Consider the following 56,793-nt stretch of genomic DNA (forward strand, 5'->3'; position numbering starts at 1 on the left):
AAAGCCTCGCCCTGCACATCCTGGAGGCGCCCGGCACGACCGTCCTCCAACCGTCCGGAGAGACGGCAGAGGCTGACCTGAACCTCACCCTGGACCAGGAGAACCGCGTGGCCGATGTCGTGCGGCAGGCCGAGCAAGAGCGCACGACCGTCCCCGGGTTCCAGGTCCTGCCCGAATCCTTCGCCTGGTTCAGCATCGTGCTGGCCCGGACGGAGGCGGCCACGCTGACCGCCTTCACCGGAGGGGGCAAACCCGTCGCTCAGTACCTGACCAAGGAGCAAGGGCAGCGCCACTTCCAGCACGACGTCCACGCCAACACCGACAGGCTGCGAGATGCGGGGCATCGCATCCACGACATCGACTTCGTCGGCACCGACCACATCTACCGCCTCAACGGCACCCGCGTGGAGGCGTTCTCCGGGCTCGAGAAGAGCCTGTACATGCACCTCCACAACGGACGCGTCAACGAGTACCGACATGAGGTGCACGAGCGCCGCGACCAGTGGCCGAGCCGCGCCACAGCGAAGGAGTGGAGCGCGGTGTCCATCCGTGCCGACGGGACCGTGCTGGCAATCCGCCTCCAGGAGGAGTGAACGTACCGAAGGGGCCGCCGGCCGGATGGTCTCAGTTCTGGTCTCGTTCGCCCCCGTCCGACGCCGTTCGCGGGTGCCGCCACCCGCAGCTCCGTACCAGGTCAGGACACCCACGGCCCCCGCCGGACCCGAATACGAACATTTGGAAAGCGTGTTGGGGGCAACCCCTCACGAGTTCGAATCTCGTATCCTCCGCCATTGCTCTCACCGGGCAATACGTCGAAGGCCCCGCAGCTCGCTGCGGGGCCTTCGACGCGTTCGGGCTCGGGTGGCTTACCCGGTCACCCGTTGGTGATGCGCAGGATGCCGGTGATGGTGCCCTGGTAGATCACGCCGCCGGGGGCGATGGAGCCGACCATCTGGAGGGTGTCGTAGAGGGCGCTCGTGCCGAGGTAGTGGGTGCGGACGGTCTTGAAGTCGGCGGAGGCCGGAGTGGACGGGCCTGCGTCGTCGGGGAGCGCGGGATAGGGGTATCCGTTGGTGCCGGCGACGAAGACGGAGTTGCCGGCACCGACCGGGGAGTTCTCGCTGCCGCTTCCACCGGCCCGGAGAACGGGGACGGAGCACACCTGGGCACCGGTGTCCGTGCGGTAGACGGGCAGGTTCTCGGTGGGGGCGGCGTTGTCCACGACGGTGAGGTAGTCAGTGCCGGTACGGGGGCCGAAGAACGTCGAGATGGAGTTGTCGACGCGTTCCCCTGCGGGGAGCGGCGCTCGCCGGCCGCCCGCTCATCGGGCCGCGGTCCTCCGCCACCCCGGTCGCCCCGGACCACCGCGACTGGCACGCGCGCGAGGTGTTCCACGGCGAGCCGGGCGCGGCGGCGGTCCGAGGCCCCTTATGCCTCCGGCGTCCCGTCCGCCGCGATCCGGCGGAAGCCCAGGTACGGAGCCAGGGACTCGGGCAGGACGAGGGAGCCGTCCTCCTGTTGGCATTGTTCGAGGAGGGCGGCCAGGGTGCGGCCGATGGGGAGGCCGGAGCCGTTGAGGGTGGCGACGAGCTTGGGCTTGCCGTTCTCGTCGCGGGTGCGGATGTGGGCGCGACGGGCCTGGAACGTACCGAAGTTCGAGACCGAGGAGATCTCGCGGTACGTGTTCTGGCTCGGGATCCAGACCTCGATGTCGTACGTGAGCTGCGCCGAGAAGCCCGTGTCGCCGGCGGCGAGCCTGACGACGCGGTAGGCGAGGCCGAGCTCCTTCAGGCACGCCTCGGCGTGGCCGACCATCTGCTCCAGCTCCGCGTCGGCCTCCGCCGGATCGACGATGCGGACCATCTCCACCTTGGAGAACTGGTGCTGGCGGATCAGGCCCCGGGTGTCCCGGCCGTACGAACCCGCCTCGGACCGGAAGCACGGGGTTTGGGCGGTCAGGGCGAGGGGAAGCTCGGCGGGCGGGATGATCTCGTCCGCGTACAGGTTGGTCAGCGGGACCTCGGCCGTCGGGATGAGGAACAGCTCGCGCTCGGCCACACCGGTCTTGAACAGGTCCTCCTCGAACTTCGGGAGCTGTCCGGTGCCGGTCATGGTCTTACGGGTGACCAGATACGGGACCGCGTGCTCGACGTAGCCGTGGCGGCGGGTGTGCAGGTCGAGGAAGAGGGTCGCCAGGGCGCGTTCCAGGGCCGCGCCCGCGCCGCGCGTGACCGCGAAGCGGGGGCCCGAGAGCTTGGTCGCCCGGGCGAAGTCGAGGATGCCCGTCGCCTCGCCGAGGTCGACGTGGTCCTTCGGCTCGAAGGCGAACACCGGCGGCGTGCCCACGCGCCTGACCTCGACCGCGTCCGCGTCGCTGTCGCCGTCCGGGGCCTCGTCGGCCGGGAGGTTGGGGATGCCGAGGAGGAGGTCGTTCAGCTGCTCCTGGACCTGCTCCTGGTCCGCGTCGATGTTCCGGATCTCGTCCTTCAGCTCGCGGGCCCGCTCCTTCAGCTTGGTGATGTCACCGCCCTGACGCGCCGTCTGCTGGACCTCGCTCGCCACCCGCTTGGACTCCGCACGCATCTCGTCGGCCGAGCGGATGTTCTGGTTCCGCCGGGACTGGAGCTCCTCCAGCGCGGACAGGTCCAGCGTGTAACCGCGACGAGCGAGCCGGCGTACCGCTTCGGCACCCATGTCGATCAGGGCGCGGGCATCATGCATGAGGAAGATCCTTCTGGTCCGGCGAACGGGTCGGTGCGTTGTGGGACCGACGGTAGCAATGAGCGCACCGCGCGCGACCCGCAATATCGGCGGGGCCGCCTCACCGGCTCCGCGCGGACCGCAATCGGACTTCACGATTCCTTCACGGGTAGTCCATACGGGGGATACGGTTCTCCCGTGTGCGGCGAGTTGCGCTGTGTCACGGAACAACCTGCTGCCGTCGCCAGGGCGCGACCCGACGCGGCCGCGCGTCTGGGGGACTGCATGCGTGAGATGACCAAGGGTGCCAACGTCGGGCTGGCGGACCTCAGCGACGATGCCGGCACGGTCATCGCGAGCCTGAGCTGGAGCAGCACCGCCGGGGACGGTGACGCGGACGTGTCCGTGCTCCTGCTGGACGCGGGCGGCAAGGTCCGCGGCGACGCCGACTTCTTCTACTACAACAACCCCTCCGCGGCCGACGGCAGCGTGCAGTTGCTGGGCAAGACGCCCACGGACGGCGGCAGCGAGGACCGCATCAGCCTCGACCTGACCGCCGTCCCCGAGGACGTCGAGCGCCTGGTCGTCACCGCGAGCCGGTACGGCGGCTCCCGCTTCGGTGACCTGGACGACCTGCGGATGACCGTCGCCGACCGGTCCGGCGAAACGCTGCTCGGGTTCTCGATCGGCGACGCGTCCGTGGAGAGCGCCTTCATCTTCGGCGAGCTGTACCGGCGCGGTACGGAGTGGAAGTACCGGGCCGTCGGCCAGGGTTACGAGACCGGGCTCGCCGGCCTCGCCACCGACTTCGGCATCGATGTGGACGACGAGGGCGAGAACGAGTCGGCGGACGAGGTCGCGCACGCGGTTGCGGACCCGGGTGACGGGGAAGGCGCCGCGCTCGCCGTCGAGTTCGCCGGTGCCGCCCAGCCGCTCCCCGCCGTTCCCGCGCAGCCGGGCCCGCACACCGCGGCCGTCGAAGAGCAGCCGGCCGCCCCCGCCCCCGCGCCCAAGCGGCCCCGCGCCCGTACGGCGAAGAAGAAGGTGACCCTGCCCGCCCTCGCCACGAAGTCGCTCGCCGAGAACGACTCCTGGCGGGCCGCACGGCTCTTCCCCGCCTCGAACCTCAAGAGCGACAAGGAGCGCGAGGTCCGGGCGACCTCCGTGCTGCTGTCCGTGATGGCGCAGGTGCCGGAGTTCGGGCGCCGGCTGACCGCCGCCTTCGGGGCCCCCGCCGGGCGCATGCAGACCTTCACCGAGGTCTCCCTGCCACACGGCGAGACCCCGAAACGTCCCGACGGGGTGATCCGGGTCGAGCGGGCGGGGAAGCTGTGGACCGCGCTCGTGGAGACGAAGACCAACGGGAACGCGCTGAGGTCGGAGCAGGTCCAGAACTACATGGACATCGCCGCCCGCCGCGGCTACGAGGCGGTGATCACGCTCTCCAACGACGTGGCGCTGGAGGGCAGCCCGCTGGTCGAGGTCAAGACCGACGGGCGGCGCAAGCACAAGGTGGCCCTGTGGCACCTGTCGTGGGCGGAGGTGGCGCACCAGGCCCAGATGCTCATCCGGCACGAGGGCGTGGGCAACGCCGCCCACGCGTGGCTCCTCCAGGAGTTGCTGCACTACCTCCAGCACGAGAACTCCGGCTGCCACGGCTTCCAGAACATGGGCCCCTCGTGGGTGCCCGTGCGCAACGGCATCGACGAGGAGACGCTCAGCCAGGGCGACCCGCGCGCCGTGGAGGTCGTGGAGAGCTGGGAACGGCTCATCCGCCAGGTCTGCCTGCGGATCGGCGGCGAGCTGGGGCAGAAGGCCCTGCCCGTCCAGCGCACCCCGCGCGGCACCACCGCCCTCTCGCGGCGCGCGGCACACGCCGACCGGCTCTGCGAGGAGGGGCGGCTCGCCGCCGAACTGCGGGTGGACGGTTCGCCCGGCACCATCACGATCGTCGCCGACCTGCGAACCGGGAAGCTGCGCACCTCGGTGGAGATCCCCGTGCCCGAGGGGGCCTACCCGCTGACGTCGGCCAAGCGCCTGATGCGGCAGCTCGCCGAAGCACCCGCCGATCTGCACGTCGAGACACTGGTCGAGGGGCAGAACGGCCCGCGCGGCACCCTGGAACGCCTCCGTCCGGAGCCGGGCGACGTGCTTCCCCGCGACGGCGGCCGGATCACGGGATTCCGGCTCTCCCTCTTCAAGAGCATGGGCGCCACGCGGGGCAACGCCGAGACCGGGTTCATCCGCAGCGTCGACAACGCCGTGGACCACTTTCACTCGCACGTGATCGCCCACCTCGCGCAGGCCGAGCGCCGCACCCGCCGCACGCCCGCCCCGGAGCCGGAAAGTGCCCCGGTCCCGGCGCCCGCGGGGGCCTGAGCCGGCCCCGCTGACCGGCAAACGGCTGCAAACCGCTCGGTCGGCGGTGGTTGTGCTGGCCGTCGCCCCCGACGCTCGTCATGATGCCGCCCATGACCAAGAGCGACGATGGCCGAGACATCACCCTCCGGATCGCCCAGGAGCCGGCTGCGGACGAGCTTCTCGCACGCAGTCCGCTCGCCGCCCTGGTGGGCATGCTGCTCGACCAGCAGGTGCCCATGGAGTGGGCCTTCGCGGGCCCGCACGCCCTGGCGCAGCGCATGGGCAAGGACGATCTGGACGCCCATGAGATCGCCTCGTACGACCCGGAGGCGTTCACCGGACTGTTCACCGACAAACCCGCGCTGCACCGCTATCCGGGCTCGATGGCGAAGCGGGTGCAGCAGCTGTGCCAGTTCCTGGTGGCGCAGTACGACGGTGAGGCGGCCGCCATGTGGAGCGATGCCGCGACCGGGGCGGAGCTGCGCCGGCGGCTCAACGCCCTGCCCGGGTTCGGTACGCAGAAGGCGCAGATCTTCCTCGCGCTCCTCGGCAAGCAGTTCGGGGTCCGGCCGCCGGGCTGGCGGGAGGCGGCGGGGCCGTACGGGGAGGAGGGCTCGCACCGGTCCGTCGCGGACATCACCGGCCCCGAGTCACTGGCCGAGGTGCGCGCGTACAAGCAGGAGGCCAAGCAGGCGGCGAAGGCCGCGAAAGCCGCGGCGAAGGGCAAGTGAGCCTTCTTGTAAGCGGCGTGGTGGCAATCGTGGCTGCGCCCGGTGGCTCTTGACCGGTAGGCTTTCCGTGTGATCTTCAAGCGCATCGGAAATGGGCGGCCTTATCCCGACCACGGCCGGGAAAGCACCCGGCAGTGGGCGGACGTCGCGCCGCGCCCGGTCCGCCTCGACCAGCTCGTCACCACCAAGGGCCAGCTGGACCTCGAAACCCTGCTCGCCGAGGACTCCACGTTCTACGGCGACCTGTTCGCGCACGTCGTGAAGTGGCAGGGCGACCTCTACCTGGAGGACGGGCTGCACCGCGCGGTCCGTGCCGCGCTCCAGCAGCGCCAGGTGCTGCACGCCCGCGTGCTCGAACTCGGCTGACGCCTCGGGGCCCGTACGGGGTTCGTTCGGGTGTTTTCCCACCCGGACGGGTGCGATCCATTGATCATTTAGTAGGCATCATCACCGGGTCGCACTACGCTGCGCCCATGAGCATGCTCACTCCCCCCGGCATGGGCGGAAAGTACCGCATCACGGGTGACAAGTACCCCCGCATGCGACGCCCCCGCCGCCGCAGCAAAGTGGTCCTCGCGACCATCGCCTCCGTGGTCGCCCTCGGGCTGGCCGGATGGGGCACCTTGCAGCTCATCGATGTCTTCACGGGCGGTGACAAGACGGCCAGTGCCGCCGACCGGACCGAGCGCTGCCCGTCCCCGAAGGCGTCGAAACCGGCGAAGGTGCTGCAGCAGCCCGCGAAGATCACGGTCAACGTCTACAACGCGACCACCCGCGGCGGTCTCGCCAAGGCGGCCGCCGACGAGCTGAAGAAGCGCGGGTTCAAGATCGGCAAGGTGGGGAACGCCACCGCCACGTACGACAAGAAGGTGCCGGGTACGGGCATCCTGCTCGGCGCCCCGGCCGCCACCGGCGGCACGTTCCCGGTGCTGGGCGCCCAGCTGCCCGGGGCCACGACGAAGACCGACGCCCGTAAGAACGGGGAGGTCGATCTGATCATCGGCAAGAAGTTCACGGCGTTCAGCAAGCCGCAGACGGCCGCCGCCGCGCTGTCCGCGCTGACGAAGCCCGCCCCGGCGCCCTCCTCCTGCTGAGGACGGCGCCGAGCGGCGGCGTTCGCGCGGTAGGCCCTAGTCGGCGGTGCCGTACAGGCGGTCGCCCGCGTCGCCGAGGCCCGGCACGATGTAGCCGTTCTCGTTGAGCCGCTCGTCGACCGAGGCGGTGACCACGGTGACCGGTGTCCCGGCGAGCTCGCGCTCCATGACCTCGACGCCCTCGGGGGCGGCGAGGAGCACGACCGCGGTGACGTCGTCGGCGCCGCGCCTGATCAACTCCTGGATGGCCGCGACGAGCGTGCCGCCGGTGGCCAGCATCGGGTCGAGCACATAGACCTGGCGGCCCGAGAGGTCGTCGGGCATCCGGCTCGCGTACGTGGACGCCTTGAGCGTCTCCTCGTCGCGGATCATGCCCAGGAAGCCCACCTCGGCGGTCGGCAGCAGCCGGACCATGCCGTCGAGCATGCCGAGACCGGCCCGCAGGATCGGGACGACCAGGGGGCGGGGGTACGACAGCTTCACTCCGGTGGTGGGTGTCACCGGGGTCTCGATGTCGACCTGTTCGGTGCGCACATCGCGGGTGGCCTCGTACGCGAGCAGGGTCACCAGCTCGTCGGCGAGGCGCCGGAAGGTCGGGGAGTCGGTGCGCTTGTCGCGCAGGGTGGTGAGTTTGTGCGCGACCAGCGGGTGGTCGACGACGTGGATCCGCATGACGCCCAGCGTAGCCGCGCCTCCCGTACCCGTGCGCTGGCATCATCCACACGTTCGGGGGGAAGGTGGTGGCATACGGACCCAGCGACGCAGCCAGCCTTGGGGGTGAAGAGCCGATGGCCGACGGGGCACAGAGCGCCGAGGACCCCAGGAACGCGCGGGCTCCCCGAAGCACACCGGACACCCCCGACGCACCGGACTCCCCCGACACGGCTGAGACCGACGCACAGCGCCGTCGGCGGCGCGCCCAGTTCCTCCGCGAGCTCCACGAGGCGAAAGCGCTGCGCGACCGGGTCCAGCCGCGGCGGGTCAAAGCCGCCCGAATGCGCCAGGCCATGCGGATGCGTACGTTCCGCTGGTAGCCCCTCCGACCTGCGGAAAAGCCGCTGGTGACGGTGGTGGAGAGAACTGATGGCCGACTCAACCGCCGAACTGCTCTCGCGAAGCGCCGGTTTCTGTCACGATGCCGAATGGGCGGGACGCAGGGCAGCCGGAGCACCGACTGCTCCCCGCCCGGACCGGCCCTTGGCCCCGAGACCAGTGGGAGAGTCACGGTGTACTTCGCCGCACTGCTCGCGCGCACCGAAGACGGGTGGGAAGCGAGCGACACGGAGCTCGACGATGTGGAGACCCTGTCCGACCTGACGGATCTGGCCCGTGACGCCTCGGTTGACGAGGACACGGTGCTCGTATTCATCGAGCAGGAGGACGCCTGGTTCGGCGTCGTCCGGGTGGACGGTGAGGAAGACCCCCGGATCTACGTCTCGGACGCCTCCGCCGCCGCCCGCTCCTCGTACGGGGAGATCCTGCTCACCGACGAACTGCTCGGCCGCGAACCAGGGGCCGAGGACACGATCGCCGCTCTGGAGGAACTCGTCGGCCTCGACGGCACCGAGGACGGCGAGCCCGAGACCCCCGCCACCAACGACGATGACGACGACGGACCCTCCGCGGGCGTCGTCCCGGCCGGCCCGATCGGCGACTCCGGGGTCCTGTCCGACCTCGGGCTCCCCGAGGCCGAGCTGCTGATGCTGCGGACGGACGCCCTGTCGGAGATCGCGGACGCCCTGGGGGCGGCCGAGGTCCTGGAGACCGTCCGTTAGGGTCCGCGGGGTGACCGAAGCACCCCACCCGCACGACCCGGACCTGCCCGATCCCGTACGGGACCCGTGGCGGGCGGTGATGCGCAGTGCCCTGGCCGAGGCCGACCGTGCGGCGGCGACCGGTGACGTACCGGTCGGCGCCGTCGTCCTCGGCCCGGACGGCGCGCCGCTGGCCACCGGGCACAACGAGCGCGAGGCGACCGGCGACCCGACCGCGCACGCCGAGGTGCTGGCGCTGCGCCGGGCCGCCGCCGCACTCGGTGAGTGGCGCCTCTCCGGCTGCACCCTGGTGGTCACCCTGGAGCCCTGCACGATGTGCGCGGGCGCCCTGGTGCAGGCCCGGGTGGACCGGGTGGTCTACGGCGCCCGGGACGAGAAGGCCGGGGCCGCCGGCTCGCTCTGGGACGTCGTACGCGACCGCCGCCTCAACCACCGCCCCGAGGTGGTCGCCGGGGTGCTGGAGGCCGAGTGCGCGGCCCCGCTGACGGCCTTCTTCCGGGACCGCTGACCTGGCCGGCCGGGGCGCGGGGCGTGGTCCCGTAACGGATTTCGGCGAACGGCCAACATGGTCTAAGCTCTCTCTCGGTAGCGTGTCCGAGCGGCCGAAGGAGCTCGCCTCGAAAGCGAGTGTGGGGAAACTCACCGAGGGTTCAAATCCCTCCGCTACCGCCAGCGAGAACCGCCCCCGAACCGTGTGAACGGATCGGGGGCGGTTTTGCGTGTGCCCGTACGCCCCTCGGGGGCCCCCGACCGGCGGAGGGGCCCACGAGGGGCGTGGACGTACGTCAGTGCCGGGCGGCGGGATTCATGAGATCCGCCGCGGAGACCTCGGCGAGCGACTCCGCCAGAGCATCGGGACCGGCTTCGCGCAGGAGCTGCTCCGTCGCCGCGCCCGTGGCGACGGCCAGGCAGCGGATGCCGGCGGCGCGTGCCGCCCGGACGTCGCTGGGAGTGTCGCCGACCAGCACGATGTCGTGCGGTTCGAGCGGCCGGCCGTCCTCTGCGGCTTCCTTCCGCAGTCCGGCCACGGCATCGCGCACGATGTCCTCACGGGCCTGGTGGTGGTCACCGAAGGCACCACGAGCCTCCAGACCGGGCAGCCCCACAGCACCCATCTTGCAGGCCGCCACGGCACGGGCGTTGCCCGTCGACAGTCCGACCGGCACCCCGGCGCTCCGCAACTCGGCCGCCAGCCGGGCCACGCCGTACAGCAGGTCTCCGCGGCAGTCGAGGCCGCCGACATCCTCAGCCAGCCGGCGGCACATGGTCTCGGTAATCCGGACCAGCTGTTCAGGCCGGTGCTCGCGCGGCACTCCCGCGATGCGCAGGAGCAGTTCGATCGTGCCCGCGTCGGTGTAGCCGGAGAGGCTGTGCTCCCCGACGAACAGGTCACCGCCCCGGTAGCGGAATGCCGAGGGAACCCCCGTCACCTCGGCGGCGGCCGCGGCCATGGCCCCCATGTGGGCCCGTTGCAACCGGCATCCGGGGCGCAGGATCGTACCGTCGATGTCGAAGATGACCGCGGCCCCCCTGCGGGGCTCCCAGCCGGCGGAGGAGTGCGGACGTGCTCCGCCCGTCGTTCGCGTGGGAGAGGTCATCCGGTCAGGCACCTCCGTGCGCGAGGGCCCCGGCCATCGCAGCGGCGGGCGGGCCCGGCAGGGCCACCAGCGCGCCGGTGTCGGCCGAAGCGGCAGCCGCGTCGGCCACCTCCTGGGCCAGTACCGCTTCCTCGGGCGTGCAGACGCTGGGCTCCTGCCCCCCGGCCATGCGGAGGAAGGCCCTCATCTCTTCTTCGTACGCCCGCGCGAACCGGTCGGTGAAGTCGGTGTAGGCGGGACGGTCGGCCGTGCCGGACGCCGACGTGAGCGGTGAGCGCAGCGGGGTCCGCTCTCCGAGGCCGATCGCCAGCGAGTCGAGGGTGCCGAGAAGTTCGGCACGGTGGTCGTAGCCGTGGGGGTTCAGCCGCGAGGCGGTGAGCACGGCGCGGGTGCCGTCGGCCAGGGTGAGGATCGCGGTGGCAACGGCGACGCCGCTGCCCGGCGCGTCCTCGCCCACACGCGCCTCGTCGGCCTGGACGGCGACCGTCCGCTGCCCCGTGAGCCAGTGCACCGCGTCGATGTCGTGGATCAGGCAGTCGGCGAAGATGTCGCCCGAGGAGTTCTCGTAACCCGACGGGGGCGGTTCGTGGTCGAAGGCCGTGCAGCGGATCATCAGCAGCCGGCCCAGGTCGCCCCGGACGATCCGCTCCCGGACGGCGACGTATTCGGGGTCGCACCGTCGCTGGAAGCCGACCTGCACCCGGGAATTGCCGGCGGCGGCCGCCACCTGGGCCAGCTCACGCGCCGCCCGGGCCGTGTGGGCGAGCGGCTTCTCGCAGAAGACGGGGAGACCCGCTTCGACGGCTCGGGGGAAGGCGGCGTCGCGCACCGCCGCAGGCGTGGTCAGGACCACGGCGTCGACCGCTTCCAGCACTCCCTCCACGGAGGAACGTGCCGAGCCGTCCACGGCCTTGGCAAGGCGTTCCGCCACCTCCCGCTGCGCGTCATGGATCAGCAGGGTGTGGCCGCCGTCGAGAGCGGCGAGGGTCCGGGCGTGCCACGCACCCATGCGCCCGGCGCCGATGATGCCGATCCTCATCGGCGGAAGGGGGTCGCAGAAAGGGTTTCGCGCGCGTACGTGCGCGCCTTGTCGTACATCTTCTACAGCCCTCGCAAACGGTGTGGACAACAGGTGCCGCTCAGCGACACGGAGGTAAGCCGTCCGGCCAGAGTGCCGGACGGTCGGCCCTGTTCAACTGTTCGCCGTGCGCGGTCGGACACACGCCGTGCGTGCCGGGCGGAGCCGGTTGGTCAAAGCGCGCGAGGATGAGAGACCATGCACCGTGGACATCGCATGGGCCGGCCACCGTACCCAGGCCCGTACGAGACGAACGGCTCGACGCCGGCGCGCCCGCGGAGCCATCGGAAGAAAGCACTGGCCGTGATGCAGATCGTACGAGGCAAGAAGCTCGAGAAGGCCGCCGACGGGGAATTCGAGCATCTGGTCGAGCAGAGCTCCCGGATCGTCGTCGACGTCGGAACGGGCGATGCCAGGGCTTCCTATCGCATCGCCAAGGAGAATCCGGACTGGCTGGTCGTGGGCGTGGACCCGGCCTGGCAGCGGATGACGCAGACGAGTATCCGCAGCCGCCGCAAGCCCGCCAAGGGCGGCGTACCGAATCTGCTGCTCGTGAACGCGGCGATCGAGAACGCCCCGCAGGAGTTGCTGGGGGCCGCCGATGAATTGCTGGTCCTGATGCCGTGGGGGAAACTGCTCCACGGTCTCGTGCGCGGTGACGAGGACATCTGGCGCGGGCTGCGGGCGGTCGCCAAGCCGAATGCGCCCCTCATCGCGACGGTCGGCACCAGTATCTGGCGGGAGCCGGTGCCCCGGGACATCCAGGGACTTCCGGAACTGACCCACCCGTACGTCGATGGGGTCCTCACCGAAAAGGCCCTCGCCCACGGATGGAAGATCACCGATTTCCAGCTCACCGGGGCCCAGGACGCCGCAGCCGTCTCGTCGTCGTGGGCGCGCAGGCTGGACTCGGACAGCACCGAGGTCATCGCCACGCTGACGGCGGTCACCGCCGAGCCCGGGGAGTAGGCCGGGCGGATATCAGCCCGTCGGGAACTGTCTGCAGTACTCGTACATGGCCATGGCGCCCGCGGTGGCGACGTTGTAGCTGTGCGGGGAACCCCAGACCGGGATCTCCACGCATTCGTCGACGCACGCGAGCTCGTCCTCCTTCAGACCGGTCCGCTCGTTCCCGAGGACGATGACCGACTTACGGGGGAAGCTGATCTCGTGCAGGCTCTTGGAATTCGTGGCCTGTTCGAGCGCGATGACGGTGTAGCCCTCCTCGCGCATTTTCTTCAGCACCGGCGGAAGGCTCCGGCGCATTTCGATCTCGACGTTCTCGGCACCGTCCCGCGCGATCTTCGGGTCGAGTTTCACATTGCCGCAGGCGATGATCCGCTCGACTCCGCAGCACCCCGCCGTACGCACCACGCTCGACAGATTCACGCGGCTGCGAAACGCCGAGCACGCGATGACGAGCTCGCGATTACGGAGCAGAGAGGTGCCCGGCTTGTGCCGGAGGTGTTCGAACATGCCGGGAAGTCTACTGGGCCGCTGTCGTCGGGCTCCGCGCACGGGACGGCGGACTACCATGACCGATCGGGACCAAACGCCTAGGCCGAGAGTGCGTGCATGGCGTCGCCCGGCAGACGGGAATTCGACGACAGGGCCTAGGGCCTGGAGAAGGCAATGAAGATCCACGCCAGGGGCCACGAGAACGTCCGCGCGACCCACGCCAAGACCTTGGAGATCACCGGCGAGGAGGACATCACGGCCCGGGCCACCTGCGTCGTCGGAGTGGGCGCCACCTTCGACGAACAGGGGATCGCCCTTCTGCGCGGCCCGGTCGCCGTACGCCTCTCGGCAGGACCGCACGTCGCGACCGGCACCGCCGTGGTCAACCCGCACCACGAGGTGGCCGACCGGCTGGTACTCCGGCGCAGCGACCACGCCTCGCCGGACACCTTCGCTTTTCGCAGCACGCTGGTGGCGAGCGCGCTCGACCCGGACTTCGTCACCGCACTGGGCGACCCGGCGAACGAGGTGACCCTGACCCTCACCGAGACGGGACCGCGCCAACCGCTCGTGCTCGTGCACCGCCGGAACCTGCCGGAGCCGCAGGGGCGTCCGGGGCTGCTGTGGCGTACGGCGGACGCCACGGTCGACCTGGACGCGGGGCGCATCCCCGACGAGGCGCGTACGGCCCTGGCGGACGGCGGTGTGATCGCCGCTTCCTTCTCCGGCCCGCTGGAGGACGTCTCGCAGACGGCAGGCGCCTGGCTGGCCGAGGCGGCCGGGCACGGCACCCGGTTCGCGGTGCCGGCCGACGCGACCGGGACCGTACCGGCGCTGCTCGCGGCGGGCCTGCCCCTCGCGCCGGCGGTCCACCTCGGCCGGGCCGGCCGCCGGGGGCTTGCCGCCCCGCCGCACGCCGAGCTGCTGCGTACGGCGCCGGTCCCCGTGGTGTTCAGGGCGCCCGCAGCCGATCTCGGCGTGCTCGCGGAGGTACTGGCGGGCTCCTTCGAGGACCGCCGGATCGCAGTGCCGGACGGGCGCGCGGATCTCGGGCACGGGGCCAGGTGGCTGGGTCTGCCCGAGGCGATCTCGGCCTTCGAGAGCGCGCAAGGGGGCGAGGAGGAGGCCGTGTTCGTCCTCGCGCCCCCGGCGCGCGGCGCCTGGAACGTGGACCTGCGCCCGCTGCTTCCGCTGCTGGTGGACCAGGGGGTCACGGCCCGGACACTGAGCACGGTGCTGCGCCCGTTCGGGATCAGCCGGCGGGACCTCTACGACGCGCTGGGCGAGGCGTCCGGCAGACGCGACGCGGCGCCGGGCCCATCCTGAGCCCGGAGCGCGAGCAGCCGGTCGGCCAGACGGTGCGCCAGTGCCTGAATGGTCAGGGTCGGATTGATGCCGCTGGGGAAGGGCATCACCGCGCCGTCCGCCACATGGACGTTCTCGACTCCGTGCAGGGCGCCGTGCGGGTCGCACACCGAAACCGCCGGGTCCGTACCCATCCGACAAGTGCCGTGCAGATGGGCGCTGCCGAGCGTGAAGTCCAGCGGCTCGGCCTCGATCCCCGTGGCCCCGGCCTCCTCCAGGATCTCCATCGCCCTGGCCCGTAGATAGGCCAGCCGCTCCAGGTCCGCCTGGTGGGGGCGGTAGTCCATGACGAGGCGGGGCAGCCCGTGGGCGTCGAGCTCCGACCAGTCCAGGGTCACTCTGTTCGTCCGCATGGGCTGGTCCGCCAGCAGGCACTCCAGCCGCAGCACGCGGTCGTCGGCCGCGCGCTGCGGGTCGCTGTGGTTGGCCTCCAGAAGCAGCCCACCGAGGCCGGTCGGACACTTCGGGTCCAGGTAGAAGTCGGTGAGCGCGACACTGGAATAGCGCTCCGCCCTCGTGTGCCCCCGGTCGGCGGGGGCGGATTCCAGCCGGCCGGAGACGGTCTGTCCGACCTTGAAGCACAGGCCCCGTCCCACCATGTCCTCGGTGTTGCCCAGGCCCTCCGGTGAGTACGGGCTCCGGGAGCGCAGCAGCAGCGCGGCGGTCTGTACGGCGTTGGCGGCGACAACGAACGTGCGGGCGTGGATGGTGCGACGGCTGCCGGAGGCGACGTCCAGGCACTCCACAGCCGTGACCCGGCCCGGTCCGGATTCGATGAGCCGGACCGCCTTGCATCCCGTACGCAGGGTGAGGTTCGAGCGGGACAGGTGAGGCGCGAGGATGCGCTGGTAGACGTCGCCCTTGGCGCCGATCGGGCACGCGAAGTCCGTACACGGCGTCAGGCTTTCGCAGGCCGGGGCCCCGGCATACGGAACGCTGTTGGCGGCGACCGGTGTCGGGATCGGGCGCAGCCCGAGGCGCCGGGAGGCCGCCTCGATCAGCCGTCCCCGGGGGCCCGGCGGGTGCGGGGGCTGTGGTCCCGGCGGCAGCGTCGGCAGGGCGGGGTCCTCGCTGGACCGTGCGACGCCGATCCAGCGCTCCACCTGATCGTAGTGAGGCAGCAGGTCCGTGTACTCGAGGGGCCACCGGGCCGGCAGAGCGTCCGGGGCGACATGCACGTCGGCGCGCAGGTCCACGGGCCGGAACCGCATGGAGATGCCCGCGTAGAACCTGGTTCCGCCGCCCAGCACACACGCCGACCACGGATAGCCGTGCTCGACCCACGTACCGTCCGGAGTTCTTGCCCGCGCGCTCTCGAATCCAGGGATCAGCTCGTGCAGGAAGGTCCCCGGCTCGGCGTGATGGCCCTGTTCGACGACGACGACGTCCGAGCCGGCGGCCGCGAGACGTCCGGCCACCACGGCTCCGGACGCACCGCTGCCGATGACACACACATCATGGACATGAGGTGCCATGGGGCGACCTACCTTTCATCAGCTGACGGGTCATCGGGGCAGCGTGTCGGGGTCGGCAGGCCAGTACCTCTCGACGTGCTCCTCCGTCCCGCCCAGCCGTCGGGCGTGGCGGTCGAACTCGGCCGCCCAGTCCTCGCCGGGCTCGAAGAGCATGCGGAGCTGGGAGGCGTAGGCCGCCGTCGCCTCGATCTTCCGGGCCCATGCCTCCTCGCCGATCGCCACGTCGACGCCGCCGGGCGCGCCGGGCACTCGGTGGCGCAGGGCGTAGGGCTGGTCCTCCCACAGCAGGACGGGAATGTCCTGCTCACGGCCGACGGACACGACGGCCGCACGGACGAGGAGGTGGTCGACGTGGCCGCCGATCCCGAAAGGCGCCAGCATCAGGTCCGGCGTCCGCTCGCGCACCGCGGCCGCCACCACCCCGCGGACTCGGGGGAACACGTCGTCGTCGGCGGCTCTCGGTTCGAACGTCCGGCCCTCCCCGTCGTAGAGCCAGCCGCCCGACGGTCCGCGCCGGTAGATGGCGTCGAGAACGTCGCCCTGGAGCAGGCGGACGCCGAGCACCGCCGCGGCGGAGCGGTCCTCGGCCGCCCGACGTTCGCCGATGTCGTCCCCGAGTCCGCAGGCGGTGTGGAAGCCGCGGCTGAACCCGGAGAATGGCGGAACCGGTACCTGGGCGAACACCGTGAGCAGGGCATCCTCGCAGGCCGCTCCGGCGCGAACCGCGAGCAGTCCCCCCGCGGACATCACGGCGTCGTCCCAGTGCGGCGAGACGAACAGGGCGCAGCGAGCGTCCACGGCCGCAACCGTCATCACGACTCCCCGCCGCGCACGGTCGCCCCGGCCGGCCGGGCGATCTCCGTGTAGAGCTCGCTGAGCCGCCGCGCCACGACCATCGCGTCGAACCGGCCGAGCACGTACTCCCGGCCCGCGGCGCCGAACCGGGCAGCCCCTTCCGGATCGCCCACCAGTCGCAGTACCGCGTCGGCGATCTCCTCGGGTGCTCGTGCCGCGACCAGGAGGCCCGTCTCGCCGTCGCGGACCACCTCCGGCAGACCGCCCACCCTGGTGGCGACGACGGCACGACCGGACGCGAGCGCCTCCAGGACCGTGCCACCGAGCTCCTCGTGCCGGGACGGGATGACGACCACCTGCACCGATCCGATGAGCGCCGCGATCTCGGGGCGGCCGAGGTGCCCCGAGAGGCGGACACGGCCGGTCAGTCCTCGGCGTTCCAGTTCGGTTCGGCAGTGCGGGAGTTCGTTGCCGTCACCGCACATCACGAACAACCCGGTGAAGCCACGCCGGTTGACCAGTTCGTCGGCGGCGGCGACGAAGTCGTACCACCCCTTCTCCGGGGCGAACCGCCCGCAGTAGGCGACGACCGGGTACTCGCCCGGAGCGCCGGCGGGCTCGTCCGTCGCGGCGGGCCCCGGGGCGAACCGGTCCAGCCGGACCCCGTCCGGCACCACGCGAATGCGCTCGGCGGCGACCAGGCCGCGCGCCTCGTACTCCTTCCGGATGCGATCGGTGAGCACCACGACGGTGGATGCCCTGCGCAGCGCGATCCGCTCGGCGAACCGGGCCAGGGGACCGAGGAACAGCCGTCCCGCGACGGTATCCGGATGGAACGTGACGATCGCGCTGCAGTGGACGGTCAGGATCACCGGCCGCCGCATGATCCAGCCCGCTGCCACGGCCACCATGAACGTCCACGGAAGCTCGCTGCAGTGGACGTGGATGACCCCCCAGGTCCGGTGGCGCCCGCGGCACCGCTGAGCGAGGCACCAGGTGACGACGGCGAGGCCCCAGGAGATCAGCAGCCCCATGTAGCCCTTCGCACGGGTGCGAATCGGGGCCACGGGGAGCCTCAGCAGCCGGGCCTGTGCGTACTGGCCGAGCGTCGGACGCTTGGGCTGCCCCGGGCGGCGCGGCAGCAGGACGGTCTGCGGGACACCGAGCGCGTCCACGTCCTCGGTCGTCTGGGTGATCTGGACCTGCATCCCGCCGATGGGCTCGTACTGCAGCTCACGGCGGGTCAGCTCGCGGTCGGCGAAGTAGTAGTAGGGCGTGATCCGCAGGACTCCGGGGGCCGACGGCCCGTCACCGTCCGTGCCGGGGGAGGCCGTGGTGCCGGCGGCCTCCCCGGGGCGCGGTGGTGCGGAGGGCCGGCCGGCCCGGTCCTGGACGTTCTGCTCAGACACGGACGGCTTCCAGCTGGTCGGCGAGTCGTTGGACCTTGGCGAACGCCTCGGCGAGGTCGTCCACCGCCCCTTCGTCGACGAGCAGCGCCGAGTGGTGGAAGAGCAGGGTGCCCGCCTGGTATGCCTCGGCTCCGGGGTACGGCCGCTCGATCGCCTGCCGACGCCCCTCCTCGTCCCAGATCCGGGCGAAGCGGGCCTTCGTCTCCGGGCGGAAGAGCACATTGCGGTACAGCGGGTCGTCCGCCGGGTAGACGGCACGGCCGAGTTCCGCCGACAGCGCTTGCGCCACCCGGGTGACGGAGGCGGGGCCGAAGGTGTCCGGCCGGAAGCGGATGCCGAACTTGTAGATGGACCGGCGGTCGCACGCGGTGGGCACCGGTATGCCGGTGAAGTCGTCCCCCAGCGCGCCGAGTTTGCCGATCAGCCGCTCGGCCATGGCCTCTCGCCACTCGTGCTGGGCGTCGAGCCGGGGCAACTGGTCGATGAGGACGGCCGCGTGGAAGTCCGAGAGGCAGTAATTGGCGCCGATGACGGTGCCGGACTGGACGATCTCCATCTCTCCCGGCGGCACATCCACGGGCGCGTAGGAACGGGAGTCGGCGCGCAACTCCTGCACACGCCGGTACAGGCGCTCGTCCGAGGTGATCACCGCGCCGCCCTCGCCGCCGCTGAGTACCTTGCCCTGCTGGAAGCTGAAGGTGCCCAGTGCGCCGAAGGTACCGACGGGACGCCCACGCCACAGGGCCCCATGGGCCTGTGCGCAGTCCTCGACCAGCGGTATGCCGTGCGCGTCGGTCAGGCTCAGCAGGCCGTCGATGTCGGCGACCGTGCAGGCGAGGTGTACGACGACGACCGCCTTGGTGCGCGCGGAGAGCGCGGCCCGCACCGTTTCCGGGGTGAGGCACCCGGTCTCGGGGTCCACGTCGGCGATGACCGGCAGGGCTCCGGCGCGCAGCACCGCGCTGGCGGTCGCGACCCAGGTCGCCGCGGGTACGACGACCTCGTCGCCCGCGCCCACGTCCAGCGCTTCGAGGGCCACGAGCAGGGCGCTGGACCCGTGATCGACGGCGACGCAGTGCGGCACCCCGTGGTAGTCCGCGAACTGCTCGGCGAACGTACGCTCCAGAGCCTGGCCGCCGAGTCTGCTGGGCCAGCTCACGGTCCACCGCGACGACTCAAGGGCGCTGAGCAGGGACGCCCTGGTGCTGTCGTCGAACTGGGGCCAGGCAGGCCAGTCGCCCTGTGCCCGGACGGGTCGGCCGCCGCTTATCGCCAGTCGTTCCATCGCATTCCTCTTCTTCGTTGGGCTGATGTCGCCCTCAATCGCACGTGTACGTGAGGGTCCGTCCTGAAAGCCGGTCAAGGGCCGCTGGGCGGGTGCGCCTTGTTCTCAACCGCTGGGCGCTACGCGTGACGCGTGGCCGCGGGAGACCGCCCGGCGGGGCGCATGCCAGGTCTGCCGCACCGGAGCCCGGCGCGTTCCGCGCTCGGTTCCGCTACGGTCCGGCCGGCCGGCGTCCGGGAGGCACGGCCGGAAGGGCGGGACCTGGAGCACGAAAAGGATGAGAACCCGAAAGGGTTCGGAAGGGGAGAGGTGCCCGGGCATGGGAGAACACCGGGCAGGGCCATACGACGGGAGACGTCTTCATCCCAAGGTAAAAGCACGCTGCCCCCAGTGCCACAACGAGCGCTCAGTCGCCGGTCGGCGGCACCAATGCCGCCGGAACAGAAACTCGCATTCTGCGAGTGCAAATACAAGCCCTTCGCTTTCCGAAAACAGAAAACGAGGAACCGAAACGCGCCGGTTTCAGGCACCATAAGCCCCGGCCCGAGCCCGGTCAAGAAGTTTTTATGGAGTACATCCGTAGCACTTGGCACTATTTATCCCAGCACAGTACGGCAACCGCACACAATGCCATGCTATAGCCCTTTTGCCCGAATAAGGCATTTTCCGCCCCGCGGGCAAGGTGTTGACAGGCAAGATCATCCCGGGCTAGTTTCTCAAACCGATTAGGCTGGAAGAGCTTCCAATTTACCCATGGGAATGGCGCAATCGGAAGAACAAACTCCGGTTCGATCGGTCATTTCTTCGTGTGTAATGCACGGAAAGAAACGGGGGCCAGAATTGAACGACTCGGCACGTACGGCACACCGGGCGGAGCACCCTCCGGAGAATCAGCGGGCGGTCGAAGTCGTCGCGGACCTCTACGGATTATCCGGGGTCCAGGTCCTCTCCGATCTCGGCCTGTGGGGAGAGACCCTGCGCCTGCACTGCGTGGCGGCCTCCGGCTTCCACTTCCTCCTGAAGGAGAAGCCTCACTACCTCTCGCCGGACGACTGGCCGCTCCACCTCGCGGTGCACAGCTGGGCGCGAGAAGCGGGCGGCCCCGTCTCCCCTCTGCTCAGGACACCGTCGGGAGCCACGGGTGTCAGGGCCGACGGCAGGTACTTCGAGGTGCAGGGCTGGGTCGACGGCAAGGCATCGACCGCCGACGAGGCCGAGGAGTTCGGCCGGGCCCTGGGGTTCTTTCACCTGAGCGTGGCCGGCATGCCCCCGGGGGACCGTGATCTGCCCCGTTCACGAAGCCGGTGGACACCCGATGACCCCGCGGGCCTGGCGGCGTACATCGACCGCCACTGCCGGCCGCGGATCGCCGACGGCTCACCGGCCCACGTACCCTTCGACGAGCTGCGCCGCACGGTGAACGACCTCTGCGGGATGACGCCGGGCACCGGCCTCGTGGAGTCCTATCTGCACGGCGACACGGCTCCGGCGAACGCCATCCGCACGGGCGACGGCTCGCTCGCGCTCATCGACTTCGACGACGCCCGCTGGGGCAACCGGGTCTTCGACCTCGCCCACGCGACGGCGATGACGGCCGGTTTCGCCACGGGCCCCGACGACGGAGTCCGGACCGAATGGAACGCGTCGGCGGCCCACGCCGTCATCCAGGGCTACGGATCCGTCGTGGACCTGACTCCCGGCGAGCGCGGCGATCTCGGCCGCCAGATGTCCGTCGCCACCATCGCGTCCGGATTCTCCTGCCTCGAGATCGACGACCCCGAATTCGACCTGCGGCCCGACCTCGCGGAACAGCTGCACCGTCTTTCGTCGCTCGTCGCTGACATTCCCTCAGTCACTTCTGCCGTGTCGACCATCTGAGAGGCGAATCACCGTGCCGTCCAACTGGCCCATGTCCGAGAGCTTGATGAAGCGCTCCCGCAAGGTCGTCTCGTCCACCCGCCCCGACCTCGACGGGACGTTCCCCTTCGTCGTCGCGAGCGGCGAGGGCGGCCACGTCACCGACCTGGAGGGCAACCGCTACCTCGACCTGACCGCCTCCACCGGTGCCGTGCTCCTCGGGCACCGTCACCCCGAGGTGACCGCCGCGGCCACCGCCGCGCTGACCGAGGTGGGGGCCATGTTCCCCACGACGACCTCCCCGTATCTGTTCCAGGTGGCCGAACGGCTGACGGACATGTTTCCGTCGTGCGAGCGAGCGCTGTTCTTCCGTACGGGCTCTGAGGCGACGACCGCGGCCATCCGTCTCGCGCGCCTGGCAACCGGCCGCCGGACCGTCCTCACCAGCGGGTACCACGGGTGGCACGACTGGCACCTGCAGATGTTCCCGCAGTTCCGCATGGAGGACCCGACACACATCGATTTCGCCTACAACCTCAACTTCCTCGAATTCCTGCTGGACCGGCATGCCGACGACGTCGCCTGCGTCATCATCACGCCGGATCTCAACTTCTACCCCACCGAGTACTACGCGGAGATGCAGGAGATCACCACCCGCAAGGGCGTGATCCTCATATTCGACGAGGTCGTGACCGGATTCCGCTACGGCATGGGCGGGTTCCAGAAGACCTCCGGCATCACGCCGGACATGACCACGCTCAGCAAGGGCCTCGCCAACGGGCACGCGGTCAGCGCCGTCGTGGGCAGGGCCGACCTGATCGAACAGCGCGACAAGACCCACATGTGGGGCACCTTCAACAGCGAGATCCTGCCCCTGGCAGCCTCTGTGGCGACCCTCGACGTGTTTGTCCGGGACAACGTGCCCGCGACGCTGGACAAGGTCGGCACCGCGCTCATGGAGGGCCTCGGTTCTGTTTTCCGGACCGCCGGAGTCCGGGCCGACGCCTTCCGCATCGGCAGCGACTTCCACATCGTCTTCGAGGACGAGGACGTCGCCCAGTCCTTCTACTGGGCCTGCATGTGCCGAGGCGTGCTCTTCCACCGGTTCGACCGGCAGATCGTCACGGCCGCGCACACGCTCGACGACGTGGCATGGGCTCTGGAGGTGGCGGGCCACGCGCTGGAGGAGATGGCGGCCGCCGATCCGGAGGCGTTCCAGGGATGGAGCGAACCGAGCGCCGAGGCCCGTGACCTGCGCTGCCTCAACGAGACGGGCGGCCTGACGGACTACCGGCGCCCCATGGACGAGATCCCCGGCATGTGGACGCTGGTCAACCAGATCAAGGATCTTCCGCCCACCCCGTGACCGTACGACCTGCCCGCCGGGGTTCGGCCGGACAACGGTCCTGCGGACCCCCGGCTCGGCGCCGGCCCGAACCGATCAACGTTGTGCCCTGTACCACTGAACGCGAGGCTGGGGGCCGAGCACTGTGACGACCACTGTGAACACGACGGGCTACTCCGAGGACGACGCGGCACGTTGGCCGCGTTCGATCCGGCACATCCAGGAGGCACACACCCTCACCACGTCGCACCGCACCGACCTCGAGGGGCAGTATCCCTGTGTGATGACCCGGGGCAGCGGGGCGGTGATCACGGACCTGGACGACCACGACTACCTCGACATCACGAGCGCCTTCGGCGCCGTCCTGCTCGGCCACGCCGAGCCCGCCGTCGTGGAAGCAGTCGCGGACGCTGCGGCTTCCGGCAACCTCTTCTACACCAGCGCCAGCCCCAGGCGTCTCGACCTGGCGAAGACGCTCCTGGACTGGTTCCCCTGGGGCACCAGGGCCCTCTTCTTCAAGACGGGCTCCTGCGCCGTGACCGCGGCCGTGCGCCTCGCCCAGCACGCCACCGGAAGGCAGGGAGTCCTCACCTCCGGCTACCACGGATGGCACGACTGGCATCTGGAGGCCGTACCGGACTACCGGCTGTTCCCCTCGTACGCCACCGAGATGGACGGCGGGCCCGACGAACTGCGGGAGGTACTTCGGCGCAGGGCCGACGAGATCGGCGCGGTCGTCGTCACCCCGCTGCCGAACCGGCACACGCCGGAGCACTACCGGGAACTGAACCGCATCGCACACGAGCACGGATGTGCCTTCGTGCTCGACGAGGTCAAGACGGGCATCCGGGCGGGCAGCGGCGGCTACACGGCCCTCGCCGGCCTCACTCCGGACGCCGTCACGGTGTCGAAGGGCATGGCGAACGGCTTCCCGATCTCGTCGGTCGTCTGCCGGGGCGAGATGGCCCTGGCGCACCACCGCGCGCACATCTGGAACACCTATCAGCACGAGCAGACGGCGATGGCCGCCGCCCTGACCACACTCGACCTCGTCCGTCGCTGGGACGTCCCCCGGACCGTGGCCGAGGCCGGCGACCGCGTCACCGCCGGGCTGCGCGAGCTGTTCACCGAGCACGGCATCCCGCTGAGCCCGGTCGGCTGGGGCCCCAGCTTCGAACTGGACCGGACCGACGCCGGCGACGTGCGGGAGCTGCTGCAGAAGGCCCTTCTGCGGCAAGGCGTCTTCTGCGACGTGGAGGACGACTTCAACATCAGCTACCGGCTGGCCGGGCGAACCGACGAACTGCTGGAGCGCTTCACGGCCGCGGTCCGGAAGCTCTAGCAGGTAACGCCCGGCCCCTACCCGTCAGATGTCATTGGAGCGAAAAGTGGCGAACACCCTTCCGGAGAAGAGCGCGCAGGATCTCTCACAGCAGTGGTGGGACGGTCCGCGGGCGGAGCGGCGGCGGGAGCAGACCGCCGTGGCCGAGACCGAGCAGACCGTCCTGCGCGACTTCCTGGGGCAGTTCGACGTCCGCGGCGCGGCCGTCCTGGAAGTGGGCGGCAGCATGGCCACGGCCGTCGCCGGGCTCCCCGACCACCGGCGCTGGGTGTCGGTCGACCCGCTCGCCCAGGACTCGCAGGGCGACGGACCGGAGATCATCGGCAGGCCCGTCGAGGATGCCGGCCTGGAGCGCGGCGCCTTCGACCTGGTCTTCTCGTGCAACGCGTTCGAGCACCTGAGCGACCTCAAGAAGTCCATGGCCGCCATCCACGACGCCCTGGTCCCGGGCGGCTACGTGTACGCGCACTTCGGGCCCATCTGGTCGGGGCCCGACGGCCACCACATGGAGAACATCTCGTGGGAGGGCCGGGACCTGATCTTCTGGCGGGACAACCCGATACCGCACTGGACGCATCTCCTCCTCGAACCGGAGGAGATGACGCAGATGCTGGAGGAGTACTTCGCCCCCGGCCTGGTGCGGAAGATCGTCAACAGCGTCCACCACGACGACTGGATCAACCGCCGCTTCTACGAGGACTACCTGGAAGCCTTCCGCGAGGCGGACCTGACGCTGGTCTCGCTGGAGGGCCAGCACGTCGTGGACTACCCCTCGCAGTACCCGGACGGGCCGTACCGCCACCCGGCCTTCACCGGGCTGCTCGGCCAGGACCCGGAACTGGTGCTGAACCACCGGTTCGGACCCAAGTACCGCAACTTCCGGTGCCGGGACATGCGCGTGGTGCTCCGGCGGCCGAAGGGCACGTCCCCGTCCCGCTAGGGCGTGTTCCCCGCCGGTCACGAAGGAGAAACATGAGTCACGCCGCGCCGCGGGAGACCACGGCGGACGACGCGTCCCCCAACGCCCTGCTCGCGCGCACGACGGCCGCACTCCACGCCGCCCCGGTACGCCTGGTGCGCATCGACTCGCTGACATGGCCCGATTACCCGCGCGGTACGGGGGAGAACGCCCGGCACGCGCGCAGGCTGGCCGACGCGGAGTCGCCGCTGCCCCCCATCGTCGTGCTGCGGCCGGGCCTGCGCGTCGTCGACGGTGTCCACCGCGTGCGGGCGGCACGGCTGCGCGGTCAGCGCTCCGTTCGCGCTCGCTTCTTCGACGGGACCGAGGACGAGGCGTTCGTCTTCGCGGTCCATGTGAACACCGAGGAAGGTCTCCCCCTGCCCGCTGCCGACCGCACCTCGGCCGCCCGGCGCATCCTGCTCACCCACCCCCAGTGGTCCGACCGCGCGGTCGCGGCCATCTCGGGACTGTCGGCGGGCACGGTCTCCCGGTTGCGGCGCAGGGACGCGGAGGAGTCGGAGATCCGGCGCCCCCGGGTGGGGCGCGACGGGCGTACCCGGCCGCTGAACTGCGCCGAGGGCCGACGGCTCGCCGGTGAACTCCTGCGGGCCGACCCTGACGCGCCGCTGCGCCGTGTCGCGGCGGCGGCCGGTATCTCCTCGGCGACCGCCGCGGACGTACGCGACCGGCTGCGCCGCGGGGTCGACCCGGTGCCGGACAGAGACCGGACCGGACCGCCGGGGGCCGGCCGGAGTCATCTTTCGGCGGTCCGGTCCACGATGCCCGAGGAGCAGCGGCACAAGTCTCCCGCGGAACTGGCGCAGATTCTGGACCGGCTGTGCAGGGATCCGTCCCTACGGTTCAGCGAGGCCGGGCGCGAGGTCCTTCGCATGCTCGTCATGTGCACGACCGTGACCCGGGACCGGCACCGGCTGGCCGAGGCGCTGCCCGAGCACAGCCTCGCCCTGTTGGTCGAACTGATGGACGACTACGCCTCGATCTGGCGGTCGCTCGACGCCGACCGCGGCCGCAGGGGGGAGGGACTCGCGCGGCAGACGGCTCTTTGAGCGCGCGGCGCGGAAAGAAGCGGGAGGAGGGGGAAGCGGCATCGGGGGGATGTGCCGCTTCCCCCGGTCACGGGGCCTGCCGCTCCTTGCCGCGGTCGGGGGAGGCCACGGCATGGGTCCCCGGCAGGGGTCCCGTTCCCGGCCCCCCGGAGTCCGAGGGGCTCACCCTCCATCCTGCCTCGCCGGGACCCCCTCGCGGGCGGACCAAGGGCCCCGATGCGCGGGACGTTGGTCCTTGACCCTCGGGGCCGCGCACACGGCACCTGACGGAAACGGCCGGTGGATCCGAGCACGCGTGTGGATAGACTCGCCCGACCCGCACAGGGGATCGAGACCGCAGGGGTTCGAAGGGGAGTCAGGGGCTGATGGTGCAAGCGAAGAAGATAGCTCTCTACGTGATTGTCGTCTTCGTGCTCTACACGATCATCAACTCCCCCGCCCGGGCCGCGGACCTGGTGCAAGTAGGGTTCGAGGGCATCGCGGACGCCGCTCAGAGCGTCGGCGACTTCATGTCCGAGCTCATCAACTAGGGGTACCGCGTGATCCGCCATCTGGTCCTGTTCAAGCTGAACGACGGCGTCGAGCGGGACGACCCGAGGGCCGTCGCGGGTGCGGAGGCGTTCCGGGCGCTGGAGGGGACCATCCCGGAGCTGGAGTTCTGGGAGTGCGCCTGGAACATCACCGACCGGCCGATCGCGTACGACTTCGCCATCAACTCGGCGGTCGCGGACGAGGCCGCGCTGAAGCGTTACATCGAGCACCCGGACCATCAGGCGGCCGCCGGTCAGTGGCGTGCATTCGCCACCTGGGTGATCGCCGACTACCCGTTCTGACGCCTTCGGCCCTGCGAGCCCCTCACCGCGACGGTGAGGGGCTTTTCTTTGTCCCAGGGCCCGATGGACGCCCGGCACACGTTTTAAACCCGGACAAGGTCAACACGGCGCTATGGGGTGCTTGCACATAGTGGTCATGTCTTGTGATGCTATGACCGCTTTTGACGGACGGATTGACCGAAGTTGACCGCAAGCCGTAGTTGTCGACCGCGAAGGGGTGGCGTCATCGTGCCGGCCAGTACAGCGCCTCAAGTGCCTCCCCAGGTCCACCAGGCGGCACCGGCCGCCCCGCCCGCCGGGCCGCCCGCCCAGCCGCCGGGCCAGGTGCAGACGACGGTCCACGAGACCCCCGACGAGACGGCCGCCCCCGCCCGGTCCCGGACCGCCGACACCAGGGCGCTCACCCAGGTGCTCTTCGGGCAGCTCAAGCACCTGGAGCCGGGCACCGCGGAGCACGACCGGGTACGCACCGCGCTGATCGAGGCCAACCTCCCGCTCGTGCGGTACGCCGCCGCGCGGTTCCGCAGCCGGAACGAGCCGATGGAGGACGTCGTCCAGGTCGGCACCATCGGGCTGATCAACGCGATCGACCGCTTCGACCCCGAACGCGGCGTCCAGTTCCCGACGTTCGCGATGCCGACCGTGGTCGGCGAGATCAAGCGGTACTTCCGGGACAACGTGCGCACCGTCCACGTCCCCCGCCGGCTGCACGAGCTCTGGGTGCAGGTCACCGGCGCCACCGAGGACCTGACGACCGCGCACGGCCGCTCGCCCACCACCGCGGAGATCGCCGAGCGGCTGAAGATCTCCGAGGACGAGGTGCTGGCCTGCATCGAGGCCGGCCGCTCCTACCACGCGACCTCGCTGGAGGCCGCCCAGGAGGGCGACGGGCTCCCCGGCCTCCTCGACCGGCTCGGCTACGAGGACCCGGCCCTCGCGGGCGTCGAGCACCGGGACCTGGTCCGGCACCTCCTCGTACAACTGCCCGAGCGGGAGCAGCGGATCCTGCTGCTGCGGTACTACAGCAACCTGACGCAGTCCCAGATCAGTGCCGAACTGGGAGTCTCTCAGATGCATGTGTCAAGGCTCCTGGCCCGGAGTTTCGCCAGACTCCGATCCGCAAACAGGATCGAGGCGTAACCGAAACGGGTAGACCGTTCCCGGGGCGTTTCCCGGGGTCCAAAAGCCCCACACCCCTTGTTAACTGCGCAGACTCCCCCTGGACTTGTCGACAAGTCACTACAGCGCGTTGCCGACATGTGACATTCTGCGGGAAGTGAGTTTGCCGCAGCCCCGCCTCCGGTATTCAGGTGGAGGCTGCGTTCCTCCGATGGTCGTGGCCACCGCGACCGTCCGCGACCTCAAGGGGGTGGCATGTCCGAAGAACAGGGCAGCTCGAAGGTGCTCACGCTCGAAAAGAGCGAGCCGGCACCCGTTGCGCTCACCAGCTCGCCGGAAGCCATCGACACCCGCACGCTCTCCCGCTCCCTGTTCCTGCGGCTCGCCGCCCTGGGCCCCGCCCCGGGCCCCGGTGGGACCGACAGCCCGGAGCGTGCCTATGTGCGGGACACACTCATCGAGCTCAACCTGCCCCTCGTGCGGTACGCGGCGGCGCGGTTCCGGAGCCGTAACGAACCGATGGAGGACATCGTCCAGGTCGGCACGATCGGCCTGATCAAGGCGATCGACCGCTTCGACTGCGAGCGGGGCGTGGAGTTCCCGACGTTCGCGATGCCGACCGTCGTGGGCGAGATCAAGCGCTTCTTCCGCGACACCTCGTGGTCGGTGCGGGTGCCGCGCCGGCTCCAGGAGCTCCGGCTCGCCCTCACCCGGACCAGCGACGAGCTCGCGCAGAAGCTCGACCGCTCGCCGACGGTGCCGGAGCTGGCCAAGGCGCTCGGGGTCTCCGAGGAGGAGGTGGTCGACGGTCTGGCCGTGGGCAACGCCTACACCGCCTCGTCGCTGGACTCGCCCGCCCCCGAGGACGACGGCGGCGAGGGCTCTCTGGCCGACCGGCTGGGTTACGAGGACACGGCGCTGGAAGGCGTCGAGTACCGCGAATCGCTCAAGCCGCTGCTGGCCAAGCTCCCGCCGCGCGAGCGCCAGATCATCATGCTGCGGTTCTTCGCCAACATGACCCAGTCGCAGATCGGCGAGGAGGTGGGCATCTCGCAGATGCACGTCTCCCGCCTGCTGACGCGTACGCTCGCCCAGCTCAGGGAAGGGCTCATCGCGGACTGAGTCCGGACACGCTTCACCGCCGGCCGCCGGGGCTTCCTCGGCGGCCGGTGCGCGTTCCCGTACGGCGGCGGCCGCAAACCGAAGCGCCGCCCCCCGGCGGATCGGTGAGGGAGCGGCGCGAAGACGGATGCGGGCAGGGGCGCGTAACGGGTCGGTCAGCCGAGCGCGAGCCAGGCGACCGCGCCGAGCACGATGACCACCGCGACGATTCCGGCGATCAGTCCGGTCCTCGGACCGGAGGAGACGGCGGCGGGCTGCTGCGCGCGCTGCGGCTCGCCCTCGTCGACGAAGGCGCGGAACATCTGGGTGTTGCCGGCCGGGTCGTAGGAACCCTCGGGACCCTGCGGTGCGTGGGGATTGTGTGCCATGTCGCAGGACCCTAGCGAACTCGGGCGAACGGCCCAACCCCCGGGCGCCGCCCGCCGATCCACCACCGGTGTGGCGCGTACCACATCTCCCCCTCCTCTACCGCAGACACTGGGGGTTTGACCAGAACCCGGCGCAGCCTTTTGCGTTCCTTTACTCCAGCAAGCCCCTTTTCGTTTGCCTGCAGCAACCAACGGCTTCTATGGTTGCCCTAAGCAACAAGATGACCGGCGAGATTGTCTGGGGGGTCCCGTGGCCGCACGGAGTCAGTACGAAGAACTGGCCCGGCAGCTGAGTGCCATCGGGGCCGTCAAGCGAGGTCTCGCCCGCATCCTGCCCGCCGAATGCCCCGCTGGTTCCGCCGCCGTGCTGACTCTGCTGAGCCGGCACGGGGAGATGCGGATCAGCCGGCTGGCCGAGCTCCTCGCGGTCGACATGTCGGTGACCAGCCGGCACGTCGCCCACGTGGCGGAACGGGGCTGGATCGAACGGTTCCCGGACCCGGCGGACAAGCGCTCCCGCATCCTGCGGCTGACCCCCGCGGGAGAAGGGGTGCTGGAGGACCTCTACCGCCGGTCGACCGAGATGTTCGCCTGCCATCTTCAGGATTGGTCCGACGACGAGGTCGGACAGCTCAACACGTTGCTGGCCCGGCTGCGCGACAGCTTCTCCTGTCGCGGCACCGGAGGGTGCGCCTCCGGAAAGCACAGCGGCGACTGCCGCTCCCGCCGGGCCGACAGCCATGACGGCTCGTACACCCGTACACCCGCGTAACAGAAGCAAAGACAAGGACTTACATGGCTACGACCACACCAACCGGTGTGCGGGGCGGCCACGCCAAGCACGGGGGCCACGACGCCTCCGACGGCACGCCGATGACACACCGGCAGATCATGGAAGCACTGACCGGGCTGCTGCTCGGCATGTTCGTCGCGATCCTGTCGTCCACCGTCGTCACCAACGCCCTGCCGGAGATCATCTCCGACCTGGGCGGCGGCCAGAGCGCGTACACCTGGGTCGTCACCGCCTCGCTGCTGGCGATGACGGCGACCACCCCGCTGTGGGGGAAGCTCGCCGACCTGTTCAGCAAGAAGCTGCTGGTCCAGATAGCCCTGATCATCTACGTCGGCGGCTCGGTCGTCGCCGGGCTCTCGACCAGCGCCGGAATGCTGATCGTCTGCCGTGTGGTGCAGGGCATCGGCGTCGGCGGTCTCTCCGCCCTGGCCCAGATCGTCATGGCCGCCATGATCGCCCCGCGCGAGCGCGGCCGTTACAGCGGTTACCTCGGCGCGGTCTTCGCCGTCGCCACCGTCGGCGGCCCGCTGCTCGGCGGCGTCATCACCGACACCAGCTGGATGGGCTGGCGCTGGTGCTTCTACGTGGGTGTGCCGTTCGCGGCCATCGCCCTCATCGTGCTCCAGAAGACCCTGAAGCTCCCGGTCGTCAAGCGCCAGGTCAAGGTCGACTGGACCGGCGCCTTCCTCATCAGCGCCGCCGTCTCGCTGCTGCTCCTCTGGGTGACCTTCGCGGGCGACAAGTACGACTGGATGTCCTGGCAGACCGGTGTGATGCTCGCGGGCTCCGTGGTCCTCGCGCTGCTCTTCGTCTTCACCGAGTCCCGCGCCAGCGAGCCGATCATCCCGCTGCGGCTCTTCCGCAACCGGACCATCACGCTGGCCTCGCTCGCCTCGCTGTTCGTCGGTATCGCGATGTTCTCCGGCACCGTCTTCTTCAGCCAGTACTTCCAGCTGGCGCGCGGCAAGTCGCCGACGATGTCCGGCGTGATGACCATCCCGATGATCGGTGGTCTGTTCCTCTCCTCGACGCTGTCCGGTCAGATCATCACCAAGACCGGCCGCTGGAAGGCATGGCTGGTCAGCGGTGGCTTCCTGCTCACCGCCGGTCTCGGCATGCTCGGCACGATCCGTTACGACACGACGTACTGGCACATCGCGATCTTCATGTTCGTGATGGGTCTCGGCATCGGCATGATGATGCAGAACCTGGTGCTCGCCACGCAGAACCAGGTGGACCCGAAGGACCTCGGTTCGGCCAGCTCCGTCGTCACCTTCTTCCGTTCCCTCGGTGGTGCGATCGGCGTCTCCGCGCTGGGCGCCGTCATGGCGAACCGCGTCACCCACTACGTCAAGGACGGCCTCGCGGACCTCGGTCCGCAGGGCGCGGCCCTGGGCCACGGCGGCACCGGCGGCGGGGGCATCCCCGACCTGGACAAGCTGCCCGCCCCGTTCCGCACGATCATGGAGGCCGCCTACGGGCACGGCGTCGGTGACGTCTTCCTGTACGCCGCTCCGGCCGCGCTGCTCGCCTTCCTGATCACGATCTTCATCAAGGAGGTCGCGCTCAGGACCCGGGCCGGCAACGACGCCCCGGCACAGGCCGACGCGCCCGCCGACTCCGTCACCGAGGCGGTCGCCGAGGGCGCCGCCGGGGTCACCGCCGTCGACACCACCGAGGTGGCTTCCGTCGCCGAGGCCGAGGCCCCCGTGGACTTCGGCAAGGGCGGCACCCCCGTCCGCGGTGTGGTCCGGGGTGCCGAGGGCGCGCCCGTGGCCCGGGCGGCCGTCACGCTGATCTCGCTCGGCGGCCGGCAGCTGGGCATCGCCGCGGCGCAGGCCGACGGGAGCTACGCGCTGGCCGCCCCGGGCGCCGGTTCGTACGTCCTGATCGCGTCCGCCGACGGCTTCCAGCCGCAGGCGTCCACCGTGGTCGTCGGCGACGAGCCGCTGGCGTACGACATCCTCCTCGCGGGGACGAGCGGCCTGGCCGGCACCGTGCGTGCCGCCGAGACCGGTACGCCGGTCGCGGACGCCATGGTCATCGTCACCGATGTGCGTGGCGACGTCCTGGCCACCGGCAAGTCCGCCGAGACGGGCGACTTCGCCTTCGGCGAGCTGGTCCCCGGCGCGGTGACCGTCGCGGTCAACGCGGCCGGCTTCCGCCCGCTGGCCCTGCCGGTCGACATCGGCGGCCAGGGGGTCACCCGGGTCGACGTCGCGCTCCGGGCCGGTGCGCTGGTCCAGGGCGTCGTGCGGGCCGGTGCGAGCCGCCGCCCGCTGCCCGACGCCCGGGTCACGCTGGTCGACGCGGCCGGCAACGTGATCGCCAACTCGACCACCGGGGAGGACGGGGCGTACGCCTTCGCCGACCTGGACGCGGGCGAGTACACGGTCATCGCGACGGGCTACCCGCCGGTGGCCGGTGCCCTGACGGTGGCCGGTCACGGGGCCGACGGCCACGACATCGAGCTCGTCCACCCGGGCGAGTAGCCCACGCGGTCCGGGGTAGATCCCGGGCCCGTACAAGACCCCTGGCGGGGGCGGCGCTTTTCGAGCGGAGGTGCCGCACCGGCCGGTGGAAATGGGCCCCGGCGGCGGGGACGGCAGGCAGGGGACGGCCTGCCGTCCCCGCCCCGGGGCCCGACTCATTGAATGACCCGGTCCGGTGGACGGACGACGGGTCATGAGCAAGGAGAGAGAACGGGATGGGACTTCGCGCACAGGTACGGACGCGGGACGGCTGGGCCGTGCAGCACGCGGTCGTGACGGTCACCGACATGACCGGCACCCAGGTGCTGCGCGCCGCCGCCGACGAGGCCGGGGCGGTACGGGCCGACACCCCGCTGTCCGCGGGCGCGTACACGGTGATCGTGACGGCGGTCGGGTACGCCCCCGCCGCCTCCACCGCCCTCGTCACGGCGAGCGGCACGGTCGAGGCGGGCACGGTGGTACTCAGCCGCCAGGGCGGCGTGGAGCTGCCGCCGCCGGGCGCCTGGTCACTGGACCCGGCGCACTCCTCGGTGGGCGCGGTCGCCCAGCACCTCGGGATCTCCAGCGTGCACGGCCGGTTCACCGCGTTCGGCGGGCGCATCGAGATCTCCGAGGACGTCCAGAGCTCCCGGGTCGAGGCGGTCATCGACGCGGCGAGCATCGACACCGGCAACGGCATGCGGGACAAGCACCTGCGCTCCCCCGACTTCCTGGACGCCGACCGGTTCCCGGAGATCACCTACCGCTCCAACGGGCTGACCCCGGCCGGGCCCGACCGCTGGACCGTGCACGGCGAGCTGACCATGCGCGGCGTGCGGCGGCCCGTCGACCTCGACCTGAGCTACCTCGGCACCGGCCCCGACCCGTGGGGCGGGGTGCGCGCGGCGTTCAGCGCGACCGCCGAACTGCGCCGCGAGGACTTCGCCATGAACTACAACCAGGTGGTCCAGGCGGGCATCGCGGCGATCGGCACCACGCTCCGCGTCGAGCTCGACATCCAGGCCGTGCAGGGCGATTCCCTGCCCGCTGTCTGACAGTCCGCCGCCGTAGGGTCGGTTCCATGGCACCCAACATCGCAACGAACACCGCCGTGGAACTCGACGCACTGCTGGACTTCGTACGGCCCCGGCACCGGGCGATCCTGCTGACCACCCGGGCCGACGGCCGCCCCCAGGGCTCCCCGCTCACCTGCGGCGTGGACGACGCGGGCCGGATCGTGGTCTCCACGTACCCCGAGCGCGCCAAGACCCGTAACGCCAAGCGCGACGCGCGGGTCAGCGTGATCGTGCTGTCCGACGACTGGAACGGGCCCTGGGTCCAGATCGACGGCTCGGCCGAGGTCCTCGACGTGCCGGACTCGGTCGAGCCGCTGGTGGAGTACTTCCGGAACATCTCCGGCGAGCACCCGGACTGGGACGAGTACCGGGCGGCGATGGTGAAGCAGGGGAAGTCGATCATCCGGATCACCCCGGAGCGCTGGGGCCCCGTCGCCACCGGCGGCTTCCCGGCCCACCTCGCCCCGTGATCTCCCCCGCCCTGCTCGACCGGGCCCGGATCGTCGCCGGGCCCGAGGTCGGCGAGGCCGCCGCGCGCGGCCTGACGGCGGCCACCGGGCGCACCGTCGAACGCGGCCCCGTCGAGGGCCCCTTCGTGTACGTGGGTGCCTCGCTGCCCGACGCGGTGCGCGGGGCGGACCTGGTCTGGTTCCACAGCGTCAACGCGGGTACGGACGCCCTGCTGCGGTCCGGGCCCTGGCCGGACGGCGTGCTGCTGACCCGGACCGTGGGCCGGATGGGCGAGCGGATCGCGCAGTACGTGCTGGGCTGGGTGCTCGCGGAGTGCCAGTCCGTGCCGGAGTTCGCCGCCCAGCACGCCCGCGCCGAGTGGCGCCGCATCGACTCCGAACTCGTCGCCGGGCAGACCGCCGTGGTGCACGGCATCGGCCGCATCGGCTCCGCCGTCGCCACGCTGCTCCGGGCCTGCGGCATCCGGACCGTGGCCGCCGCCCGCACCCCGCGCCCGGTGCCGCCCGGCTTCGACGCGGTGGTCCCGGCGGACGAACCGGTCGCCGCCCGCTGGGTGGTCGCCGCGCTCCCGCTGACCGGGGCGACCACCGGCTACTTCGGGGCGGACCGGTTCGCGGCGATGGGCGGGGCGACGTTCCTCAATGTGGGGCGGGGCGCGACGGTGGATACGGGGGCGCTGGAGGGGGCGTTGCGCTCCGGGGCGGTGGGGCGGGCGGTGCTCGATGTGCTGGCCGACGAGCCGGCGGCGCCCGGGGACGCGTGCTGGCGGCTGCCGCGTACGGTCGTCACCTCGCACTCCGCGGGGATCACGGCGGACGAGGACATCGTCACGGACTTCGCGGCGTGCCTGCGGGAGGTGGCGGAGGGGCGGGTACCGGCGCTCAGGGTGGACACGGGGCGGGGCTACTGAGCCCTTGGCGGGCGCGTTCCCGCATCGCGTCGATCCCCGCGATCAGCAGGTCCAGCGCGACGGCGAAGTCGCGCTCGCGGGTCTCCTCCACGGTGGCCCCGCCGCGCGCCGCCATCAGGCCCGGCGAGTCCTCCACGAAGCCGTCGAGCCGGGGCTGCTCCTGGATCGCCGCCCTCGCCTGCCGGACGTACTCGTCCTGGCTGAGCCCCGCCTCCGCGCTGCGCCGCGCGAACCGGCCCTCGGCCGTGCCGAATCCGTACACGAACTGGAAGACCGCCGACAGCGCCCCGCCGTGGCTCTCCGGAGGCAGCCCGGTCGCCCGGATGACGTCCCGCACGGTGCGGGTCACCAGCAGTGCGTGCGGGCCGAGGTTGAGGAAGCGGCCCGCGAGCGGCGAGACCCAGACGTGCCGTACCAGCAGCCCCCGGTACGCCGCCGCCACCGCGCGCAACCGGTCCTGCCAGGGGGCGGCGGGCGGCGGCGCGATCTCGCTGTAGACCGCGTCGAGGGCCAGTTCCAGCAGGTCGTCCTTGGTGTCCACGTACCAGTACAGGGACATGGCCGTCACGTTCAGTTCGGCGGCCAGCCGGCGCATGGAGAACCTCGCCAGGCCCTCGGCGTCCAGCAGCCGGACCGAGGCCGCGGTGATCCGCTCCCGGTCGAGCCCGGCCGGCTGGTCCGTGCGGCGGGAACGCGCGGGCTGCCGGGTCTCCAGCCACACGCTGGACCGGACAGGGTTCTTCACGCGGTCGGCCGCGGACACCATGGCGCACTCCCTCGTCTCGCCGGCGGGACGGACGGACCGTCCGTGTACCGCCTGCCCGTGAAACGGAGGCGTACGGTCCGGCAGGTCCCGCCCGATGCTATGCCGCGGTCGCGGCCGGGCGGCCGGGGATCGCGGTGGATGGGGCGTACAAGTGTCTTCTCGTGGGTACGGTGCCGGTCGCCGCATCGGATACGACCTGCCCCGGAAGCTGGAGTGATATGTCACTGCGTCGTCGCACGGTGGAAGTCCTGTTGGCCGCGGGGTTGTTGGGGGCGGCGCTCGCGCCTCCCGCGACGGCGGCGGGGCACGGGCGGGGGCCCGGGCAGTCGGTCCCGCTGCGTGTCGCCACGTACAACATCCATGCCGGGGCCGGCATGGACAACGTCTTCGATCTCGACCGGCAGGTGGCCGCGCTGCGCGCCCTGGACGCGGATGTGATCGGGCTCCAGGAGGTGGACGTCCGCTGGGGCGACCGGAGCGAGTGGCGGGACCTGGCGGCCGAGCTGGGCCGGCGGCTGCGGATGCACGTCTCCTTCGCGCCGATCTACAGCCTCGACCCCGTGGAGGAGGGCGGCCCCCGGCGGGAGTTCGGCGTCGCCGTGCTGTCCCGGTACCGGATCGTGAGCGCCGAGAACCACGACCTGACCCGGCTCTCCACGCAGGACCCGAACCCGGCCCCGGCGCCCGCGCCCGGCTTCGGCGAGGTGGTGCTGAAGGTGCGCGGGCTGCCGGTCCACGTGTACGCGACGCATCTCGACTACCGGGGCGACCCGTCCGTCCGTGTCGCCCAGGTCGCGGACACCCGGCGCATCATGGCGGAGGACCAGGCCCACGAGCGGCGTCCGGTGCGGCAGATCCTGCTCGGCGACTTCAACGCGCCGCCGACCGCTCCGGAGCTGGCGCCGCTGTGGAAGGAGCTGACCGACATCGAGCCGGGCGGGCCGACGTACCCGGCGCAGAATCCGGTGCAGCGGATCGACTATGTGGCCGTTTCGAAGGACACCGTGCGGGTACGCCGCGCGGCGGTGGCCGAGGAGACGCTCGCCTCGGACCACCGCCCGGTCGTGGCCGATCTGTTGCTGCGGCGCTGACCTCGGGAATCGGTCAGCTGTCCGTCGTCAGTCCTCCGTCGTCGGCTGGGTGAGGTCGTAGAAGGTGGCGCTGCCCGCTGTCACCTCCTTGAAGTTCTTCTCCACCCAGGAGGAGATCTGCGAGGCGGTGCCGCTGCCGCTGCCGCCCGTGCCACCGCCTCCGCCCATGCCGCCGCCCGAGACGAAGTAGTGGATGCGGCCGTCCTCGACGTACTTCTTGAACTGCGCGAGGGTCGGGGACGGGTCGCTTCCGTTGAAGCCGCCGATCGCCATGACGGGCTCCTCGGTGGCGAGTTGGTAGCTCGCGGCGTTCTGGGAGCCGATGGCCGCGGCGGCCCAGGTGTAGTCGCCGGCGTTCCTCTCCAGGAACGCCTTGGCCTCGGAGCCGACGGACGCGCCGTTGAGGAGGCCGCCCATGCCGCCGGCTCCGCCGCGTTCGCCCATGGTGGGCGGGGTGCCGCGACGGCCGTTCTGGGTGGTGCCGTTCTGGGTGGGGGGTTGGGCCTGGTTCCGGCCTGTGCCCTGACCCGTCCCTTGGCCGGGCGGGTTTCCGGTGGGCGGTTGGCCCATGCCTGCGCCCCGTTGGCCCGCGCCCTGCTGGTTGGTGCCGCCCTGGCCCGGGGGCATCCCACCGCCGCCCGGGCCACCGCCTCGGCCGCCACCGCCGCCGGGCCCGCCGCCCATGCCGCCCGAGGAAGGACCGGCGGTGACGATGGAGCCCTGGTGGCCCGTGTTCAGGGTGCTCACGGTGTACGCGGCCGGCCCGGCGAGCGACGCGGCGAAGCCCAGCACCACCACGACCAGAGCCAGTTGGCGCCCGAGCCGGGACGCGAGCAGCAGGCCCACCGCCGCCACGAGCCCGGTGACGAGCACCGCCGTCCGCAGCCACGGCAGGTAGTCCGGGGTGCGGCCCAGGAGGACGTACGCCCAGTACGCCGTCACCGCGACGGTCCCCGCGAGCACGGCGCCGGCCCACCAGCGGGCCCGCTCCTCCCACAGGACCGTGACGCCCATGCCGATCAGCGCGGCCAGATAGGGGGCCAGGGCCACCGTGTAGTACTGGTGGAAGATCCCGGCCATGAAGCTGAACACGGCGGCCGTCATCAGCAGCGAACTGCCCCACGCGAGGAACGCCGCCCGTGCGGTGTCCGTCCTCTTCGCGCGCCAGGTCAGCCAGATTCCGGCGACGAGCAGGATCAGGGCGGCGGGCAGCAGCCAGGAGATCTGGGCGCCCACCTCGGAGTTGAACATCCGGCCGATGCCGGTCTCGCCCCACTGGCCGCCGCCGCCCCGGCCGCCTCCGCCGCCTCCGCCGCCTCCACCGCCGACGCTGCCGGTCTCCTCGCCGTTGATCCGGCCGAGCCCGTTGTAGCCGAAGGTCAGCTCAAGGAACGAGTTGTTCTGCGAACCGCCGATGTACGGGCGTGAGGATGCGGGCCACAGTTCGACGGCCGCCACCCACCAGCCGCCCGCGACGACCATGGCGAGCGCGGACAGACCGAGCTGCCCGAACCTCCTGCGTACGGGGACCGGCGCGAACACCGCGTACAGCACGGCCAGCGGCGGCAGGATCAGGAACGCCTGGAGGGTCTTCGACAGGAACGCGATTCCCACCGCGACGCCCGCCCACACCAGCCACTTCGTGCGGCCCTTCTCCATCGCGCGCAGCACGCAGTAGACGGTGGCCGTCATCAGCAGTGCGAGCAGCGCGTCCGGGTTGTTGAAGCGGAACATCAGCGCGGCGACGGGCGTCAGCGCGAACACCGCCATGGTGATGAGCCCGGCGGCGGCACTGAACCGGCGGCGCACGGCCGCGTACAGCACTCCGGCCGTCGCGGCGGCCATCACCACCTGCGGCGCGAGGATCGCCCAGGAGCTGAGCCCGAAGACCCGCACCGACAGGGCCATGGGCCACAGGGTGGCCGGCGGCTTGTCGACGGTGATGGCGTTGGCCGCGTCGAGCGAGCCGAAGAAGAACGCCTTCCAGCTGCGGCTTCCGGCCTGTACGGCGGCGGAGTAGAAGGAGTTGGCGTAGCCGGAGGCGCTGAGGTTCCAGAGGTACGCCAGCGCGATGACGAGCAGCAGGGCCAGGAAGGCGGGGCGCACCCAGGGCGCGTCCTCGGCCCGGCCGCGCCAGATCCGGCGGGGCAGGGAGGCACCGGGCCGTGCGTGCCCCGGGGGCGTGTCCGGCCGGGCGGCCGGAGCGTAGGCGGGGTCGAGCGTGGTCATCGGACGTTCCTCGGGTCGGGGACGGTTTCGGCGGTGGGGGGCGCGGGAACGGCGGCGGGGGGCGTGGCGTAGTGCGCGGGGTTTCCCTGGCCGGCGGCCGGGAAGGGCGCGGCCGGTGCGAGGGCCGTCATCGCGTTTCCCCGCTCCCGGTCCGGGAAGACCCACGCGCGGAAGAGCAGGAAGCGCAGCACCGTCGCCGCGAGGTTCGCCGCGATGAGCACCGCGAGTTCGGTGCTGTGGGAGGGCGAGCCGGAGGCCGCGCCCAGGGCCGCCAGCGAACCGCCGGTCAGGGCGAGCCCGATGGCGAAGACCACGAGGCCCTGCGCCTGGTGACGGACCGCGCCGCCCCGGCCACGTACCCCGAAGGTGAGTCTCCGGTTGGCGGCGGTGTTGGCGACGGCCGAGACGAGCAGCGCGGCCCCGTTGGCGAGCTGGGGCCCGGCGCCGAGCCGGAAGAGGGAGTACAGCGCCAGGTAGAACAGCGTGGACAGGGCGCCCACGACGCAGAATCCGACGAGCTGCCGGGCCAGTCCGCCCGGCACCCCGCCGATCGCCCGGTCGCGCGGATCGTCCCCGAAGGGCCGCGCCAGCCGGTCCAGCGGCAGCGCGCCGACGGCCAGCGCCCGCCCCACCCGCCACACGCCCTTCAGGTCCTCGGTGGCGGTCCGGACGATGTGGACCGTGGAGTCGGGGTCGTCCACCCAGTCGACGGGCACCTCGTGGATGCGCAGCCCGGCCCGTTCGGCGAGCACCAGCATCTCGGTGTCGAAGAACCAGCCGGTGTCCTCCACCATCGGCAGCAGCCGCTGCGCGACCTCCCGCCGGATCGCCTTGAACCCGCACTGCGCGTCACTGAACCGCGCGGCCAGCGACGAACGCAGGATGATGTTGTAGGACCGTGAGATGAACTCCCGCTTCGTCCCCCGCACCACCCGCGAACTCCGCGCGAGCCGCGAGCCGATAGCGAGGTCGGAGTGCCCGGATATCAGCGGCGCCACCAGCGGGAGCAGTGCGTTGAGGTCGGTGGACAGATCGACGTCCATGTACGCGAGGACCGGCGCGTCCGAGTGCGTCCAGACGGTACGCAGCGCCCTCCCGCGCCCCTTCTCCTCCAGCCGGAAGGACCGCACCCCCGGCAGCGACCGCGCCAGCCGCTCCGCCACCTCGGGCGTCCGGTCGGTGCTGGCGTTGTCGGCGACGGTGATCCGGAAGGCGTACGGGAACGTGCGGGCCAGGTGCTCGTGCAGCCGCAGCACACACGGTTCGAGGTCCTTCTCCTCGTTGTAGACGGGTACCACCACGTCGAGCACGGGCGCACCCGCCGCACCGCCCACGCCGGCGAGGAGGTGGTCCCGGGCCGGCAAGGTGCTCCAAGGAGTCTCTGTTCGCATGCCATCGACAGTCGCCAACCCCGCTGTCACGGCCATGTGCTGAGGCTGTGGCCCACATGTGAGTGGTCCGGAACGCCGAGATGTCCGGGGTGCCGAGATGTCCGGGGGCGCCGAGATATCCGGGGCGCCCGCCCTCAGAGCTCGGCTTCGCCCCACTCCGTGACGGCCACCTCGTCGCCCGCCGACAGCTTCCCCGGCGCGACCACGGCAGACTTCGCGCCGAACACGACGCCTCCGCTCGCCGCCCGCCGGTAGCCGGCGAGGGTGCGCAGGGGCTCCGGACCCCGCCGCGCCCCGGCCTCCTGCGCGACCAGGGTGACGGCGCAGCGCACGGCGGGTTTGGCGTAACCCAGCTCGGCGCCACCGATGATGAGGCGGCGCGCGCGGTCCTCGGCGTGCGGTTCGCCCGCCCAGCCGCCGTCGACCACGATGTTCGGGCGGAACCGGTCCATCGGCAGGGGCGGGGCGCCCCGCTCGGCCATCCGCCGGTTGAGGAGGTCGAGGGAGGCGACGGACAGCAGGTGCACGGCGCTGCTGTCGGCGTATCCGGACGGGCCGGAGACCAAACCCTCGGCGATCCGGTCGTGCTCCGGCGGCACGCGCACGAGACGGCTGGGGGAGCCGAGGACCTCCGAGAGCCAGATGGCGACGTCTTCCCCCTGGTCGATGCCCTGGAACGTCGTACCGAACAGATCGACGTCACGGCGCGGCGCGGACGTCGTCACTTCGAGGCTCACCGAGCCGTGTCCGCCCGTACCGAGTACGAGGCGGGACCCGTCGGCGCTGACGGTGGGCCGGATCAGGGCGAGACGGGGGTGCCGGCGCTGTGTGCGGAAGACCCCGCCCTCGCTGATGACCATGAAGCTGCGGTCATGCGCGAGGCCCGCGGGCGTCAGGACCGCCTCGCTCACCGACGTACCCGCACATCCCTTGACGGGGTAGCAGATCAGATCCGTGACCCTGGCCATGGTGCCCCCTTCGGTCCACTGCCTCACCTTCACGCGCAAGCCTTGTGCCGTCGGTGGTAGGACCAGGTCACCGCCGCCAGGAAGGGGCCCCGCAACAGGAGGGGGCCGTAGGCGGCGACGAAGAGGACTTCGCCGACGGAGATGCCGGGATCCGGACTCGGAGAGGTCAGCAGTCCTCCGAAGAAGAGCACCCACCACAGGACCATGACCGCGAACGCTCCCAGCGAGGCGGCGAGGAACTCGTCCCGCTCCATCACCCCGACCGGCACTCCCAGCACGAGCGCCACGCGCCACACCCCGGAAGGGACGGTCGACCAGGCCGCGACATGGGCGGCCCGCACAGCCCAGCTCGGAGGCGGCGGAACGCGGGATTCGGGCGGGGCGGGGGCCGACGTCGTCATGCTGCGAATCTCCCGCACCGCCCGGCCCGGCACGTCGTACCGCATGATGATCCGCCTCCACCGCACGGGGGAGCGCGCCCCGGGCCGCGCCACCGCCGTCGGAGCTCCGCCCCGCCGGTTCGACGAGCACCGTGGGGTCGTCCTCGGTGCTGTGGATCGGTACCGAACGGACATGAGCGGATGGCTCGGTCCGCCGGTACTCAGGCGGGCGGCGGTCCGGCGGGCCTGCCCGCGTCCGCCCGCTCCGCGGGCAGCCGTACCGCGAACACCGTCTCCCCCGGCACCGACCGCACCTCCACCGCGCCGCCGTGGGCCGCCACCACCGCCTGGACGATCGCCAGGCCGAGGCCCGTCGAACCGGCGTGGCGGGAACGGGAGGCATCGCCCCGGGCGAAGCGTTCGAAGACGTGGGGGAGGAGGTCCGGAGGGATGCCGGGACCGTCGTCCTGGACCTCCAGGGTGACCCAGGACGCGTCGGGGCCGGCCAGGACGCGGGCGGTGACCGTGGTGCCCGGTGGGGTGTGGGTACGGGCGTTGGCCAGGAGGTTGACCAGGACCTGGTGGATGCGGGTGGGGTCGGCGCGGACCGTCGCGGGGGCGTCCGGCAGGTCCAGGCGCCACTGGCGGACGGGCTCCGCGCGGTCCGCCGCGCGGGCGTCGCTCACCGCGTCCACGACGAGCGGCGAGAGATCGGTGCTCTCGTACGAGAGCGGGCGACCCGCGTCCAGGCGGGCGAGCAACAGCAGATCCTCGACCATGCCCGTCATCCGCTGCGCCTCCGACTCGATGCGGCCGAGCGCGTGCCGGGTGTCCGGACCGGGGTCCTCCCGTCCGCGCCGGGTGAGTTCGGCGTAGCCGCGTATCGAGGCCAGCGGCGTCCGCAGTTCGTGACTGGCGTCCGCGACGAACTGGCGCACCCGCGTCTCGCTGCGCTGCCGCACGTCCAGCGCCGAACCGACGTGCCCCAGCATCCGGTTGAGCGCCGCGCCGACCTGGCCGACCTCCGTACGCGGATCCGCCTCCGCGTCCGGGACCCGTTCGAAGAGGGCCACCTCACCGCTGTGCAGGGGAAGTTCGGAGACCCGGGTCGCGGTCGCCGCCACCCGGCGCAACGGCCGCAGTGCCACACCGACCATCGCCGCGCCCGCGATCCCCGCCGCGACGAGCCCCGCACCGGTCACGCAGACCTCCACCAGGATCAGGGTGCCCAGCGCACGGCTCACCTCGCCGGTGGGAATCCCGACGAGGACCGTGCCGCCGTCGTCCGTCGGCACCGCCCGCACCCGGTAGCCGCCCAGGCCGGGCAGCTCGACGTCATGCGCGCGGTCGTCCGCCGTGACACCGGCCTCCGTCACCGCGTCCCGCTGGGCGTCGGTCAGCGGTTCGGTGTTCTCACCGGCGTCGAACCCGCCGTCCTTCACGACGGCCGAGTCCGTGATCTCCCCCCGCTCGACCAGCGCGCCGAAGGTCTCCAGCGGCTGACCGCCCATGCCGATGAAACCGAGCGGATCACGCTCCGGGGACGTTTTCGGGCCCCCTGGTGCGGGAACACCCGGCGCCCGCTGCGCCCGGACCGCTATGTCCCGCAGCTGGCCGTCGAGTTTCCCGTACAGGTAGCTGTGGAACGCGATCGCGGTGACCGAGCCGATCACGGCGGCGACGACGGCGATCAGGGTCACCGCCGAGACCACCAGACGGGTGCGCAGGGTCCACGGCCGCCGCACCGCGCTACTCACCGGGCTTGATCAGGTATCCCGCCCCGCGCCGGGTGTGGATCATGGGCGTGCGGCCCGCGTCGATCTTCTTGCGCAGGTAGGAGATGTACAGCTCGACCACGTTGGCCTGGCCGCCGAAGTCGTAGTTCCAGACCCGGTCCAGGATCTGCGCCTTGCTGAGCACCCGGCGCGGATTGCGCATCAGGAACCGCAGCAGTTCGAACTCGGTCGCCGTCAGGTGGATGTTCTTCCCGCCCCGGCTCACCTCGTGGCTGTCCTCGTCCAGCATCAGGTCGCCCACGACGAGCTGCGACTCGCTGCGCGCCGCCGCCGTCCCCGACCGCCGGATCAGGCCGCGCAGCCGGGCCACGACCTCCTCCAGGCTGAACGGCTTGGTGACGTAGTCGTCGCCGCCCGCCGTGAGCCCGGCGATCCGGTCCTCCACGGAGTCCCGCGCGGTCAGGAACAGCACCGGCACGTCGGACAGTTCCCGCCGCAGCCTGCCGAGGACGGCGATCCCGTCCATGTCGGGCAGCATCACGTCGAGGATCACCACATCGGGCCGGAACGCACGGGCCGTACGCACGGCGGCCGCACCGTCGCCCGCGCTGCGCACCTCCCAGCCCTCGTAACGAAGCGCCAGCGACAGCAGCTCCGTGAGCGAAGCCTCGTCGTCCACGACCAGCACCCGCACGGGGGTGCGGTCCGGCCTGAGCAGTTCGGTACGCCCCTGGGGCGAGGTCGTCGTCGTCATGACGCCAGCCTCCGGGACAGCTCTGAGAGAGTTCTTTCCCGTTTCTGTGAATTCCCTGAGAAAGCCGCGCCGGGGATCTCAGACGCCGAACAGCTCCTTCGCGTTGTCGTGGCAGACCGCCCGGAGCCAGTCGTCACCCAGGTCCAGGCGTTCCAGGGCGTGCAGTTGGTGGGCGTACGGGTACGGGATGTTCGGGAAGTCCGTGCCCAGCAGCACGCGGTCGCCGAGGGCCGCGAGGCGGCCGAGCTCCCCCGGGGGGAACGGGCTGAACTCCTCGACGAAGTCCGTGAACGCCATCGTCGTGTCGAGCCGGACCTCCGGGTACGCCTCCGCGAGCGCCAGGAACTCCGCGTACTCCGGCATCCCCATGTGCGCCACGATCAGCGGCAGCCGGGGGTGCCGGGCGAGGACACGGCCGATGGGGCCGGGACCGGTGTGCTTGCCGGGGGCCGGGCCCGAACCGCAGTGCGCCACGACCGGGATGCCCGCCTCCGCGAGCAGACCCCACACCGGGTCGAGCAGCGGGTCGTTCGGGTCGTACGCGCCGACCTGGAGGTGCGCCTTGAAGACCCGGGCCCCCGCCTCGACGGCCTCCCGCACATAGCGTCCGGCGTCCGGTTCGGGGAAGAACGTCGCGGTGTGCAGGCAGTCCGGCGTACGGGCGGCGAACTCGGCCGCCCAGCCGTTCAGCCAGGCCGCCATCCCCGGCTTGTGCGGGTACAGCATCGACGTGAAGCGGAGCACCCCGAACGAGCGGAGCACGGCGAGCCGTTCCGCCTCCTCGTGCCGGTAGGCGATCGGCCACTCCAGGCCGGTCAGCGGGCCCACCGAGTCGAAGTACGCCCACACCTTGCGCAGGACCCGCTCCGGCATGAAATGCGTGTGTACGTCGATGAGCCCGGGCAGCCCGAGCCGCTGCCGGAACCGCACCACGTCGTCGTGATCGTCACCCATACGGGCGACCCTCTCAGAACAGCCCGTCCTGCGCCGCCCCACCCCCCACCACGACGGTCGGCACGCTCACCCCGGCCGCGTCCGCCCCGGCCGCCGTCAGCGTCCAGCCGGTCATCAGCCGCGTGTCCACGATGACGAGTCCCTGCGGGCCCGCGTCCAGATGCAGGTCGGGTCCGGCCGCCGCGACGAGCCTCCCCGCCACCACGCCCCCGTCCACCAGACCGGTCACCGCGCGGACGGGCCAGGACCGGGGTATCGCGCCGGGGCCGGTCCCCGTCATCCGGCCCTCCCCCAGCCCGAACACCTCCGCGTGGTCCACCGCCGCGAACGGCAGCCGCTCCAGCGCCTCCGGCCGGCCACCGCCCTCCAGGGCCGCCGCCTTCCCGTACAGCTCCTCGACCTCGCCCGCCCGCTCCGCCGGGTCCGGGAGAGCCGCCCGCACCTCCCGCTTGCGGGCGTACGGAACGCGGTCCGGGACCCCGAGGGCCGCCCGCAGCACCTCCTCGGCCCGGCGCGCCGCCATCAGCGGCCCCCGGCCCAGCCAGCTGAAGACCACCGCCCCCTGCTCCCGCAGCCGCGCCGCACCCCGCTCCTCCCCGGTGATCCCGACCTTCACCAGGCCGGGCCCGAACCACGCGAGGTACACCCGGTACATGCGCGGGTCGTCCGGGATCGTGTCGGCGGCCACCGAATGCGCCCGGTCGAGCCGCCCGCACTCCGGGCAGCGGCCGCCCGTGCTCGTCGCCGGCACCACGGCAGCCAGCGGGCAGGCGTTGCCCCGGGCCCCGGAGCAGCGCCGCTCGCCGGACGCCCGGAAGCCGAACTCCGTTCCGTACGCCAGAACGCTCGCCCGCGTCCGCGCCCCCTTGCGCCAGCCCAGCGCGGGGCCGTCGGAGCCCTCGGGCCAACGGAGGCCGGTGCACTGCCAGTCCATGTCCGCAGCGTACGGGTGGGCACTGACAACGGGCCCGGAGCTAGGATTCCGGCATGGACCTGACCGTGCAGGACGTGGACCGGTTCGAGGCGGCCAGGCCCCGGCTGGAGGCCATCGCCTACCGCCTCCTGGGCTCGGCGAGCGAGGCCGAGGACGCCGTGCAGGACACCTACCTGCGCTGGCAGGCCGCCGACACCGGGCGGATCGAGGTCCCCGAGGCGTGGCTGACGAAGGTCCTCACCAACCTCTGCCTCAACCAGCTCACCTCCGCCCGCGCCCGCCGCGAGACGTACGTGGGCGCCTGGCTGCCCGAGCCGCTGCTCGCCGGGGACCCCATGCTCGGCCCCGCCGACACGGTCGAACAGCGCGAGTCCGTCTCGTACGCCGTGCTCACGCTCATGGAGCGGCTGACGCCGGGCGAGCGGGCCGTGTACGTGCTGCGCGAGGCGTTCGGCTATCCGCACCGGGAGATCGCGGAGATCCTGGACCTGAGCGAATCCGCCGTGCAGCAGGTGTACCACCGGGCGAAGAAGCACATCGCCGACGGCCGGACGCGCACCGAGGTGGACGAGGCCGCCGCCCGCCGGGTCATCGAGGAGTTCCTGCTGGCCGCCGCGGGCGGCCGTACCGAACCGCTCGTGGAGCTGCTAACCTCCGACGCGATCTCCCTCGGCGACGGCGGTGGGAAGGTGCCCGCCCGTGCCAAGGCGTTCGAGGGCGCGAAGGCCGTCGCGACGTTCATGCGCGGCCTGCTCAAGCCGGGCAAGGCGAAGACCGCGGTCACCGGCGGCTCCGTCGAGCTGCACATGACGTACGCGAACGGCTCCACCGCCGTCCTGGCGGTCGTCGGCCAACGCGTCATCGGCGTCATGTGTGTGGAGGTCACTCCGGAGGGAATCGCCTCGTTCCGGAACCAGGTCAACCCGGACAAGCTGGACCGCGCGACCCGGCGGTGGGCGGCGATGGAACACGGAAAGCCACTGCTCACGGCCTTCTAAGTACTTAGTGATGCAGGTCACATCACTCTCCTGTCAGGAAAGCGCGGGCTACCCGGTTCAAGGGGCGAGAAACCACCCCGCAGGGGCGAACCCGCGCGAGACAGGAGCAGGCACATGCAGCAGCACCGCATCATCGTCCTCGGAGCCGGATACGCCGGAGCCATCGCGGCGGGCCGCGTCGCCAAGCGGCTGCGCCGCGAGGACGTCAGCGTCACCCTCGTCAACGCGGAGCCCGACTTCGTGGAGCGCGTCCGCATGCACCAGCTCGCGGCCGGCCAGGACCTCAAGCCCCGCCCCTTCACCGAGATGTTCGCCGGGACGGGCGTGGAGCTGAAGGTCGGCCGGGTCACCGCCGTGGACGTCGACCGCAAGGCGGTCACCGTCGACAGCGCGGACGGCGAGGAGGAGCTGGCGTACGACTCGCTCGTCTACGCCCTCGGCAGCGCCTGGAACACCCAGGGCGTCCCCGGGACCGCCGAACACGCCCACGAGATCGCGAGCCGCCCCGGCGCGCTCCGGCTGCGCGAGCGGCTGGCCGCCCTCGCGCCCGGCCAGTCCGTGCTGATCGTCGGCGGCGGGCTGACCGGTCTTGAGGCGGCGACCGAGTTCGCGGAGACCCGCCCGGACCTCGACATCGCCCTCGCCGCGCGCGGCGGGCTCGGCGACTGGCTCTCGCCCAGCGGCCGCGCGCACGTCCGCAAGGTCTGCGACCGGCTCGGGATCACCGTCCACGAGAACACCGCCGTCGCGGAGGTCGGCGCCGGTTACGCCACCACGGCCGAGGGCACCTCGTTCCAGGCGGCGGTCACCGTCTGGACGACCGGCTTCGCGGTCCACCCGCTCGCCGCTGCCACCGCCCTGGAGACCTCGGAGACCGGCCAGATCGTGGTCGACACGACCATGCGCTCGGTCTCGCACCCCGACGTGTACGCGATCGGGGACGCGGCCCTCGTCGCGGGCCCCGGCGGCAAGCCGCTGCGGATGTCCTGCGCCTCGGGCGTCCCCACCGCCTGGCAGGCCGCCGACGCCCTCGCGGCCCGCCTCGCCGGCACCAAGATCCCGTCCACCCCGCTGCGTTACTTCAACCAGTGCGTCTCACTGGGCCGCAAGGACGGCCTCATCCAGTACGTCACCGCCGACGACCGCGCGGTCAAGGCGGCGCTGACGGGCCGGATCGCCGCGGTCTACAAGGAACTGGTCTGCAAGGGCGCGGCCTGGGGCGTGGCCAACCCGACGGCCGGCATGCCGTCCCGCCGCCGCCCGGTCGCGGTGTCCGCCCCGTCCACGCCGGTGGCGGCTGCGGAACGGTGAGGGGGGACCCGGGCCGCCGCCTCCCTTTCCCGCGCCCGTCTGAATTACTCCTCCTCGGCAGCCTCACCTGCAGCCTCCGGTGCAGGTTCAGGCACCACGTTGACCCTCAAGCACCCGTCCACGCCGAACATGTCGATCAGCTGAGAAAGATGGGCACGGGCCGCGCTGTAGCTTGCGGCATGTCGGTCTGCTCTTTCAGATCGGCCGAGCCCCGGGGCCGGTCGCACGGCCGCCGGGGCACTGTCCGCTCATGTAAGCGACATGCGAGAAGGGGTTACAGGGGCGCTGCGTCCTACTTTCAGGACGCTACGCGCAGACCCCGAGGTACTCGGCCAACGGCCGCAGTCCGGAAGGGTGGTTGGGCAGGGACCAAAGGTCCCGCACGATGGCCACGGCCAAGGTGTGGTGCTGCATCCACGTAGGTGCCACCCGGCGCAGCGATTCCAGAGTCTTTACGGCTCCGGCCGCGTCCCCCGTGTCCGTGTGCGCCCGTGCCACGTCCAGAAGCAGCCACGTGCGCCACGACGGCGGTGTGTCCTTGCTCAGCCGCATCCCCTTGGCCAAGGCCAGAGCGTCCTGCGGGTGACCGTACTGAACGGCCAGCCGAACACGCTCAATCCGCACGGAGGACGGGCTGAAGACACTGACCATCCGGTTGTCACCACCCTCAGGCAGCTTGGCGACGCGCGCGGCCTCCTTCTCCGCCGCCCCCATCATCGCCGCCGCACGGTCGTAGTCCCCACTCCGCGCGGCGGACGTGGCAGCGCTCATGGTCAGCGCTCCCCACACCTTCAGCCCGTCAACGGTGTCGAGTCGTCCCGCGCTCACCATCTCGTCAGCGGTACGCAGCGCAATGCCCAGTGCGTCCTCCAGACGGCCCTGCCGCTGGTACGTCCAGGCCGTGGAGTTGACGATCATCGGGACGAGCAGCGGATCGGCCGACTGCCCAGCTGCCTCTATCGCTCGCTCCAGACTGATGAGAGCGAGATCGGTCTTCCCCATCCGCACGGCAACATGCCCGGCAAGCTGAAGCGCCTTGCCCAGTGCGCCGAAGCCGGCCCATTGCACCTCCCCCTCGGACGAAGCAGCGGCTGCGCGCGCATCCGCAATGAGCTCCGGCAGGGCCGTCATCACGGCGTCGAACTCGGCGGAGTGGTACTGCGTCCACCCCTCCGCGATCCGCTCACGCAGCCGATCCATCGCGAAGCCGTCCCCGGGCGGCTCCGGCTCCGGCCCCCACAGCGCGGGCATGATGGCGCGACGCACCGCCACGAAGCGCGGCCCGTCGTTCTCCCCCGAGGACGCGACAGCGGGCGGGTCCCCCAGAAGCGTGGTGAGCTCAACGCCGAGACCGTTCGCGAGCGCGTGCAACGTAGGAAGGCGTGCCGACTGCTTCCGCCCCTGCTCAAGCTGCCTGATCACATCGACGGACACATCCGCCCGCTCGGCCAGCTCTTCCTGCGTCAAAGAAGCCAACCGCCGCAACCGCCGCAGAGTCCGCCCCAGATCATCGTTCGCCACGCAGTCACGGTACGCCCGTGGCCTCCGAGCGGCGGGTGCCCGGGAGACGTCGGCGCCGCCCCTCCGGACTCAGACCAACCCGTCCCATCCCCACCGAGGGGTCGGTCCCGGGTCGCCGAGGTCGGTGCCGACCGGGTCGGCGGAGACGTCTCGGGCGATCCGGGTCCCCCAGTCGAAGTACTCGATGACGCGCCGCCGGAGCACTTCGTCGTCCGGTAGTTCCTTGGCGACGGCCTCGCTCATCAGCTCCATCCAGCGCAGCCGCTGTTCCTCGGTGATGGCCATGCCCAGGTGGGACTTCAGCAGCGCTTGGTGCCCGCCGAGATCGTCCGTGTACCGGGTGGCGCCCCCGAAGATTTCGTCGAGCCAGACGGCGACATGCTCGATATGCGTACGGCTGAAGTCGGCGAACACGGGCGCCAGCAGCGGATCGCTCAGCACCCCGTCGTAGAACGAGTTGCTCAGCCGCCGAAGCCCTTCGATCCCCCCGACTGCCTCTGCCAGCGTCTCCGCCCGCACCGCGTCGCCTCTTCCCCCGGAGACGACGTCGGTCCGCTCGTAGTGCTTCATCTCCTCGATGTCTCCGATGAACGGCCGCACGGAGCCAGGAAGGACGGAAACCACGGGCCCCCGCGGAACCCCTGCTCATGGCCCTCCAGGGACGTCCACTCGATCCGCAGGATGTACCGCTCCGGCTCTTCCACCCCATGACTCAGCTCGTACGCCAGGCACTCCGGCGCGCTGTCCAGTTCCCCGGCAGCTTTGGCATAGGCCCCCTCGAAGGCAACCCGCCGCTCCGGCTCCGCAATGCGATAGCGGATGTACTCGATGACCACGAAATCCCCCAGCCACGTCTGCGAAGGGTTCAGTCTCCGCCGCACCGCCGACCGTCCGGAGGGCTTCCCCCGAAAGCGAAACTCCGCAACCAGAAAGCCGAGTTGGAGCACCGGGGTCATTCGCCGGGGCCAGCGGTCCGGGCCTGCTGCCGAGCGGCCGGGGTCCCGCGTTCCGCAAACGCCGGAGGCCCCCAGGAATTCTCCTGGGGGCCTCCGGCCTGCTGTGCACTCGGCAGGATTCGAACCTGCAACCTTCTGATCCGTAGTCAGATGCTCTATCCGTTAAGCTACGAGTGCTTGTGCTTCCGGGGTTTTTTTCTGCCCCGTCGGCGTTGCGAGAACAACATTACATGACCTGCGCCGGGACGCGAAATCCATTAGGCGCACCCGGCCTGAGCTGGGCAGATGCCGAGGAACGACCGAAGCCCCGGTCCTGGGGACCGGGGCTTCGGTGTGGTGCGGAGGCGGAGGGATTTGAACCCTCGATGGGGTGTAAGCCCCAAACCGCATTAGCAGTGCGGCGCCATAGACCGGACTAGGCGACGCCTCCATCGCAACGCCCGCGCGAGCGCGAGTGGTGCGTGCAGATGATGACACAGCTGCACGCTGCGCCACCAATCGCGGCCTACGGTACTAGGCGGTCGGCCACGAGGGCAAAGCGGTTGCCGTGCGCAACGCCGGGGCGCGTCGCGCGTTAGGCAGGGCGGGGGCGCCGCCCCCCGCAGGTTCTTCCGCCACAGGAGTCCGCCATGATGCGCCGTCTCGCTCTCACCGCTGTCGCGTCCCTCGCCGCGCTGTCCGCCGCCGCGCCCGCCGCCACCGCCGTGTCCGGGCCCTTCCCGCTGCCGCTCTCCCTGCCGCTCCTCCAGGACGACGGCGCGGGGACGCGGCTCACCGTGGTCGTCGCCGGGTCGGGGAACCCGGAGGCCGACGGCAGGTACGAGCTGGAGTGCGGGCCAGCCAAGGGAAGCCACCCGGTCGCGGCGCAGGCGTGCGAGCGGCTGGATCAGCTGGAGGGGGAGGGGGCGGACCCCTTCGCGCCGGTTCCCCGGGACGCGATGTGTACGCAGCAGTACGGCGGGGAATCCACCGCCCGGGTCACCGGCACCTGGCACGGCCGCCACGTCGACGCCTCGTTCAGGCGGACCAACGGATGCGAGATCGCCCGGTGGAACGGTCTGCGGCCGGTCCTGCCGAACGTGCGGTGACCGGGCCCGAGGCCCCTCGACGGGCCGCCGCGGGGCGGGATGCGACTCGGAGCCGTACAACGTACGCACCAAACCTTGGTGAGAGCTCCCCCTCATCCGCAGCCCCACGCCCCTCCCCTGCCTTTAGACTCCTTCAGTGACAGCCTGAGGCCCGAGGGGCAAGATGGGGCCGCTGTCGGCAAGGTGCAGTAATCAGGGAGGAAGCGTCGTCGTGAGCAGCAGGCCATCCCGAGGCGCTGCTCGCCTCGCAGCCATACTCGACGCCCTTCCGGACGGGCTTCTGCTCGTCAACTGCAACGGTACGGTCGTCAACGCCAACACCATCGCCCTCGAAATGTTCGAGTCGCCGGGCACCGCGCTCGTCGGCCGCGGGCTGCTCGATCTGCTGCCGGAGTTCGACTCCAAGCTGATCCCGGGGTCGATGCGCCGGCCCGAGGCTGCGGACGAGCGGGGCCGTACCAAGCCCACGCGCATGATCGCGCGGCGTACCGACGGCAACGAGTACCCGGTCGAGGTGACCAGCGCCAGCCTGGAGGACGGGCAGGCGGCCTACAAGGACGTCCAGGGTTCGTACGGGGGCAGCTACACCGGTGACGAGCTGCTGATGCTCGTCGTGCGCGACCTCTCCGGCACCGTCGACACCGAGGCCGAGCTGGCCCGCTCGCAGCGCCAGACCGAGATGATCCTGCGCGCCGCCGCCGAGGGTGTCGTCGGTACGGACACGGACGGCCGGGTCGTCCTGGTCAATCCCGCCGCCGCGCAGATCCTCGGCTTCCGGGCCAGCGATCTCGGCGGCCAGGAGCTGCACCCGCTGATCCTGCACTCCCGCGCGGAGGGCGAGCCCTTCCCGTACGAGGGGTCCCCACTCGCCGACACGCTGAAGTCGGGACGCAAACACCGGGTACGCGGGCAGGTTCTGTGGTCCAAGAGCGGGGAACAGGTGCCGGTCGACCTGACCACCGCCCCCGTCCGCGACGGCGACCAGCTCGTCGGCGCCGTGATGACGTTCACCGACCGCCGCCCCTACGAGGAGCTGGAGGCGCGGCGCAAGGCCGAGGCCGCCGAGCTGGCCGAGAGCCACACCTCTGAGGTCACGGAGCTCACCGAACGGCACGCCGCCGAGCTCGCCGCCCTCAAGGAGGCGCACGCCGCCGAGCTGGCCGACCGCACCGAGCGTTACGCCTCCGAGCTGGAGGAGCAGTCCGAGCGGCTGACCGACCTCACCGCCCGGCACACCCAGCTCACCGCCGTGCTCGGCGAGTCGCTGCGCGGCCCCCTGGAGGAGCTGCGCGGCGAGCTCTCCGCGCTCGCCGCCGACCCCGCCGGCCAGCTGTGGCCCGAGGCGAACCAGATCCTGCACCACCTGGCCGCGGGCTACGCGCGCATGACGACCCTCATCGACAACGTGCTGGGCTACCAGCGTCTCGACGCCGGAGCCGAGGCACTGGTCAAGACGCGGGTGCTGCTCGACGGCGTCGTCACGGCCGGCATCGACGCCGCGGTCGAGCTGATCGGCCCCGGCCGCGCCCAGTTCGCGGTGCACGCCCCGCCGATCGAGGCCGAGATCGACGCCGGGCGTCTCGTGACCGCCCTCGCGCACCTCGTCGCGGACGTCGCCGGCGTCGACTCGACCGGCAAGGCCCGCCTCGTGCCCGGCGGCGGGTACGTCGACTCGACCGTCGTGGTCGCCGCCGCCCAGCGGGGTGACGTCGTACGCATCGAGGTGCGCGGACCGTTCGCCGGGGGAGACCCGGTGCACGTGCCCATCGTGAGCGGCATCGTCCGTGCGCACGGCGGTGTGCTCCAGACGCACGAGATGCCGGGTATGAGCGGCAGCGCGTACGTACTCGAGGTGCCGATCGGGGCGGGTGCGGGGACCGTGGCGCCGCCGGAGCCGCCCGCACTGCCGCAGGTGGAGGCCGCTCCTCCGATGGCGCCCGCGTCCCTTCCCCTCGGGGAGGCCGGTCATGCGGACCCGGCGCCGGTGGTGTCGGACGCGCCCGAGGCGGGAAGGGGCCGGCGCCGTGCGCGGCGTTCCTCCACCGACGCCTTCCTGGAGAGCCCCATGGGCGGCGACGACGGCAGCGGCGAGCTGGAAGCGGCCCCCGGGGACACCGGCGCGGCCGCGCCGACCGGTCGCCGGCGTGCGCGCCGTGCCGCCCCCGCTCCCGAAGCCGCCCCGAACGAGCTGATCCCCGCCCAGCAGGCTGCCGAGGGCTCCGGACGCCGTCGCGGGCGCCCCAGCCCCGCTGAGACGGGCGCCCCGGGGCAGGCTCTCGCGCTGCCCGCGGCCGCTCCGTCGGAGGGGTCCGTGGTGACCGCCGCCGAAAGTGCGCAGGGTGGGCGGCCGCAGCTCGGGCAGACGGTGCCCCCGCAGGGCGTTCCGGCCGGGGCTCAGGTCCCGGTCGCGGCCGGCGGACACCGGCGGAACGCGGGTGACGAGGGCCGCCTCGCCCTCCCCCCCGTAATGAACGCCGTCGAGTCCACGGCACCCGCCGCCTTCTCGACCCTCGAAGACGCCGGACGCCCGGCTCCCGCCCCGGTGGGCTCCTCGCCGGAGCTGCCCGCCCCGGCACCGCAGCCGACCGGACGACGCCGCCGCGCCCTCGCCGCCGCCCAGGAACGGGCCGCCGCCGCCGAGGCCGGACCGCGCGTCCCCTTCGCCCTCCCGCCCGCCGACGCGGACCGGGCCACCCCTGAGGCCGGGGGGCCGGACGGATCCCTGGGCGCGGGGATCGGGGTTCCGGGTTCCACCGACGCGCCTGAGAGCGCCGAGTCGGGTTCGTATGACGTCGGCGTGGGTACGGACGAGGCCGCCGCGGTCGATTCGCACGGCGCCGACGTGGGTACGCGCCCGGCCGGGCCCGCCGCGTTCCAGTCCGAGGCCGGGCTGCCCGGCGGGCCGGACGCCGCCACCGGCGCCCCCGCCGCCACCCCGTCCGACTCCCCGGCCGGGGCGCCGGAGCACGCCCCCGTACCGCCGCAGGCCCAGCCCGCCCCCACCGGGCGGCGCCGCGGCCGCCACGGGGACACGGGGCCGCAGGAAGTGCAGCCCGCACCGTTCGCGCTGCCCGGACCGGCTGGGCCGACAGCGCAGAGCGCCCCGCCCGGACCGGCCGCCGAAACCGCGCCGCCCGCCACCGCCGAACCCGTCGCCGATCCCAGGCTCGGCGCGCCGGGCGCCCCCTTCGCGCCCCCCGCCCAGCCGGAGCAGCCCGGTGCCTCGGCCGACCTGCCCGTACCGCCCGCGCATCCCGGCGGCTGGGAGGACGACGACGCCTCCGGCCAAGGGCCCGCCGTACCCGCCGCCGCGCCGGAAACGCAGAGCACCGGACGTACGAGCCACACCACCGGCACGGCCACCCCCGCCGGCCCCCCGGCCCGTCCCCGCATGCTGGCGCCCGCGCCCGACGCACGGCGGCAGCCGCTGCCCGCCGAGGCCCCGATGTCGGGGGCGTCGGACTCGACGCAGGGGCGCGCGTTCAGCGTGCGCACGCTGGGGCAGGGCGTGCCGTTCGCCCAGCACATCGCCCACCAGCAGAACCAGACCCTGGGCGGCGGCAGCAGCGTCGGCCGGCGCCGCAAGCTGGCCGCGCCCCCGGAGCCCGAGCCCGGCCAGGACGAGCGCCCCGCGCCGCCCGCCACGGCTCCCACCCCGGCACCCCCGCAGCCCGCGCCCGCGGCACCCGCCGCCACGCCCCCCGCCCCCACCGTGCACGGGCAGGGATCGGGGCAGCTGATCTCCGCGCCGGCGGCCGAAGGGCGCGCGTACGCCATCGGGGCGCCCGACGAGGGCGCGGCCGAGGGACCGGAGCCGCTGGACGGCCCCGGTGGCGCGGTCGAGGTCGCCAACCGCCCGTCCCCGCAGCCGGTGGACGACGAGCTGCCCCCGGAGCCGCTGGACAACCCGCGCCGGCTGCTCGTCTGGCCCGCGCCCGACGTCTCCACGCAGCAGGCGCTGAGCGACCGCGGTTACCGGCCGGTGATCGTGCACTCGCGCGAGGAGGTGGACGCGCAGATCGCGGCGTTCCCCGCCGCGCTCTTCGTAGACCCGTTGACCGGGCCCATCACCCGAAAGGCGCTGCAGTCCCTGCGGCAGGCGGCGGTCGCCGCCGAGGTGCCCGTACTGGTGACCGCCGGCCTGGGACAGGCGTCGCGGGAGGCGGCGTACGGTGCCGACCCCGCCGTACTCCTGAAGGCGCTCGCGCCGCGCGACAGCGAGCAGCACCCGCCGCGTGTCCTGCTGATCGAGGAGCACCAGGACATCGCGGCCGCGCTGACGGAGACGCTGGAGCGGCGGGGCATGCAGGTCGCCTGCGCCGCGACGGACAGCGAGGCCGTGGCGCTGGCGACCAGGATGCGGCCGAACCTGGTGGTGATGGACCTGATGCAGGTACGCCGCCGCCGGGCCGGAATCGTGGACTGGCTGCGCGCCAACGGACAGCTGAACCGCACCCCGCTGGTCGTCTACACCTCGGCCGGCATCGACGAGGCGGAGCTGCCGCGCCTCGGCTCCGGCGAGACCGTGCTGTTCCTGGCGGAGCGCTCCACCAGCGACGAGGTGCAGTCCCGCATTGTCGACCTGCTCGCGAAGATCGGAACGAACTGACCGGCGTACCGAGGCATACGACGAGGGCGGTACGGGAACGCACCCGTACCGCCCTCGCTCCGTCCGCTCCTCAGAGGACCGGACAGCTGATCAGAGCTGCGTGATGTCCAGCTCGCCCTGCGCGTACTGCTTGCGGATGACCTTCTTGTCGAACTTGCCGACGCTCGTCTTCGGCACCGACGGAATGACCGACCACCGCTCCGGCAGCTGCCACTTCGCGATGCCGGACTCGGCGAGGAACGCCTTCA

The 56,793-nt window shown here is 71.7% G+C and carries 52 protein-coding genes, 3 tRNA genes and 1 pseudogene (2 of these 56 running past the window's edge); 30 read left to right on the top strand and 26 right to left on the bottom strand.

Going from position 1 to position 56,793, the window contains the following annotated elements; all coding sequences use genetic code 11:
* A protein-coding gene (locus OG867_RS15115; RefSeq protein WP_406285804.1) for a hypothetical protein crosses the window boundary here: on the top strand, positions 1-593 show its final stretch. 766 nt of this gene lie to the left of the window's left edge; the window shows 593 of its 1,359 coding nt (coding positions 767-1,359); the start codon falls outside the window, past its left edge; it ends in the stop codon at positions 591-593.
* A gap of 281 nt (positions 594-874) precedes the next feature.
* Here OG867_RS15115 and OG867_RS15120 read toward each other — a convergent pair.
* Positions 875-1,273: pseudogene (locus OG867_RS15120) on the bottom strand (hypothetical protein); the annotation flags it as partial.
* Between the two features lie 155 nt (positions 1,274-1,428).
* Positions 1,429-2,721 (bottom strand): serine--tRNA ligase, encoded by a 1,293-nt coding sequence (gene serS / locus OG867_RS15125; RefSeq protein WP_406285807.1) that lies wholly within the window; start codon positions 2,719-2,721, stop codon positions 1,429-1,431.
* Between the two features lie 273 nt (positions 2,722-2,994).
* Between serS and OG867_RS15130 the strand changes: the two genes are divergently transcribed.
* The 4 genes from OG867_RS15130 (at position 2,995) to OG867_RS15145 (ending at position 6,886) form a co-directional block, all read left to right on the top strand.
* On the top strand, positions 2,995-5,079 hold the full coding sequence (locus tag OG867_RS15130; protein WP_406290968.1) for a TerD family protein: 2,085 nt from the start codon (positions 2,995-2,997) through the stop codon (positions 5,077-5,079).
* Positions 5,080-5,171: 92 nt separating this feature from the next.
* The gene (locus OG867_RS15135) at positions 5,172-5,792 is read left to right on the top strand and encodes an HhH-GPD-type base excision DNA repair protein (protein ID WP_406285810.1); all 621 of its coding nucleotides are present in this window, start codon (positions 5,172-5,174) and stop codon (positions 5,790-5,792) included.
* Positions 5,793-5,861: 69 nt separating this feature from the next.
* Complete coding sequence (locus tag OG867_RS15140; protein WP_003955420.1) at positions 5,862-6,158, top strand: type II toxin-antitoxin system VapB family antitoxin; 297 nt, start codon at positions 5,862-5,864, stop codon at positions 6,156-6,158.
* A gap of 131 nt (positions 6,159-6,289) precedes the next feature.
* Entirely contained in the window at positions 6,290-6,886 is a 597-nt protein-coding gene (locus tag OG867_RS15145; protein ID WP_328904396.1) for a LytR C-terminal domain-containing protein, read from the top strand.
* 36 nt (positions 6,887-6,922) lie between these two features.
* Here the strand turns inward: OG867_RS15145 and upp are convergent, their stop codons facing one another.
* On the bottom strand, positions 6,923-7,558 hold the full coding sequence (gene upp, locus OG867_RS15150; protein ID WP_328901278.1) for a uracil phosphoribosyltransferase: 636 nt from the start codon (positions 7,556-7,558) through the stop codon (positions 6,923-6,925).
* Between the two features lie 116 nt (positions 7,559-7,674).
* Between upp and OG867_RS15155 the strand changes: the two genes are divergently transcribed.
* From OG867_RS15155 to OG867_RS15170, 4 genes are all read left to right on the top strand, one after another.
* Positions 7,675-7,920, top strand: coding sequence for a hypothetical protein (locus OG867_RS15155; protein ID WP_328901277.1), 246 nt, complete (start codon positions 7,675-7,677; stop codon positions 7,918-7,920).
* A 192-nt stretch (positions 7,921-8,112) separates the two neighbouring features.
* A complete protein-coding gene (locus tag OG867_RS15160; RefSeq protein WP_328901276.1) occupies positions 8,113-8,661 on the top strand; it encodes a hypothetical protein in 549 nt (182 codons plus the stop codon).
* 10 nt (positions 8,662-8,671) lie between these two features.
* Positions 8,672-9,169, top strand: a complete 498-nt coding sequence (tadA, locus tag OG867_RS15165) for a tRNA adenosine(34) deaminase TadA (RefSeq protein WP_328901275.1) — start codon at positions 8,672-8,674, stop codon at positions 9,167-9,169.
* A 76-nt stretch (positions 9,170-9,245) separates the two neighbouring features.
* Positions 9,246-9,333, top strand: a tRNA-Ser gene (locus OG867_RS15170).
* Positions 9,334-9,446: 113 nt separating this feature from the next.
* Here OG867_RS15170 and OG867_RS15175 read toward each other — a convergent pair.
* Together OG867_RS15175 and OG867_RS15180 are read right to left on the bottom strand one after the other, a co-directional pair.
* A complete protein-coding gene (locus OG867_RS15175; RefSeq protein WP_406285813.1) occupies positions 9,447-10,259 on the bottom strand; it encodes an HAD family hydrolase in 813 nt (270 codons plus the stop codon).
* Between the two features lie 4 nt (positions 10,260-10,263).
* Complete coding sequence (locus OG867_RS15180; RefSeq protein WP_328901273.1) at positions 10,264-11,388, bottom strand: Gfo/Idh/MocA family oxidoreductase; 1,125 nt, start codon at positions 11,386-11,388, stop codon at positions 10,264-10,266.
* A gap of 255 nt (positions 11,389-11,643) precedes the next feature.
* On the opposite strand from OG867_RS15180, the gene OG867_RS15185 reads away from it, so the two are divergent.
* Positions 11,644-12,306 (top strand): class I SAM-dependent methyltransferase, encoded by a 663-nt coding sequence (locus OG867_RS15185; RefSeq protein WP_328901272.1) that lies wholly within the window; start codon positions 11,644-11,646, stop codon positions 12,304-12,306.
* Between the two features lie 12 nt (positions 12,307-12,318).
* Here the strand turns inward: OG867_RS15185 and OG867_RS15190 are convergent, their stop codons facing one another.
* Entirely contained in the window at positions 12,319-12,813 is a 495-nt protein-coding gene (locus OG867_RS15190; protein WP_328901271.1) for an RNA methyltransferase, read from the bottom strand.
* Between the two features lie 156 nt (positions 12,814-12,969).
* On the opposite strand from OG867_RS15190, the gene OG867_RS15195 reads away from it, so the two are divergent.
* On the top strand, positions 12,970-14,121 hold the full coding sequence (locus OG867_RS15195; protein ID WP_406285817.1) for a DUF371 domain-containing protein: 1,152 nt from the start codon (positions 12,970-12,972) through the stop codon (positions 14,119-14,121).
* Here the strand turns inward: OG867_RS15195 and OG867_RS15200 are convergent.
* Genes OG867_RS15200 through OG867_RS15215 form a run of 4 tightly spaced genes read right to left on the bottom strand, consistent with a single transcriptional unit; the run spans position 14,064 to position 19,124 of the window.
* A complete protein-coding gene (locus tag OG867_RS15200; protein WP_328901269.1) occupies positions 14,064-15,635 on the bottom strand; it encodes a GMC family oxidoreductase in 1,572 nt (523 codons plus the stop codon). The genes OG867_RS15195 and OG867_RS15200 overlap by 58 nt on opposite strands.
* A 30-nt stretch (positions 15,636-15,665) precedes the next feature.
* The gene (locus OG867_RS15205; RefSeq protein ID WP_406285819.1) at positions 15,666-16,448 is read right to left on the bottom strand and encodes a PIG-L deacetylase family protein; all 783 of its coding nucleotides are present in this window, start codon (positions 16,446-16,448) and stop codon (positions 15,666-15,668) included.
* Positions 16,448-17,839, bottom strand: a complete 1,392-nt coding sequence (locus OG867_RS15210; RefSeq protein WP_406285821.1) for a glycosyltransferase family 4 protein — start codon at positions 17,837-17,839, stop codon at positions 16,448-16,450. The genes OG867_RS15205 and OG867_RS15210 overlap by 1 nt, the downstream gene beginning before the upstream one ends.
* Positions 17,832-19,124: a DegT/DnrJ/EryC1/StrS family aminotransferase gene (locus tag OG867_RS15215; RefSeq protein ID WP_328901266.1), complete on the bottom strand. Its 1,293-nt coding sequence runs from the start codon at positions 19,122-19,124 to the stop codon at positions 17,832-17,834. Before OG867_RS15215 ends, OG867_RS15210 begins: the two co-directional genes overlap by 8 nt.
* A gap of 840 nt (positions 19,125-19,964) precedes the next feature.
* Between OG867_RS15215 and OG867_RS15220 the strand changes: the two genes are divergently transcribed.
* The 9 genes from OG867_RS15220 (at position 19,965) to OG867_RS15260 (ending at position 28,770) form a co-directional block, all read left to right on the top strand.
* Complete coding sequence (locus OG867_RS15220; RefSeq protein ID WP_406285824.1) at positions 19,965-21,002, top strand: phosphotransferase enzyme family protein; 1,038 nt, start codon at positions 19,965-19,967, stop codon at positions 21,000-21,002.
* 31 nt (positions 21,003-21,033) lie between these two features.
* Complete coding sequence (locus OG867_RS15225) at positions 21,034-22,347, top strand: aminotransferase class III-fold pyridoxal phosphate-dependent enzyme (RefSeq protein ID WP_406285826.1); 1,314 nt, start codon at positions 21,034-21,036, stop codon at positions 22,345-22,347.
* A gap of 124 nt (positions 22,348-22,471) precedes the next feature.
* Complete coding sequence (locus OG867_RS15230; RefSeq protein ID WP_328901263.1) at positions 22,472-23,668, top strand: aminotransferase class III-fold pyridoxal phosphate-dependent enzyme; 1,197 nt, start codon at positions 22,472-22,474, stop codon at positions 23,666-23,668.
* Positions 23,669-23,714: 46 nt separating this feature from the next.
* Positions 23,715-24,608 (top strand): class I SAM-dependent methyltransferase, encoded by an 894-nt coding sequence (locus tag OG867_RS15235; protein WP_406285829.1) that lies wholly within the window; start codon positions 23,715-23,717, stop codon positions 24,606-24,608.
* Between the two features lie 32 nt (positions 24,609-24,640).
* Positions 24,641-25,696 (top strand): hypothetical protein, encoded by a 1,056-nt coding sequence (locus OG867_RS15240; protein ID WP_406285832.1) that lies wholly within the window; start codon positions 24,641-24,643, stop codon positions 25,694-25,696.
* 365 nt (positions 25,697-26,061) lie between these two features.
* The gene (locus OG867_RS15245; RefSeq protein ID WP_328901260.1) at positions 26,062-26,226 is read left to right on the top strand and encodes a hypothetical protein; all 165 of its coding nucleotides are present in this window, start codon (positions 26,062-26,064) and stop codon (positions 26,224-26,226) included.
* Between the two features lie 9 nt (positions 26,227-26,235).
* Positions 26,236-26,529, top strand: coding sequence for a Dabb family protein (locus tag OG867_RS15250; protein ID WP_406285834.1), 294 nt, complete (start codon positions 26,236-26,238; stop codon positions 26,527-26,529).
* A 228-nt stretch (positions 26,530-26,757) separates the two neighbouring features.
* Entirely contained in the window at positions 26,758-27,669 is a 912-nt protein-coding gene (locus OG867_RS15255) for an RNA polymerase sigma factor SigF (RefSeq protein ID WP_406285837.1), read from the top strand.
* A gap of 234 nt (positions 27,670-27,903) precedes the next feature.
* Positions 27,904-28,770, top strand: a complete 867-nt coding sequence (locus OG867_RS15260) for an RNA polymerase sigma factor SigF (RefSeq protein WP_328901257.1) — start codon at positions 27,904-27,906, stop codon at positions 28,768-28,770.
* 155 nt (positions 28,771-28,925) lie between these two features.
* Here the strand turns inward: OG867_RS15260 and OG867_RS15265 are convergent, their stop codons facing one another.
* The gene (locus OG867_RS15265) at positions 28,926-29,138 is read right to left on the bottom strand and encodes a hypothetical protein (protein ID WP_328901256.1); all 213 of its coding nucleotides are present in this window, start codon (positions 29,136-29,138) and stop codon (positions 28,926-28,928) included.
* A 250-nt stretch (positions 29,139-29,388) separates the two neighbouring features.
* Between OG867_RS15265 and OG867_RS15270 the strand changes: the two genes are divergently transcribed.
* The 5 genes from OG867_RS15270 to OG867_RS15290 all read left to right on the top strand — a co-directional run bounded on the left by OG867_RS15270 (position 29,389) and on the right by OG867_RS15290 (position 34,859).
* Complete coding sequence (locus OG867_RS15270) at positions 29,389-29,910, top strand: MarR family transcriptional regulator (protein ID WP_328901255.1); 522 nt, start codon at positions 29,389-29,391, stop codon at positions 29,908-29,910.
* Positions 29,911-29,933: 23 nt separating this feature from the next.
* Positions 29,934-32,423, top strand: a complete 2,490-nt coding sequence (locus OG867_RS15275) for an MFS transporter (RefSeq protein WP_328901254.1) — start codon at positions 29,934-29,936, stop codon at positions 32,421-32,423.
* A 215-nt stretch (positions 32,424-32,638) separates the two neighbouring features.
* Positions 32,639-33,457, top strand: a complete 819-nt coding sequence (locus OG867_RS15280) for a YceI family protein (RefSeq protein ID WP_406285841.1) — start codon at positions 32,639-32,641, stop codon at positions 33,455-33,457.
* Between the two features lie 26 nt (positions 33,458-33,483).
* A complete protein-coding gene (locus OG867_RS15285) occupies positions 33,484-33,948 on the top strand; it encodes a PPOX class F420-dependent oxidoreductase (RefSeq protein ID WP_406285844.1) in 465 nt (154 codons plus the stop codon).
* The gene (locus tag OG867_RS15290) at positions 33,945-34,859 is read left to right on the top strand and encodes an NAD(P)-dependent oxidoreductase (protein WP_406285846.1); all 915 of its coding nucleotides are present in this window, start codon (positions 33,945-33,947) and stop codon (positions 34,857-34,859) included. The genes OG867_RS15285 and OG867_RS15290 overlap by 4 nt, the downstream gene beginning before the upstream one ends.
* Here the strand turns inward: OG867_RS15290 and OG867_RS15295 are convergent.
* The gene (locus OG867_RS15295) at positions 34,831-35,625 is read right to left on the bottom strand and encodes a TetR/AcrR family transcriptional regulator (protein WP_406285849.1); all 795 of its coding nucleotides are present in this window, start codon (positions 35,623-35,625) and stop codon (positions 34,831-34,833) included. The genes OG867_RS15290 and OG867_RS15295 overlap by 29 nt on opposite strands.
* Before the next feature lie 218 nt (positions 35,626-35,843).
* Between OG867_RS15295 and OG867_RS15300 the strand changes: the two genes are divergently transcribed.
* The gene (locus OG867_RS15300; RefSeq protein WP_406285851.1) at positions 35,844-36,716 is read left to right on the top strand and encodes an endonuclease/exonuclease/phosphatase family protein; all 873 of its coding nucleotides are present in this window, start codon (positions 35,844-35,846) and stop codon (positions 36,714-36,716) included.
* A 27-nt stretch (positions 36,717-36,743) separates the two neighbouring features.
* On the opposite strand, the gene OG867_RS15305 is transcribed toward OG867_RS15300, so the two are convergent.
* From OG867_RS15305 to OG867_RS15340, 8 genes are all read right to left on the bottom strand, one after another.
* Complete coding sequence (locus tag OG867_RS15305) at positions 36,744-38,945, bottom strand: ArnT family glycosyltransferase (protein ID WP_406285853.1); 2,202 nt, start codon at positions 38,943-38,945, stop codon at positions 36,744-36,746.
* A complete protein-coding gene (locus tag OG867_RS15310) occupies positions 38,942-40,336 on the bottom strand; it encodes a glycosyltransferase (RefSeq protein ID WP_406285855.1) in 1,395 nt (464 codons plus the stop codon). The genes OG867_RS15305 and OG867_RS15310 overlap by 4 nt, the downstream gene beginning before the upstream one ends.
* Positions 40,337-40,470: 134 nt before the next feature.
* Entirely contained in the window at positions 40,471-41,304 is an 834-nt protein-coding gene (locus OG867_RS15315; protein ID WP_406285857.1) for an MOSC domain-containing protein, read from the bottom strand.
* A gap of 29 nt (positions 41,305-41,333) precedes the next feature.
* On the bottom strand, positions 41,334-41,705 hold the full coding sequence (locus tag OG867_RS15320) for a hypothetical protein (protein ID WP_406285858.1): 372 nt from the start codon (positions 41,703-41,705) through the stop codon (positions 41,334-41,336).
* Between the two features lie 200 nt (positions 41,706-41,905).
* Positions 41,906-43,429, bottom strand: a complete 1,524-nt coding sequence (locus OG867_RS15325; protein ID WP_406290970.1) for a sensor histidine kinase — start codon at positions 43,427-43,429, stop codon at positions 41,906-41,908.
* A gap of 4 nt (positions 43,430-43,433) precedes the next feature.
* The gene (locus tag OG867_RS15330) at positions 43,434-44,174 is read right to left on the bottom strand and encodes a response regulator transcription factor (RefSeq protein ID WP_406285860.1); all 741 of its coding nucleotides are present in this window, start codon (positions 44,172-44,174) and stop codon (positions 43,434-43,436) included.
* Between the two features lie 78 nt (positions 44,175-44,252).
* Complete coding sequence (locus OG867_RS15335; RefSeq protein WP_406285862.1) at positions 44,253-45,128, bottom strand: amidohydrolase family protein; 876 nt, start codon at positions 45,126-45,128, stop codon at positions 44,253-44,255.
* A gap of 13 nt (positions 45,129-45,141) precedes the next feature.
* The gene (locus OG867_RS15340) at positions 45,142-46,062 is read right to left on the bottom strand and encodes a DUF2797 domain-containing protein (protein ID WP_406285864.1); all 921 of its coding nucleotides are present in this window, start codon (positions 46,060-46,062) and stop codon (positions 45,142-45,144) included.
* Positions 46,063-46,115: 53 nt separating this feature from the next.
* Here OG867_RS15340 and sigJ point away from each other — a divergent pair, with 53 nt between their 5' ends.
* Together sigJ and OG867_RS15350 are read left to right on the top strand one after the other, a co-directional pair.
* The gene (gene sigJ / locus OG867_RS15345; protein WP_406285866.1) at positions 46,116-47,060 is read left to right on the top strand and encodes an RNA polymerase sigma factor SigJ; all 945 of its coding nucleotides are present in this window, start codon (positions 46,116-46,118) and stop codon (positions 47,058-47,060) included.
* A gap of 114 nt (positions 47,061-47,174) precedes the next feature.
* Entirely contained in the window at positions 47,175-48,371 is a 1,197-nt protein-coding gene (locus OG867_RS15350) for an NAD(P)/FAD-dependent oxidoreductase (RefSeq protein ID WP_406285868.1), read from the top strand.
* A gap of 306 nt (positions 48,372-48,677) precedes the next feature.
* Here OG867_RS15350 and OG867_RS15355 read toward each other — a convergent pair whose 3' ends face one another.
* The 5 genes from OG867_RS15355 to OG867_RS15375 form a co-directional block, all read right to left on the bottom strand.
* On the bottom strand, positions 48,678-49,892 hold the full coding sequence (locus OG867_RS15355) for a helix-turn-helix domain-containing protein (RefSeq protein ID WP_406285870.1): 1,215 nt from the start codon (positions 49,890-49,892) through the stop codon (positions 48,678-48,680).
* 69 nt (positions 49,893-49,961) lie between these two features.
* A complete protein-coding gene (locus OG867_RS15360; protein WP_406285872.1) occupies positions 49,962-50,492 on the bottom strand; it encodes a group II truncated hemoglobin in 531 nt (176 codons plus the stop codon).
* Positions 50,459-50,848: an antibiotic biosynthesis monooxygenase family protein gene (locus OG867_RS15365; RefSeq protein WP_406285874.1), complete on the bottom strand. Its 390-nt coding sequence runs from the start codon at positions 50,846-50,848 to the stop codon at positions 50,459-50,461. Before OG867_RS15365 ends, OG867_RS15360 begins: the two co-directional genes overlap by 34 nt.
* Before the next feature lie 104 nt (positions 50,849-50,952).
* Positions 50,953-51,025, bottom strand: a tRNA-Arg gene (locus OG867_RS15370).
* Positions 51,026-51,187: 162 nt separating this feature from the next.
* Positions 51,188-51,278 (bottom strand) — tRNA-Ser (locus tag OG867_RS15375).
* A gap of 199 nt (positions 51,279-51,477) precedes the next feature.
* Between OG867_RS15375 and OG867_RS15380 the strand changes: the two genes are divergently transcribed.
* Together OG867_RS15380 and OG867_RS15385 are read left to right on the top strand one after the other, a co-directional pair.
* Positions 51,478-51,936, top strand: coding sequence for an SSI family serine proteinase inhibitor (locus OG867_RS15380; RefSeq protein WP_406285876.1), 459 nt, complete (start codon positions 51,478-51,480; stop codon positions 51,934-51,936).
* A gap of 211 nt (positions 51,937-52,147) precedes the next feature.
* A complete protein-coding gene (locus tag OG867_RS15385; RefSeq protein WP_406285878.1) occupies positions 52,148-56,545 on the top strand; it encodes a PAS domain-containing protein in 4,398 nt (1,465 codons plus the stop codon).
* A gap of 90 nt (positions 56,546-56,635) precedes the next feature.
* Here OG867_RS15385 and OG867_RS15390 read toward each other — a convergent pair whose 3' ends face one another.
* Positions 56,636-56,793, bottom strand: the final stretch of a protein-coding gene (locus OG867_RS15390) for a long-chain fatty acid--CoA ligase (RefSeq protein ID WP_406285880.1). The gene runs 1,492 nt beyond the window's last position; the window shows 158 of its 1,650 coding nt (coding positions 1,493-1,650); the start codon falls outside the window, past its right edge; its stop codon occupies positions 56,636-56,638.

Source organism: Streptomyces sp. NBC_00209 (assembly GCF_045206345.1).
Taxonomy (GTDB): Bacteria; Actinomycetota; Actinomycetes; order Streptomycetales; family Streptomycetaceae; genus Streptomyces.

Bases quoted from the DNA above. Each gene is read 5' to 3' on its own strand.
- OG867_RS15245 (WP_328901260.1), top strand. From the start codon at position 26,062: ATGGTGCAAGCGAAGAAGATAGCTCTCTACGTGATTGTCGTCTTCGTG.
- OG867_RS15350 (WP_406285868.1), top strand. From the start codon at position 47,175: ATGCAGCAGCACCGCATCATCGTCCTCGGAGCCGGATACGCCGGAGCC.
- OG867_RS15215 (WP_328901266.1), bottom strand. From the start codon at position 19,124: ATGGAACGACTGGCGATAAGCGGCGGCCGACCCGTCCGGGCACAGGGC.
- OG867_RS15275 (WP_328901254.1), top strand. From the start codon at position 29,934: ATGGCTACGACCACACCAACCGGTGTGCGGGGCGGCCACGCCAAGCAC.
- OG867_RS15225 (WP_406285826.1), top strand. From the start codon at position 21,034: ATGTCCGAGAGCTTGATGAAGCGCTCCCGCAAGGTCGTCTCGTCCACC.
- OG867_RS15340 (WP_406285864.1), bottom strand. From the start codon at position 46,062: ATGGACTGGCAGTGCACCGGCCTCCGTTGGCCCGAGGGCTCCGACGGC.
- OG867_RS15315 (WP_406285857.1), bottom strand. From the start codon at position 41,304: ATGGCCAGGGTCACGGATCTGATCTGCTACCCCGTCAAGGGATGTGCG.
- OG867_RS15330 (WP_406285860.1), bottom strand. From the start codon at position 44,174: ATGACGACGACGACCTCGCCCCAGGGGCGTACCGAACTGCTCAGGCCG.
- OG867_RS15310 (WP_406285855.1), bottom strand. From the start codon at position 40,336: ATGCGAACAGAGACTCCTTGGAGCACCTTGCCGGCCCGGGACCACCTC.
- OG867_RS15185 (WP_328901272.1), top strand. From the start codon at position 11,644: ATGCAGATCGTACGAGGCAAGAAGCTCGAGAAGGCCGCCGACGGGGAA.
- OG867_RS15145 (WP_328904396.1), top strand. From the start codon at position 6,290: ATGGGCGGAAAGTACCGCATCACGGGTGACAAGTACCCCCGCATGCGA.
- OG867_RS15195 (WP_406285817.1), top strand. From the start codon at position 12,970: ATGAAGATCCACGCCAGGGGCCACGAGAACGTCCGCGCGACCCACGCC.
- OG867_RS15240 (WP_406285832.1), top strand. From the start codon at position 24,641: ATGAGTCACGCCGCGCCGCGGGAGACCACGGCGGACGACGCGTCCCCC.
- OG867_RS15155 (WP_328901277.1), top strand. From the start codon at position 7,675: ATGGCCGACGGGGCACAGAGCGCCGAGGACCCCAGGAACGCGCGGGCT.
- OG867_RS15175 (WP_406285813.1), bottom strand. From the start codon at position 10,259: ATGACCTCTCCCACGCGAACGACGGGCGGAGCACGTCCGCACTCCTCC.
- OG867_RS15130 (WP_406290968.1), top strand. From the start codon at position 2,995: ATGACCAAGGGTGCCAACGTCGGGCTGGCGGACCTCAGCGACGATGCC.
- OG867_RS15285 (WP_406285844.1), top strand. From the start codon at position 33,484: ATGGCACCCAACATCGCAACGAACACCGCCGTGGAACTCGACGCACTG.
- OG867_RS15365 (WP_406285874.1), bottom strand. From the start codon at position 50,848: ATGACCCCGGTGCTCCAACTCGGCTTTCTGGTTGCGGAGTTTCGCTTT.
- OG867_RS15205 (WP_406285819.1), bottom strand. From the start codon at position 16,448: ATGACGGTTGCGGCCGTGGACGCTCGCTGCGCCCTGTTCGTCTCGCCG.
- OG867_RS15305 (WP_406285853.1), bottom strand. From the start codon at position 38,945: ATGACCACGCTCGACCCCGCCTACGCTCCGGCCGCCCGGCCGGACACG.
- OG867_RS15135 (WP_406285810.1), top strand. From the start codon at position 5,172: ATGACCAAGAGCGACGATGGCCGAGACATCACCCTCCGGATCGCCCAG.
- upp (WP_328901278.1), bottom strand. From the start codon at position 7,558: ATGCGGATCCACGTCGTCGACCACCCGCTGGTCGCGCACAAACTCACC.
- OG867_RS15295 (WP_406285849.1), bottom strand. From the start codon at position 35,625: ATGGTGTCCGCGGCCGACCGCGTGAAGAACCCTGTCCGGTCCAGCGTG.
- sigJ (WP_406285866.1), top strand. From the start codon at position 46,116: ATGGACCTGACCGTGCAGGACGTGGACCGGTTCGAGGCGGCCAGGCCC.
- serS (WP_406285807.1), bottom strand. From the start codon at position 2,721: ATGCATGATGCCCGCGCCCTGATCGACATGGGTGCCGAAGCGGTACGC.
- OG867_RS15300 (WP_406285851.1), top strand. From the start codon at position 35,844: ATGTCACTGCGTCGTCGCACGGTGGAAGTCCTGTTGGCCGCGGGGTTG.
- OG867_RS15320 (WP_406285858.1), bottom strand. From the start codon at position 41,705: ATGACGACGTCGGCCCCCGCCCCGCCCGAATCCCGCGTTCCGCCGCCT.
- OG867_RS15260 (WP_328901257.1), top strand. From the start codon at position 27,904: ATGTCCGAAGAACAGGGCAGCTCGAAGGTGCTCACGCTCGAAAAGAGC.
- OG867_RS15280 (WP_406285841.1), top strand. From the start codon at position 32,639: ATGGGACTTCGCGCACAGGTACGGACGCGGGACGGCTGGGCCGTGCAG.
- OG867_RS15200 (WP_328901269.1), bottom strand. From the start codon at position 15,635: ATGGCACCTCATGTCCATGATGTGTGTGTCATCGGCAGCGGTGCGTCC.
- OG867_RS15335 (WP_406285862.1), bottom strand. From the start codon at position 45,128: ATGGGTGACGATCACGACGACGTGGTGCGGTTCCGGCAGCGGCTCGGG.
- OG867_RS15190 (WP_328901271.1), bottom strand. From the start codon at position 12,813: ATGTTCGAACACCTCCGGCACAAGCCGGGCACCTCTCTGCTCCGTAAT.
- OG867_RS15380 (WP_406285876.1), top strand. From the start codon at position 51,478: ATGATGCGCCGTCTCGCTCTCACCGCTGTCGCGTCCCTCGCCGCGCTG.
- OG867_RS15265 (WP_328901256.1), bottom strand. From the start codon at position 29,138: ATGGCACACAATCCCCACGCACCGCAGGGTCCCGAGGGTTCCTACGAC.